This window comes from Nitratireductor sp. StC3 (assembly GCF_003015025.1).
In the GTDB taxonomy this organism is placed as follows: Bacteria; Pseudomonadota; Alphaproteobacteria; order Rhizobiales; family Rhizobiaceae; genus Mangrovimarina; species Mangrovimarina alexandrii.
Genome location: NZ_PYBP01000005.1, coordinates 211,836 through 269,000 on the forward strand (window position 1 = coordinate 211,836; position 57,165 = coordinate 269,000).

A 57,165-nucleotide genomic window follows, 5' to 3' on the forward strand; every position below is an offset into this window, starting at 1 on the left:
CCCGTCTTGAGATGCGATTGCAGCTTGTTGTGGGGCGAACCCGTCTTGAGGTGCGATTGCAGCTTGTTGTGGGGCGAACCCGTCTTGAGGTGCGATTGCAGCTTGTTGTGGGGCGAACCCGTCTTGAGGTGCGACTGCATCTTGTTGTGGGGCGAACCTGTCTTGAGATGCGACTGGATCTTGTTATGCGGCGAGCCGGTCTTCAGATGCGAGTTCCACTTGGAGTGGATCGGCGCCGGATCGCCGGTGCCGACATCGTGGCAGTCCTGGTCGTTGGTGCTGTCGAGATCGCCGATGATCCCCACCAGGCCGGGATAGAGCAGGCCGAGCGTTTCGTCATCGAGTTCGCCGGTCGGGTCGAGACCGCTATCGGACTGCAATTGCGCCAGCGCCGACTGGGTTTGCGGGCCCATAATGCCGTCGACCGGGCCCGGGTCGTAGCCCAGAAGCGTGAGCGCGACCTGGATGGCCTGCACGTCGACACCGCCGTCCTGACCGTAGAGCCACTGGATGCTGACGCAATTGGTCAGGATGTCGGAGCGATATCCGGCCGGAATGGAGAGCTTGAGCGCGAATTCCGTCGATTCGCCGACACCGAGCGTCACGCTCGGATTGTAGCACTGGATGCCCGCGTCGAGCTCGAAACAGTTCCAGCCGGTTCCGATCACGTCGACGAACGGCGCCGCCTCGGGTTCGATCACGTCCCACAGATAGACCGGACCGGAGAAATCGGCCGGACCGTTATTGGTCAGCTTGATGGTGAAGCTGCATTCCGAACCCGGCAGACATTCGGCCGGACCGCTCTTGTCGATGTCGAGATCGTAGCCTTGCGGCTGCGGCAGGGCCGGTTCTCCGGGCGGCGGGGCGCCCGGGCCGGCGCGATAGATTTCCACGTCGCCGATCTTGGTGGCGTCGTGCTTGAGCGCCTCGACGGCGATCGGGTTGCCGGCCTCGTCGATATTGGTGTCGAGATCGATCATGTAGGAGGCGAGCACGGCGTCGGCGGGATAGGGATCGCCGGTTGCCGGATAGGCGCCGAGCGCGGCCTCGGGCAGCACCTCGTCGAGCGCTTCGACCGGAGTGCCCTGGAGGCCGTGCACCTCGGAAATGTCGTTGCGTTCGCCGCTCGAAGGCTCCAGGCAGGGCCCGTCGGGCGAGCACAGCGAATCGCCGGAGGCCCAGATGCTGCCATAGGGCCGTTCGGCGTCGATCGTGCCGTCGGTGGTATAGCCATAACCGAAATCGACACCGCCGGCGGCATTGGCGCGGATATGCGGCGCGCCGAGCGACTTGCGGTCGTGAAAGCCGACATCGTAGCGGCCGAGGGGGAACCAGAACCCTTCGCCCGTCAGCGTATAGTGCAGCACGCGCGCGGCATGCGGCGTGGCGAACGGTTGCGGCTGATCGAGGCCGAGATTGCGAACGCCGCCGCGCTCGCCGACCAGCATCACACCTTCGTTGGAAATGGCGAGGTCGGCCACCGCGCGCGGCGTGGCGTCATCGCCGCCGAATTCCGGCAGCACGATTTCGCGGCGCACGTCGGTGCCGTCGAACCCGCCATTCTCGTCCAGGCCGATCGACCAGACACTGTTGGCGGCGTCGTCGCCGGCGCCGTCCCAGTCGGGATTGCCCATGCCGTCCGCGCCCGAAACGGCATAATAGAGCCGGGTTTCGTTCGAAAGCGGGTCGGTGAACACGGCGAGGCCGAAGACGCGGCGGCGGAAATCGGCATAGTTCCAGCATTCCGGCGTCTGCGCGAAGATCTGGGGCGACCCGCCGGCGTCGGCGCAGTCGCCGATCGCCGCGCCCGAGGCCGGGTCGAAGGCGACCGCCGGCAGGGTCAGGTTCTCGCCGGTGATCGCGTCGAGAAAGCCGGTGCGCCCGGCCGCGCCGTGGTCGAAGCGGTCGATCTGCGTGCCGTCGAGCGCCAGGCGGTGGATCATGCCGGTTTCGAGATCGGAGACGAACAATTGCCCGTGCGCCTTGTCGAAGGCGACATTGCCGAGACCGGCGCCGGTGTTTTCGCGCCCGTCGAGCGTGATCGCGGCCAGCAGTTCCGGCTGGTAGCCATTGTCGGCGTTGAGCCTGTAAAGCCCGCCGGGACCGCCTTCGCCCCATTGGCCGGGCAGCCAGTCGGTGTTGTCGGGATCGCGATGCAGGCCGAATTGCGAGGTGGCGGTCAGGTAGATATTGGCCGGGCTGCCGTCATCGATGGCGATGCCGAAGACCTGGCCGACCTGGCCGGCGGTAACGGGAAGGCGTTGCGGCTCGTCGATCCAGTGGCGGCCGTCGGCGGCAAAGCCGGGAGTGCGCACGTCGACGACGGAACCGACCACGCCGCTTTCGTCGATCAGGGTCAGCCGCTCGCCGTCGGCGAGGGTGATTTCGGTGGTGCCGGAAAAGCGCGTGGCAAAGGCCTCGCCTGCCGACAGCGCCTCCTGCGCAACAGCGGCGGGCACCAGCGCGGACGACCCCAAAAGCAGCGCCGAAACCAAGGCGAGGCGTTTTCCGGTGAGAGAATTGCGTGAAAAATAACGGGCATGTAACGGGTTGGCGGCCATGGGATGCTCCTCCTCCTGGCAGGCTATCTGTCCCTTTTTATTCGGGCCTTCACTAGGTCCGCTTGCCCTCCGGGTAAATGAAGCACTTCACACCACCCGCGGGACACAAAGCTAGGCACGAAATCTCGTCATGGTAAAGCGCTGGCGCGCCCTGTTCCTGTTTTGACCTTGCTCTTGCAGAAATCCGCCATGGATTTTTCAACTTACAGGCGATTTCGGCGTCAGAGTTTTTGACTGGACGAAATCTTGCCGATCGCGCGTGAACCGAAGCTGAATGGCCGAAAATGCGGGCGGTGCGGAGGGCCTGACGGCGATGTGGGAACGGCCCGCCAGCGGCCGGGCATCGCCGCGACAATGCGGGCCAGATTGGCTTGCCGGAACCAGAAAGTCACACATGTGCCGTGTGCCGGCACACGTTCACGGTGCGTTCCGCTATCATCGCCGCTAAGTCATTGAAATAATTGGTGGGTGATGTAGGGATCGAACCTACGACCCGCTGATTAAGAGTCAGCTGCTCTACCAACTGAGCTAATCACCCACGGGGCCGTGTCTCAAGGAGCACGAGCGTGCGGCTCTATAGCCGCTCGTTTCGGCCGTTGCAAGCCTCGACACATGAAGAATTCAGACGAAAAGCGTCCCGTCGGCGACCCGGACCGCGTGGCCGCCGATGCGCGCGGCCGTGAGTGCGCCGCCGGCGGTTTCGACCTCCAGGCGAATGCGCGACGGACGGCCCATCTCGACGCCCTGTTCGATCCAGTGATGGCCGGGCCCGTCGACCGGGGCGTCGAAGGCGACCAGCGCGCCGGCGAAGGCGGCCGCCGCCGAACCGGTGGCGGGATCTTCGACAATGCCGTCATGCGGCGCGAACATGCGGGCGTGAAAGGCGCAATCCTCGCCGACCGTCTCGCGGCAATAGACATAGGCGCCGGGGATGAGGTTGCCCGACGGCGGCGCGATATCGAGCCATAGTCGCGGGTCGAGCCGGGCGCTGGCGGCCGCCTCGAGGCCGGCCACCGGGACGCAGACATAAGGCACGCCCGCCGACCAGGCCGAGGCACGATGGTTTTCGAAGCCGATCTCGTCGGCATCGAGCGAAAGGGCCGCGGCGATCAGTTCCGGCTCGGCCGACAGCGCGGCCGGCACGGGCAGGCGCGGCAGGTCGAATTCGGCGAAGCTCGCCCGGCCGGGCGTCGCGCTGACGGCACAGCGCACCGGGCCGATCTTTTCCTCAAGCACGATAAGGGCGGTGCCGTCGGGCGCCGCCGGTGCCTTGCCCTCGTAAAGCGCGATCGCGCTGCCGACGGTCGGGTGGCCGGCAAACGGCAGTTCCGTCTTCGGCGTGAAGATGCGCAGGCTGGCGGTATGGGCCGGGTTTTCCGGCGGTCCGACAAAGACGGTTTCCGACAGGTTGAATTCGGCGGCGATGGCCTGCATCGCCTCGCCCGTAAGCCCGTCGCTGTCGCGCACGATCGCCAGCGGGTTGCCGGCAAGCGCACGGTCGGTGAAGACGTCGTAGATTTCGTAGCGCCGTGCGGCCATGGCGGTCTCCGTGAGTGGGCGGGTCGTGGACTGTCGACCGCCACAAGAGCGCTTCGGCGCCGGCTTGGCAAGCGCCTGGCCGCCAAACCCGCGTCCGCCTCAGGCCGTGCGGTGCCGATGGCGGGTCAAAAGCACGCGCACGATGCCGCGCGCGCCGAACAGGATCGAGACGAAATAGACCAAGCCGGCCGACAGGATGATGGCCGGGCCCGAGGGCAGGGTGAAATGATAGGACAACAGCAGGCCGGCCGTGCTCGACGCGATGCCGATGGCGACCGCCAGCAGGCACATCGTGTCGACACGCGCGGTCCAGAAACGGGCGGCGGCTGCCGGCAGCATCATCAGCCCGACCGACAACAGCGTGCCCAATGCCTGGAAGCCGCCGACCAGATTGAGCACGACCAGGCCCAGAAAGACGAAATGGACCAGCGGGCCGATGCCGCTCACCGAGCGCAGGAACAGCGGGTCGAGACATTCCGCGATCAGTCCGCGCCATAACAGCAGAAGCGCTGCCAGCGTGGCGATCGAAATGCCGGCGATCAGCGTCAGCGCCTCGTCGTTGAGCGCCAGCACGCTGCCGAAAAGAACATGCATCAGGTCGACGCTGGAGCCGCGCAGCGACACGATCAACACGCCGACGGCGAGCGAGATCAGATAGAAGGCGGCCATCGAGGCGTCCTCCTTCTGCACAGTCAGGCGCGAGACCGCGCCCGCGCCGAGCGCGACCAAAACACCGGCGATCAGGCCGCCGATGGTCATCGGCACGATGGCGAGGCCGAACAGCAGGAAGCCGGTGGCGGCGCCCGGCAGGATCGCGTGCGCCATGGCGTCGCCGGCCAGGCTCATGCGGCGCAGCATCAAGAACACGCCGACCGGGCACGACGACATCGACAACAGCACGACACCGAGCAGCGCGCGGCGCATGAAGGCAAATTCGACAAATGGCGTCACCAGCAGCTCGATCATGCGGATCGGCCCCGTTCGGCCGCGGCCGCAACCGGCGCCGGCCGGGCGCCGGCATGGTCGTGCCCGGCCTGCGGGCCGTGCCCCGCGCACCAGGGCGCGTCGTCGTGCCAGGCCTCGTCGAAGCGCCGCGCCCGCGCCAGGATATCGGGCCGCATGACCTCGTCCGTGCGGCCCCAGGCGATCGCGCGGCGGGCCAGAACCAGCGTTTCGGGAAAATGTTCCCGCACGAGCTCGAGATCGTGAACCACCACGAGCACGGTGCGCCTTTCGCCATGCCAATGCCGGATCAGCGCGATCAGGTCGGCTGTGGTCTTGGCGTCGATGGCGTTGAACGGTTCGTCGAGCAGGATCAGATCCGCCTTCTGGACGAGCACGCGGGCAAACAGCGCGCGTTGCAGCTGGCCGCCGGACAAGGTGTCGATCGGCCGGTGCTCGAAGCCGGCAAGGCCGACCGCGTCGAGCGCGTGGCGCAAATCCTCCCGGTCCTGGCTGTCGTAGCGCCCCAGAAGGCCGCGTTTCGGCCAAAGGCCGAGGCCAACGAGATCGACAACGCGGGCGGGAAAGCTGCGGTCGATCTCGGATTGCTGGGGCAGATAGGCGAGGCGCTGGCCAGGTGCCGTCTTAACCGCGCCGGCCATCGGCTTGATGATGCCGACGATGCCCTTCATCAGGGTGGATTTGCCCGAGCCGTTCGGCCCGACCACGGCGGTCAGCGAGCCGCGCCCGACGGGGCCGCTCAGGTGATGCACGGCCGGGTGGCTGCCATAACCAAGGGTCAGGTCGGAAAAGGTCAGGCTGGCGTCCGTCATTGCCATGTCCGGTGAAATCCTCGGCACCGCGGCCGATTCCCACTGGTTATGTGATGTTATTACATTCGTCAATGGCGGCGCCGCAAGGCGGAGCGGGCGCTCGGGTCTCGAACACGCAACCGTGTTCGCCAAACGGTGCCGGAATTGAAACCAAAACGGACCGCGCACCGTCTAACCGGCAAAACCGCTCTTGAAGGCGGCGGCGGAGCCGGCTTGGATGGCGCGGTAACAAGGCGGGTGATGGCGAATGAACGAACGGTCCTCGGGTGACGACGCGGTGGGCGCGGGCGCGGTCCCCTCCGACTTTTACGACGCTCTGCCGGTTCATGCCGGCTTCGAGGACCTGGCGGACGGGGCGGCCTACCGGCCGGTGCCGGACGACTGGTTCGTCGGCACCGCCGATATTGTCGGCTCGACAGAACTGATCGCGGCCGGTCGCTACAAAGTGGTCAACACGGTCGGCGCGGCGGTGATCTCCGCGCAGATCAACGCGGCCGGCGGGCGGCGTTTTCCGTTCGTGTTCGGCGGCGACGGCGCCGGTTTCGGCTTCGGCGCGGACCGGCTGGACGGGGCGCGTGATGCGCTGGCGCGCGTGATCGGCTGGGCCAGGCGCGAATTCGACATCGAGATGCGCGGCGCGATCGTGCCGGTCGGCGCGATCCGCGCGGCCGGCCACGAGCTGGCCGTTGCCCGCTATGCGCCGTCTCCCGGCGTCGATTATGCGATGTTTTCGGGTGGCGGCATGGTCTGGGCGGAAGGCGAGATGAAGCGGGGGCACTACCGGGTCGACGCCGCGCCGGAGGGCGATTATCCCGATCTGAACGGGCTGTCCTGCCGCTGGACGCCGCTGCGGTCCCGGCACGGCAAAATCCTGTCGCTGCTCGCGATCCCCAGAGCGGATGCGCCGGCGGCGGCGGTTGCCGAGGCCATGCGCCGGATCATCGCCCTAACGGTCGGGCTGGAGCGCGGCGGCCACCCGGTGCCGGTGACCGGCCCCGGTTTCGAATGGCCGCCGCTCGGACTGGAGCTCGAAGCGCGCGCCCGGCGCGGCGGCGGCTCGTTGATGCTTCACAAGCTGCGGCTTCTGGCCGAAACGCTGTTCGCGCTTTTTCTGTTCAGGACCGGGCGCGGGGTCGGCGGGTTCGATCCGGGCCATTATGTCGAGACGACCAGCGCCAACGCCGATTTCCGCAAGTTCGACGACGGCCTGAAGATGACGATCGATTGCGATGCCGAAACCCGCGACAGGCTGGAGGCGATGCTGGCCGAGGCGGCGGCCAAGAAACTGCTCGATTACGGCCTGTTCGAGCAGGACGAGGCGATCATGACCTGCATCGTGCCGTCGGTGACGAGCGACGACCACGTCCATTTCGTCGACGGCGCGGCGGGCGGTTACACGACGGCCGCGCTGGCGATCAAGGGACGGGATTAGCCGCATTCATCATCGGCCGGTTCTCGCGTCTTGCGGCAAGGCGGCGATGCGTGCCGCCACCAGTTCCTGCATCCGCCACAAATGCCGGTCGTGCAGGCCGAGCCGTTCGAGATGCTCGACCGTGTTGAGCAGATATTCGGCCATCGAGCCCCAGAAGCCGACGGCGACCGCCAGCCGGTCGGCGATCTCGCTTTCGCTCAGGCCACCGACATAACCGGCATAGCCGCGTTCGGCGACGAAGGCGACGGCGCGCAGCGGGCCGGTGTCGGTGGCGACATTGACCCAGCGCGGCACGATCGGCGGCTCGCGTTCAAGCAGACGCACAAGGTCGGCGTCGAGGCGTTCCGGTGCGATCTTCAACACCACGCCCTTGCAGCTTCCGCCCCGGTCGAGCGACAGCATCAGGCCCGGCTGGTCGACATTGCCGCGATAACGCGTATCCCAGCCGAGGCAGAAGGCGCGGTGCCAGCCGCGCACGAGGCCGGTGCGCCGGTCGGCAAAGGCGATCGGTGCGCGCCAGATCAGCGAGCCGAAGGCGAACACCCACAACGGCTCGCCGGGCGCCAGCGCGGCGCGCAGGGATCGCGCGGTGTCGGCAAACCAGCTCTTGGGCACGGATTTTTGCCGCTGCATCGGCCCGGGATCGGCGAGGTCGCGGTGAACCCGCCGGACGAGATCCGGGGTCAGTCGCGGGCGTCGCGTCATTCCTGTCGTGCGATCGGGGCGCGATGCCGGCGCGCGACGGTCGACGGCCGGCCGGGCAGGGCAAGCCGGGTCTGTTGCCGGTCGCGCTCGGCCACCACCTTGCCGGCGGCGACCACGCATAGCCGTTCTGGCCGCAGCCGGATCGCCTCGACCGGGTCGCCGGCGTCGAGAACGATCAGGCTCGCCTTCTTGCCGACCGCGAGACCGTAATCGTCAAGCCCCATGATCGCCGCGCTCTCGCTGGTGACCATGTCGAAGCAGCGGCGCATCTCGTCGGGATGCGACATCTGCGCGACATGCAGACCCATGAAGGCGACGTCGAGCATGTCGGCGGTGCCGAGCGAGTACCAGGGATCGAGCACGCAATCCTGGCCGAAACCGACACGGATGCCGTGGGCGTGCATTTCCTTGACCCTGGTCAGGCCTCGGCGTTTGGGAAAGCTGTCGTGGCGCCCCTGCAGCATGATGTTGATCAGCGGGTTGGGGATCGCCGCGACCTGGGCCTCGGCCATCAAAGGCAGGAGCTTGGAGACGTAATAATTGTCCATCGAATGCATGGAGGTCAGATGCGAGCCGGCGACGCGGCCGCCGAGGCCGAGGCGCTGGGTCTCGTAGGCGAGCTGCTCGATGTGGCGCGACAGCGGATCGTCGGTCTCGTCGCAGTGCAGGTCGACCATCAGGCCGCGCTCGGCCGCGATTTCGCACAGGGCGGTGACCGAGCGGGTGCCGTCGGCCATGGTGCGCTCGAAATGCGGGATGCCGCCGACGACGTCGACGCCCATGTCGAGCGCGCGCAGCGTGTTTTCGCGCGCGCCGGGCGAGCGGAAGAACCCGTCCTGGGGGAAGGCGACCAGCTGCAGGTCGATATGGGGTGCAACTTCCTTGCGGACTTCCAGCAGCGCCTCGACGGCAAGCAGCCGGTCGTCGCAGACGTCGACATGGCTGCGGATCGCCAGTAGCCCCATCGAAACCGCCCAGTCGCAATAGGCGAGCGCGCGCTCCTTGACCGCCTCGTGGGTCAGGAGCGGCTTCAGCTCGCCCCACAGCGCGATGCCTTCCAGAAGCGTGCCCGACGCGTTGATGCGCGGCAGGCCATAGGACAGCGTGGCGTCCATGTGGAAATGCGGATCGACCAGCGGCGGGGCGACGAGATTGCCGCTCGCCTCGACGACGCGGCCGGCCTCGGCGGTGATGCCGGGCTCGATGGCGGCGATCTTGGCGCCGGCAATCGCGATGTCGGCGGTTCGGCCGTTGGGCAGGGTGCCGCCTTTGACGATCAGGTCGAAACTCATCTCTCGCCTTTCTGGTAGGGAATCATCAGTGCCTTGGGATAGGTCGCGCGGCGGGCGACGAGAATCAGCGCCAGGATCGACAACACATAGGGCAGCATCAGGAAGAGCTGGTAGGGGATGACGCCGCCGGTCACCTGCTGCAGGCGCACCTGATAGGCGTCGAAGGCGGCAAACAGCACCGCGCCGAGCAGCGCCTTGCCCGGGCGCCAGGAGCCGAACACGACCAGCGCGATGCAGATCCAGCCGCGGCCGTTGACCATCTCGAAAAAGAACGAGTTGAAGGCCGACATGGTCAAAAAGGCGCCGCCGACGGCCATCAGCGCGCTGCCGGCCATCACCGCGCCGATCCGCGTGGCGGTGACGCCGATGCCCTGAGCCTCGACGGCGGCCGGGTTTTCGCCAACGGCGCGCACGGCCAGCCCCAGCGGCGTGCGATAGAGCACCCAGCCGACCACGGCGACGGTGGCGAAGGCGAGATAGGTGAACGGGGTCTGGGCGAACAGCGCCGGGCCGACGAGCGGAATGTCGGACAGGAGCGGGATTTCCAGCGGTTGGAACGAGTCGATTTTCGGCGGCGAGGTCACTTCCGGCAGGGCGAGACGATAGGTAAAATAGGTCAGCGAGGTGGCGAGCAGGGTGATGCCGATGCCGACCACGTGCTGCGACAGGCCGAGCGGCACAGTCAGCGTGCCGTGCAGCAGCCCGAAGGCGGCGCCGGTGGCCGCGGCGACCGCGATCCCGGTCCACAGATCGCCGCCCGCATAGACGGTGAACCAGCCGGTGAAGGCGCCGGCGACCATGATGCCCTCGATGCCGAGATTGAGCACGCCGGCGCGCTCGCAGATCAGCTCGCCCATGGTGGCGAAGATCAGCGGCGAGGCGATGCGGATCGCGGCGACCCAGAACGAGGCGGTGAACAGGATTTCCAGAGCTTCGATCACGCTCACCTCCACCGGATGCGGTAACGCGTCAGCATGATCGCCGTGACCATGGTCAAAAGCGCGGTCGCCGTCATGACATTGGCGATGTAACTCGGCACGTCGGCGGTGCGGCTCATCGCGTCGGCGCCGACGAAGATGCCGGCTACGAAGATCGCCGCGGCGATCACGCCGAGCGGATTGAGCATGGCGAGCATGGCGACCACGATGCCGGTGTAGCCGAAGCCCGGCGACAGATCGAGCGTGAGGTTGCCCTTCAGCCCCGACACTTCGGAAAAGCCGGCAAGCGCGGCCAGGCCCCCCGACAGGAGCGCCGTCTTCATCAGCACCGTGTTGACGGGGATGCCGGCGAAACGCGCGGCCGCGGGGTTGTGGCCGACGGCGCGCATCTCGTAGCCGAGCGCGGTCTTTTTCATGATTACCCAGACCCAAAGCGCGGCGAGGACGGCGATCACGAAACCGTAGTGCAGGCGCTTGCCCTTGACGATGCGCGGCAGTTGGGCCTCAGCGATCACGCGTTCGGATTGCGGCCAGCCGAGCCCCATCGGGTCCTTCAAGACGCCTTCCAGAAGCATGGAGACCACGAGCAGCATGATGAAGTTCAACAGCAGCGTGGTCACGACCTCGTCGACGCCGAGCCGGGTTTTCAAGAAGGCCGGACCGAGCAGAAGCAGGGCGCCAGCCGTCATCGCGGCCAAGATGATCAGCGGGATGAGGACGATCGCCGGCAGGGGCAGCGCGCCGGTGCCGAGCACGACGGTGATGATGGCGCCGGCGTAAAGCTGGGCTTCGGCGCCGATATTCCACAATTTGGCGCGAAAGGCGACCGCGACCGCAAGCCCGGTGAAGATGAGCGGCGTGGCGCGGGTCAGGGTTTCGAACAGGGCGAATTGCGAGCCGGCCGCGCCTTTGGCCACCAGCGCGAACACCGACAGCGGCGAGGCGCCGGCCGCCAGCACCAAAATGGCGGCGATCGCCATTGTGGCCAGGATCGCGCCCGCCGGATAGGCCAGCGTGGTGGCGAGCGAGGGCGCGGGTTTGGGTTCAAGCCGCATGATGAGGGCGTCCATGGCCTTTGTGGTGGTCGGCGGCGGGCGGCGGGGCGCCGCGCGCGATCGCGGGGCGGGGAGATGCCGTCATGCCGCCTCCATGCCGTGGCCGGCCATCAGTTCGGCAAGGTCGCGCACCGAGCGTTCGCCACGCGCCGAAGGGGGCGAAAGCCGGCCCTTGAACATCACGCAGACATGGTCGGAGAGCGTCAGGATCTCGTCGAGATCTTCGGAGATCAGCAGCACCGCCGCGCCACGCGCACGCGCCTCCAGCAGTCTCCGATGCACATAGGCGATCGCGCCGACGTCGAGACCGCGCGTGGGCTGGTTGGCCAGGATGATCTTCGGATCGGGATCGAGCGCCCGGCCGAGGATCAGCTTTTGCATATTGCCGCCCGAAAGCAGGCGCACGCGCGCTTCCGGCGAAGGGCATTTGACGTCGTAGTCGCGGATCAGCTCCTCGGCGAAACCGCGCGCGGCGGCCCAGTCGAGAAAGCCGTGCCGGGAAAAGCGCGGCGAGCGGTAACGCTCGGCGATGACGTTTTCGGTCACGCTCATGTCGCCGATCGTGCCGACGGCGTGCCGATCCTCGGGGATGCGGGCGACACCGGCCTGCAGCGCGATCGCCGGCGACCATGCCTCCACCGCCTCGCCGGCGATGCGAAATCGGCCCGATCGCGGGCGGTGAATGCCCGACAGAAGTGCCGCCAGCGTCGTCTGGCCGTTGCCCGATACGCCGGCCAGTCCGACGATCTCGCCGCCGCGCAGCGTCAGCGAGACGCCGTCGAGGCCGACCGGCCCGGAGGCGGGCGGGGCGCTGAGGGCCTCGCATTCGAGCAGGATGGGTCCCGGTGCCGTCTCCGCGATCGCCGGCGGGGCGATCTCCTGGCCGATCATCAGCGCGGCCAGTTCCTGGCGCGTCGTGCCCTTGGTTTCGCGTTCGCCCGACAGGCGGCCGGCGCGCAGCACCAGAACGCGGTCGCTGATCGCCAGCACCTCGTTGAGCTTGTGCGAGATGAAGATCACCGAAAGCCCCGAGGCGACCAGTTTTGTCAGGGTCGCAAACAGCGCCTCGGTCTCGATCGGCGTCAGTACCGCGGTCGGCTCGTCGAGGATCAGCACGCGCGCGTCGCGATAAAGCGCCTTGAGAATCTCCACGCGCTGGCGCTCGCCGACGGTGAGGTTTGCGACCGTCTGGTCCGGTTCGACGGCGAGACCGAAATCGGCGGCGAGCGTGCGGATGCGGGCGAGTGCCGTGGCGCGGTCGAAGCGCGGCGACCAGGACGACTGGGTTCCGAGCGCGATATTTTCGAGCACCGTCATGTTGTCGGCCAGGGTAAAATGCTGGTGGACCATGCCGACGCCGGCTTCCAGTGCCGCACGCGGATCGCCGGGCGGCAAGGCCTTGCCGAACGCCTCGACCGTGCCTTCGTCGGCGACATAGTGGCCGAACAGGATGTTCATCAGCGTCGTCTTGCCGGCGCCGTTTTCACCCAGCAGCGCCACGACCTCGCCGCGCCGCAATTCGAGCGAGATCGCGTCGTTGGCGACAAGCGGGCCGAAGCGCTTGGTGATGTTGTGCAGATGCAGGACGGGTGTGGCGGTCATCGGGATCCCGGTCGCAACGGTCACGACCCTTTCTCCGCGTTGGGGCGAAGCCGGTCGCGCTGTGAGCGATCGGACGAGGAGTGCCGAAGCGGCGTCTTGAGCCTCGCCCGGATCGCGGGTCGATTGCGGATGGCAAAAAGCCAATTCCGGCCCCTCCCGGGCGGGAGAGGCCGTTCGATCAGCTCGACTTCGGCTCCTCGTCGTTGATCTCGACGGTGAACGAACCGTCCCTGATCGCCTTTTCCGTCTCCGCCACCTTGGCCATCACCTCGTCGGGAACCTTGCCCTCGAAGGTGCCGAGCGGGGCGAGCGAGCAGCCGCCATGCTTCATGAAGGAATAGATGCCGTAATCGTCGGCCTTGAAGGAGCCGCCCTTGACTTCGGCGATCGCCTTGTCGAGCGTCGGTTCGAAATGCCACAGCGCCGAGGCGACGACGGTCTCGGGATAGTCGGCCTGGGTGTCGATGACGTTGCCGATCGCCAGAAGCTTGCGTTCCTGGGCGGCGTCGGAGACCCCGAAGCGTTCGGCGTAGAGAATGTCGGCGCCGGCGTCGATCTGGGCGAAGGCGGTCTCCTTGGCCTTGGGCGGGTCGAACCAGGAGCCGATGAAGGCGACCTGGAAGGTGATGTCGGGCGCCATCTCGCGCGCGCCGGCCATGAAGGCGTGCATCAGCCGGTTGACCTCGGGAATCGGGAAGCCGCCGACCATGCCGATATTCTTCGACTTGGTCAGCGCGCCGGCGATGATGCCGGTCAGGTAGGAGGCATCCTGGATATAGTTGTCGAACACCGCGAAATTGGGATGGGCGTCGTCGGGCTTGAAGCTCGATCCCATCAGGAAGGCGGTGTCGGGGTAGTCGGCGGCGACGGTGCGCGCGGCGTCCTCCACACCGAACACCTCGCCGATGACGAGCTGGTGGCCGGCCTCGCAATATTCGCGCATCACGCGCTCATAGTCGCTGTTGGAGACGTTTTCGGAAAACACATAGTCGATGTCGCCGCGGTCCTTGGCGGCGTTGGCGGCTTTGTGGATGCGGCTCACCCATTGCTGCTCGACCGGGACGGTGTAGATCGCGGCGACCTTGACCGGTTCCTGGGCGAACAGGCGCGACGGCAGCGTCGCAGTGCCGGCAAGGACCGCCGTGGCGCTCGCCGCCTTCAAGACGGTGCGGCGCGAGACGAGAGAGCGTGTTGATCCGGGAGAGAGTTTCGTCATGGGTCCACCTCTGGTTGCTACGGGCCTGATGGCGTTGTTCGCCTCATTTTTTATCAATTGGTAAAGACTAGAAGAAATTTCGTCGCCCGGCAATCGCGATCGGCGCGTTGCCCACCGGTGTCGTGCGCTCAGCCGAGCCTGGCGGGAATGCGGGCCTCGAGGCGCCGGAAGGCGAGGACGATCAGCCCGGTAATGACGAGATAGACCAGCGCCAGCAGCAGCAGCGGTTCGAAGATGATGAACGTGTCCTGGCGTACCCGGCTCGACACGGCGTAGATGTCGACGACCGTGATCGTGGCGACCAGCGGCGTCGCCTTCAGTTGCAGCACGGTTTCGCCGGCAAGCGTCGGCAGGGCGCGCTGGATCGCCTGCGGCAGCCAGATGCGGCGGAAAATTTTCCAGCGGCTCATGCCGAATGCGCGCGCGCTTTCCAGTTGTCCGCGCGGCACGCCGGCAAAGGCGCCGCGCATGACCTCGCCCTCGTAGCCGGCGAACGACATGGTCAGCGCCAGCACGGCATAGGGCCAGGCCTGGCGCAAATAGGGCCACAATTCCGAGTCGCGGATCCAGGGAAATTGCGGAAACAGCGAGCCCAGCCCGAAATAAAGCAGCCACAATTGCAGCAACAGCGGCGTGCCGCGGATCGCCGTGCAGAAGGCGCGCGCCGGCCCGGCCAGATAGGCGGGGCCCGCCGCCTGGGCGAGGCCGAGCGGCACGGCGAGCGCGAAGCCCAGCATGCAGGTCACGACCAGCAGCCACAGCGTGCGCCACACCCCCTCGACGGCGAGCGGGGCGTAGTCGGGAATCCAGTCCCAGCGCATGGTCCAGCCGGCATAGGCGGCGAGCGCCAGCGCGATCGCGATCAGCACCACGCGATGCGGTTTCAGCCAGGCGCGCAGCGGCGGCAGCGGCTTGCCGGTGACCTCGATGACGTTTGCCATCAGCCCGCGCCTCCCACATGCGGCATGCCGCGACGGGCCCAGCGCTCGACGCGGGCGATGATGACGTTGGAAAATAGGGTCAAGAGCAGATAGAGCGCGCCGGCGGCGACGAAGAAGGTGAAATAGGCCTTGGTCGCGCCCGCCGCCTGGCGGGTCGCCAGGGTCAGCTCGTTGAAGCCGACGACGGCCAGCAGCGCGGTGTCCTTTGTGGCGATCAGCCACAGATTGGCGAGGCCGGGAATGGCGTAGGGCAGCATTGCCGGCAGGGTGATGCGGCGCAGGAGCAGGCCCGGCGCCATGCCGTAGGCGCGCGCGGCCTCGATCTGGCCCTGCGGAATGGCGCGAATGGCGCCGCGAATGACTTCGGTCGAATAGGCGCCCTGGACGACGCCGAGCACGGCGATGCCGGCGACGAGGCCGGAAATGTCGACCGGCGGATAACCGAAGGCCTCGAGCGTGCGGTTCACCAGATCGGTGCCGGCGTAATAGAGCAAAAGGATCAGCACCAGTTCGGGCACCGCGCGCACCACGGTGGTGTAGACCTCCAACAGGTCGCGGACGACCGGGCCGCCGTAAAGCTTGCCCCAGGCGCCGGCGGTGCCGATCAACAGGCCGATGCCGAACGCGCCGAGCGCGATCTGGATGGAACTGGCGAGGCCGCGCAGCAGCGTGCCGCCCCAGCCGGGCGGGCTGGGGGCCAGCAGCTCGAAAAGGCTTAGTTGCAGCAGGGTTTCAAGCAGGTGCCCGCCTCCGGCTGTGAAAGGGCGCTGCGCCCGCCACCCGGCCCGGCCGCGTGGCGGGCGGGGCGGCGGGCGCGCCTTTCCTGGCGCGGGTCAGCCGCCGAAAATGTCGAAATCGAAATATTTCTTGGTGATCTCGTCATATTTGCCGCTGTCGCGGATCGCGCCGATGGCGGCGTTGAGCTTGGCCTTCAGATCGTCCTCGCCCTTGCGCACGCCGAAGCCGACGCCCGGTCCCAACACGTCGATGTCGGGCGCGACGGTGCCTTTCATCTCGCAGCAGGCCTTGCCCTGGTCGGTTTGCAGAAACGCGTCGAGGGCGAGCGAATCGGCCTGGGTGGCATCGATGCGGCCGGCGGCCAGATCGGCATTGGCCTCGTCCTGGGTCTGGTAGACCTTGATCTCGGCAACCGTGTCAGCGAAATGCTTCTTGGCGTAGACGTCGTGCACGGTCGACACCTGGACGCCGAGGATCTTGTCCTTCAGCCCCTCGGGCGTGGCGTCCATCTCGACAGCCTTGGCGCCGGCGATCCCGGTCGGGGTGTTGTAATATTTGTCGCTGAAATCGATCGATTTCATCCGCTCGGCGGTGATCGACATCGAGGCGGCGATGAAGTCGATCTTCTTGGCGTTGAGCGCGGGAATGATGCCGTCCCACGACACCGGCGTGATCTCGCAGTCGAGTTCGGCCGCCGCGCAGATCGCGTCGGCGATCTCGACCTCCCAGCCGACCCACTTGCCCGAGGCGTCCGGCGAGGCGAAGGGCGGATAGGGCTCTGCTGCGATGCCGACCTTGACGGTCTCGGCCTGTGCCGCGCCGAGCGACAAGAAGCCGGCCGCGACCAGGCCGGCGGCGAATTTTGCGAAGGACTTCATGGAAAACTCCCTTTGTTTCGTTGCGGTTCCCTGATTTCTTTTGTCTCAGCCGACCGTGCGCAAAAACTGCTGCAAGCGATCGGATTTCGGCGCGCCGAACAGGTCTTCGGGCCGGCCTTCCTCCTCGACCAGGCCCTGGTGCAGGTAGACGACGTGGCTGGCGACCTCGCGGGCGAATTTCATCTCGTGGGTGACGAGCACCATGGTGCGGCCCTCGCCGGCGAGGTCGGCGATCACTTTCAGCACCTCGCCGACCAGTTCTGGATCGAGCGCGGAGGTCGGCTCGTCAAACAGCATGACGCGCGGCTCGACGGCGAGCGCGCGGGCGATCGCGCCGCGCTGCTGCTGGCCGCCGGACAGGAAGGCGGGGTAGACATCGCGCTTTTCGGCCAGCCCGACCCGTTCGAGCAGCGCCTCGCCGGTGGCGATCGCCTCGGCCCGGGCGACGCCGAGCACATGCACCGGCACCTCGATGACGTTTTCGATCAACGTCATGTGGCTCCACAGATTGAAGCTCTGGAACACCATGCCGAGCCGGGAGCGGATGCGCTCGATCTGGCGCCGATCGGCCGGCACCATGTCGCCGTGTCCGTCCGGTTTCAGCCGGATCTGCTCGCCATTGACGCGGATGATGCCGCTGGTGGGGTTTTCCAGGCAGTTGATGCAGCGCAGCAGCGTCGACTTGCCCGATCCCGAGCCGCCGATGATGGCGACCACCTCGCCGTCGCGCGCCGACAGCGACACGCCCTTCAACACGTGCAGGGCGCCGAACTTCTTGTGCAAGTCCTCGACATGGATCGCCTCGGCCGGCATGCCGGACGGCTCCTGGACAACGGGGCTCGCGGTGGCCGCCGTCATCGTTCGCGCTTTCGCGGCGTATCGAACACCCGCAGACCCACCCGGTGCGCCATCGCCTGTCGCATCGTTCCCCGTTTCTTTCGCCAAATCCGTGGTCGCCGTGGCGGCGGACCGGCCTTTGTTTTTCGAGGCCATTACGGCACTTGCCGGCTTGTTATGCAAGCGTATAAATACGGGCGCCCCGATTTCGCGGGCCGGAGGAAGAAGAATCGTGATGCAATACGGCTCGCAATCGATGGCCGCGCCGCTGCAAAGGGTGCTGATGTGTTCGGCTGCGACCGCCATGCGCGGCGCCGATCCGGCGCGCTGGCATTACGGGCCGCAATTCGACCCGGTGAGGGCGGCGGCTCAGCACGCCAGACTGAGCGCGCTGGTGGAAGAAGCCGGTGCGCGGATCGACTGGCTCGACGGCGCCGACGGGCTGGCCGATTCCGTCTTCACCCACGATCCGTCGCTGATGACCGACCGCGGCGCGGTGATCCTGTCGATGGGCAAGGCGCTGCGCATGCCGGAGCCGGGGCTGCACGAGGCGTGCTACCGCGCCCTCGGTATCGCCGTTCTCGGCCGGATCGAGGCGCCGGGCCAGGTCGAGGGCGGGGATTGCGTGTGGCTCGACCCGTCAACGCTTGCCGTGGGGCGCGGGGTGCGCACCAACGAGGCCGGCATTCGCCAGCTCGCCGCGCTGCTTGAGCCGCTGGGCGTGGCCGTGCACGGGTTCGATCTGCCTTTGTGGCACGGGGCCGACGCCTGCCTGCACCTGATGTCGGTGATCAGCCCGCTCGCCGACGATCTGGCGCTGGTTCACGCGCCGCTGCTGCCGGCGCCGTTCTGGCAGATGCTGCGGGCGCGCGGCGTCATGCTGGTGGAGGGCGATCCGGACGAATTCGCGGCCAGCAACGGGCTGTCGCTCAACGTGCTGGCGACCGCGCCGCGGGCGGCGATCGCGGTTGCCGGCTTTCCCAGGACGAAGGCGGCGATGGAACGGGCCGGCTGCAGCGTGGCCACCTTCGAGGCCGATGCGCTGTGCATTGCCTGCGAGGGCGGGCCGACCTGTCTGACCCGGCCGATCCTGCGGCAATGACGGCCAGCGGCCGCCGCAAGTTTCGTCGCGAAGGCGAGGGGCGCCGCCGCCGGGATCTGATCGAGGCGACGCTCGACTGCGTTGCCGAGAACGGCATCGAGGGCGCGACGGTCCGCGCGATCGCGCAGCGCGCCGGCGTCAGCGCCGGGCTGATCAGGCACTATTTTCCCGGCAAGGCGGAGCTTTTGCAGGCCGCCTATGCGGCGGTGGTCAAAAGGATGACCGACCAGGCCAAGGACGCGCTTGCCGCGCGCGATGCGCGCCCGGCCGAGCGGCTTGCCGCGTTCGTGTGCGCCAATCTGGGTCCGCCGGTGGTCGATACGCAGATTTTCGCCCTCTGGGCCGGCTTCATCGCCCGCGCCCACGCCGATACCGCACTGGCCGCCGTCCATCGGGAAGGTTATCTCGGCTTTCGCGACGAGGTCGAAAGCCTGGTCGGCGCGGTGCTGGAAGAAGCCGGCCGTCCGGCCGACATGGCGGTGTTGCGCCGGCATGCGATTGCCATCAACGCCATTATCGACGGGCTGTGGATCGAGGGCTGCATGGCCAGCAGCCTGTTCGACGAGGGCGAACTGGCAAGGATCGCCATCGCCAGCGTTGCCGCGCAGCTCGGGGTCGACCTGCCGGGCCATGAAGGGAGCGGGCGTTGATGAAGACAGTCGGCGAGGCGTTGGTTGCGCTTTTGGAGGCGCAAGGGGTCGATCTCGTGTTCGGCATTCCCGGCGTTCATACGATCGAGCTTTATCGCGGCCTTGCCGGTTCCCGTATCCGGCATGTCACGCCCCGCCACGAGCAGGCGGCGGGGTTCATGGCCGACGGCTATGCGCGCGCCACCGGGCGGCCGGGTGTGGCCTTGCTGATCACCGGGCCCGGCCTGACCAACGCCATCACCGCGATAGCCCAGGCGCGCGCCGACAGCGTGCCGATGCTGGTGATATCCAGCGTCAACGCGCGCGACAGCCTCGGCCGGGGGGGCGGCCATCTGCATGAACTGCCCGACCAGCGCGCGACGATGCGAAGCGTCTGCCTGATGTCGGAACGTGTCGAGCGGCCACAGGATCTCGGCGGAACCATCGGCCGTGCCTTCGACCGCCTCGCCACCGGCCGACCGGGCCCGGTGCATATAGAGATTCCGCTCGATGTGATGGGCCTGCCTGCCGGCGACCTGTCCCTCGAAGCCGCGCCGCGACCGGCCCCCGCGCAGCCCGCCGCGACGGAACTCGACCGCGCCGCGCAAACATTGGCGCGGGCCCGTCGACCGGCGCTGCTGATCGGCGGCGGCGCGCGCGGCGCGGCCGAGGCCGTCATGCGGTTGGCCGAACGGCTCGACGCGCCGGTGATTTCGACGGCCAACGCGCGCGGCATCATGCACGGCCATCGGCTGGCGGTGCCGGCAAGCCCGAGCCTGAAGGCGGTGCGCGCGCTGTTGGCTGACAGCGACGCGGTGCTGGCGCTGGGCACCGAGATCGGACCGACCGACTACGACGTCTATGCCGATGGCGGCATGCCGGCGCTCGCCAATCTGGTGCGGGTCGATTGCGACGGCAGCCAGCTCGAGAAAACCCCCTGCGCGGTGGCGCTCGCCGGCGATGCGGCAACCATCGCCGCGGCGCTGGTCCTGGCCCTCGGCGACGGCGGTGACGGTTCGGCCGGCGCGGGCGCCGAACGCGCCCGGCAGGCGCGAGACGATGCCTGGGACGAGATCGGGCAGCGCATGCGCACCCATGTCGGCGCGTTGGACGCGATCCGCGAGGCCGCGCCCGGCGCGATCATCGTCGGCGATTCCACCCAGGCGATCTATGCCGGCAATCTTTTTTTCGATCACGACCGGCCGGGCGGCTGGTTCAACGCCGCCACCGGCTACGGCGCGCTCGGCTACGGGCCGCCGGCGGCAATCGGCGCGGCCCTCGGCAGACCGGGCACGCCGGTCATCAGCCTCAGCGGCGACGGCGGCATGCAGTTCGTTTTGGCCGAACTCGGCACGGCGGTCGACGAGGCCGCCCCGGTGATCTTCGTCGTCTGGAACAATCGCGGGTTCCAGGAGATCGAGGCGTCGATGCGCGCGGCCGGTATCGTGCCGGTCGGCGTGCGCCCGTCGGCACCCGATTTTTGCGCCGTGGCCGCCGCCTACGGCATGCCCGCCGAGCGGATCGGCTCACTGGACGATCTCGGTGCGGCGGTGGCGCGGGCGCGGCGCGCGGGCGGCCCGGCCCTGATCGAGCTTGCCGGCGCGCCGGAGCTTTGAGGCCGGTCCGTGCCTGCTATGAGGGCGTTCAGGCGGAGCGACGCCGCTCGCCGTAGCTGGCCACAAAGCGGCGCAGCCGCTCGGCGGCCTCCCGCAGCACGTCTTCGCTCTGGCACAGGCTGATGCGGACATGGCTTCGGGCGGCCTCGCCGAAGCTGAGCCCCGGCATCACGGCGACCTTTTCGGTCTCCAGCAGACGCCATGCAAACTGCTCGCAGTCGAAATCGACGGCGGAAATGTCTAGCATGACATACATGCCGCCTTGCGAGCCGCGCACGGTGACGTCGTTGAAGCCGCGCGTGGCGTCCAGAAAGGCCTTGCGCCGGGTGGCGTAGCGCTCGGCGATCTCGTCGACGCCGTAGGCGTTTTCCAGCGCCTCGATGGCGGCTCGGCTGACGAAGTCGTTGAGGCCGTAGGTGGTGACCAGGTTGAGGCTCACCAGCCTGGCGACGAGATCGGCCGGCGCGGTCAGCCAGCCGATCCGCCACCCGGTCATGCCGTGGCTCTTGGACATCGAATTGACCACCAGTGTGCGCTCGGCCATGCCGGGCAGGGCGCGCGGAGAGACATGTTTCTTGCTGCCGGGCAAGGTCCAGTAGACCTCGTCGGAGATCAGCCAGAGGTCGTGGCGCCGGCACACTGCGGCGATCGCCTCCAGCGTGTCGGGCGAATAGACGGCGCCGGTCGGATTGTTCGGCGTGTTGATCAACAGCGTTCGGGTGTTGTCGCGGATCGCCGCCTCGATCGCTTCGGCGCGCGGCTCGAAACCGTCTTCGGCCCGCGCCTCGACCACGGTGAACTCGGCGCCGGCGGCGCGGAAGGTGCCGGGATAGGTGGCATAATAGGGCGCGATCATGATCGCGTGGTCGCCGGGGTCGAGCGTGGCCTGGGCGGCGGCGAACAGGGCGAGCTGGCCGCCGGGCGTGGCGATCACCTCGTCGGGGCGGGTGAGGAGACCGGTCGCCTGTTCGGAGATCGCGGCCATGGCCGCGCGCAGCCTGGGCAGGCCGGCAAGCTGCGTATAGTGGTGGCGGCCCTGGCGGACCGCCGTCACGCAGGCTTCGACGGTTTGGGCGGGCGTGTCGAAATCATGGTCGCCGACCGACAGCATCATGATGTCCTCGCCGGCCTGCTTGCGGGTCATGGCGGCGAAATGAACCTCCCAGCCATCCTTGCCGTGGGGCGTGATGCCGGAAATGCGGGAAGAAGGATTAGGCATGGGCTGGTCCCGTGATGGTGTGTCCGGTGTGTTCGAGTTGGCGCTTCAACTCACAAATATGATCCGGGCCGATCTCGCAACAGCCGCCGACGATCGTGGCGCCCTGCGCCACCAGCTCGAGCGCCCAGGCTGCGTAGGTGGCGGGGTCGAGATCCGTGCGCGCGGTCAGCGTGTCGACCGTGCCGCCGGGACGTAACGCGTCGATGCCGGTGAAACCGTTGGCGTAGGCCCCGAAGGGCAGGCCCGCCGCGGCGAGTTCGGAGCGCGCGGCCGAGATCGTTTCCGGCCAGCAGCAATTGGCCAGCACCGCATGCGCGCCCGCCGCGCGCGCGGCCTCAAGGCCGGCGCTGAGCGGTTCGCCCGAGCGCAGCATCGCAGAAGACGCGCCGTCCATCAGGCTGACCGCCGTCCAGACCGGTCGGCCGGTTTCGGCGGCCGCGCGGGTTGCCGCGGCGATCTCGAGGGTGGACGACAAGGTCTCGCACAGTATCAGGTCGACCAGCGGGCCCTGAATTTCGGCAATCCGCCGATAGGTGGCGAGCGCGAGGTCGAAATCGCGCGTCAGCTCCGGCCGATAGCTCGCGACCAGCGGCGGCAGACAGCCGGCAATGGCGACCGGGCGTTTCGCCGCGTCGCGCGCGGCACAGGCAAGATCGATGGCGCGCCGCTGCAAAGCGTCGAACTGCGCCGGATCGCCGTCGCGCTCCAGACGCTCGGGGGTGGTCGAATAGGCGTTGATGGTGATGACGCGTGCGCCGGCCTCAATATAGTCCTGGTGGACCCGTTCGACGATTTCAGGCTCGTCGAGCAGGATTTGCGTCGACCAGAGCGGGGTCGGCGCGGCGCGGCTGCGGGCGATCAGCTCCTGGCCCATACCGCCGTCGAGAAGGATCACGTCATGCAAACCGGCTCTCCTTTCCTGCACCCCACAGCATGGCCAGCCTGCCGGATTTGTCCACCGTGCGGTGCTTCGCTGCCGACAGGGCCTGTCACCTGACCGACGCAAGCGCGGCGTGCGGCAGGGCGCCTGCACGCAAGGTGCGGCGCGGAGTCGACCCGAGAGCGACAATATGCAAAGGAAGATGCGGTCCTGCCGAAAGGCCGTGCAATGCACGGCCGGCCGGCTCCGGCCCGACAGAGTGGCAAGGATGGCCGCGCGCCGACCGCGCGGTCGCAGCAGATTGAGGTGGGGACGGCCAGATGCTGGCGCCAGACAACCAGAACGATACCGTATTGGACGCCGATATTGTCGACGAGGCGATCATTTCGCGGCGATCGGTGCGTGCATTTCTGCCCGATCCGGTCGACGAGGATACGATCCGCGACATTCTCAAGGTCGCGAGCCGGGCCCCGTCGGGCACCAATATGCAGCCTTGGAAGGTTTATGTGACGACCGGCGACAAGAAACGCCAGATCGCCGATGCCATCCTCAATTCCGGGATCAGGGCCGAAAAGGCCAAATGGGACGAATACCGCTATTATCCCGACCAGTTTTTCGAGCCGTACCTGTCGCGTCGCCGCGCGGTCGGGTTCTCGCTCTACGGCCATCTCGGCATCGGGCGCCGCGACGTCGACCAGATGCGTGCCCAGCACGACCGCAATTTCGTCTTCTTCGACGCGCCGGTCGGCATGATCTTCACCATCGACCGCCGGCTGAACCAGGGATCGTGGATCGACTACGGCATGTTTTTGCAGAACATCATGGTCGCCGCGCGCGGCAGGGGGCTGCATACGTGCCCGCAGGCGGCGTTCGCACCCTATCACCGCCAGATCCGGCCCGTGCTCGGCATCCCCGACGAGGAGATCGTGGTGTGCGGCATGGCGCTCGGTCACGAGGACACCTCGAAGCCGGAAAACAAGCTGCGCACGGAACGCGCCGCTCTCGATGAGTTCGTCACCTTCGTCAAATAGGCGCGGCCGGCCTCACGGCATGGCCTTCAACGCGGACTGGAACCAGCGTTCCTTGCGGATATTTTCAAGGTCCTTGTCGTTGCCGATATAGTCCTTGTCCGGCAGCTTGCCGTTCTCGGCGGCGTGAAGGAACATGTTTTTGCAGCCTTCGATGTCGTTGACGACCGAAAGGAAGCATATGTAGTTGTAAGGCTTGCTTTTTCCGAATTCTCCGAAGCCGTTCCAGATCTCGTCCACCTTTTTACGATAGCGGCCGTCTTTGCGGATTTTGTACATTTCCGAATATGCGGAAATGATGTTGTATCCCATTTTGTCGGACCGTTTCCTGTGCGGCGTGCCCCAGTACAGTTCCAGCGCCGATTTCAGGTGTTTTTCCTTTTTTGTAATGTGATATAGCAATATGAATATGTTTATCTTGTTGTTCAGGTAGTCGTTTTTCTCTTCGATCGATATCGCCTTGTTGATATTGCGAAGGGATTTTTTCAGGGTCGCGGCCTTCTCACCCTTTTCCTCTATTTTTCCGTTGGCGACAGCCACCCACAATTTGTAGCTCACCTCCGAGTAGGACCAGGACACGATATTGCGATGGAAGGGGGAGGAGAGGACGCCGTGTTTGTTCCTCGACCTTTCGAACCGTTTGACGATGTCGTCGAAATTCATCGACAGGATGGACTGTTCGAATTTGGGTAGCCTGCCGTAATCCTTGTTCCAGTCATGGTCCATCTGCTCGATCTTCGTTTTCGAAAAATATTTCAGATCGATCGACTGCTGGTCGGCGCCCGGGCGGAAGGTGGAGATGTTGTCGATGAAGGTTTTGAGCCGTTCGAGCGGCCTGGTGACGATCATGGGCGGCCACTCGTTGAGTTCGATCGCCAGCGAAACCATGAAGGCGTCGAACTCGATATTGCCCAGATAATCGGCGGCCGGATGGGTGAGGATCTTGTTCAGATGCGGCCGGGGCGACGATTCGTGCCCGAGCCAGGTGAGATATTCCGCGCCGTCATATTGTTTTTGAATGGTCTGGAAAACATTGTCGGATTCGCCGCTATAGCCGATTGCGAACAGTGGCGAGTTCGAGAGGGTAAAATCGAGCATCGGCTTGATGTTTTTCGAGTGATCCCGATTTTCCTTTTCGGTATTGAGTTGAATGAAGCCGTAACTCTGGCCATGAAGATGGATGATCGACGGAAATACGAGGTAGTTCGTGTTGACCGTTTTCGTCGCCGCGATGTCGTAGATCGCCGGACTGAAACCAACCAGGCTGCAGGCTATCTGGAGCTGCTGGTCGAAATTCAGGCTGAGGACGGCGTCGACATAACCTTTTTCGAGGAGTCGGGCGAGGGCGAGATAACCCCAGCTTATCTTGGCCTCCTCGGTTATGGATATTATCAGGTCGCGCCGCTCGTTGCGCGGGAGCAGGTCTATCGCTTTCCTGTAATTTTTCCTGTCTTCCTCGGGAAGATTGTTGAAAGAATTCGGAAATTTTTTCTCGATCAGGGACAATATGCCTTGCGCCGTCGGTATGCCGCAAGAAATTGAGCACCCCGCTCCGATCAGAAAATGAGCGGGCCGACCGCGAGAATAGGCCGCCCTGATCTTTTCCGCGCAAATTTTCGCGGCAAGACTATTGTATTCATCCATGTGATCGTCCCGTCCCGGGACGAAATATGCGTTTGCGACTGTTTGGTGTCAACAACACAGCGTGCGCCGCATCCGGACTCATGTCGCGGTGCTTCGAAGGCCTGCCGACGGCTCGCGCGCGGGCAAAGCGCGGCTTGTCATCCGACCCTGTATCCGGCTTCCTCGCTCGCATGGCACAGTGCCGTCCAGAAGGCGCGGGCGAAGGAGCGGAAGACGTAGAGGTCGAACTGCTCGGCGCCGGAACGCTGGATCTGGGCGAAAATGTCGTGATGGCTGGTCGCGCGGCCGGCGCCGGGCGGAAAGGCGGTCTGCGAAAAGTCGAGCGCGAAGAACTTTGCCAGCACCCATTCGGCCTTCGGTCCGGCCAGGCGCAGCGCCGTGCGGCCGTGCGACAGGTCGGTGACCGTGCCGGTGTCCACGCTGATCGCCGCGCCAAGGGCGGCGGCGAGCCCCTCCTTCTGGTCCACGACCACAAACGTGCCGGGCGCGATGCCGAACGCGGCCTTGGCGCCATCGACCCGCCCGGCGCCGGCGCCGTCGGCGAGCGCCAGGCCGGTAACCGACTTGATGGCGGCAATCAGCGTCTTTTCCCGGCCGGGCCAGGCGGCGAGCTGGACGATCGAGCCCGGCCGGGTCTCGCTCAGGACGAGACCGGTCTCGCCGGCCGTGTTGGGATAGGCGCCCGGTTTCCAGGCCGCGCCGAGCGGCGACACGGGTTCAACCATGCATGCGGCTCCCTTCCGGATCGTAGAAATGGTGGCTGACGATCTCGACCGGCCCGAAGCGCTTGCGCAGCGGGTCGGAGACGAAGGCGCGCGTGCCGTGGCGCGTCTTGCCCCCCTTGACGAGCGCCAGCGCGATATATTTGCCGAGTGCGGGCGAATAGCAGCCGGCGGTGACGTGGCCGATCGAATCGCGCAAGGCGGCGGGGTCGTCGTGTTCGACGATATGGGCGCCGCCGCCGAGCGGCCTGTCGTCGAGGGCGACGATGCCGACAAGGCGGATTCGGTCGTCGTCGCACAGGCCCTCGCGATCCATCATCATCGATCCGGCGAAGGGTTTTTTCTTCGACAGCATCCAGTCGAGATAAAGATCGCGCGCGGTGGTGCGCCCGTCGATCTCCGCCCCGGTCACATGGCCCTTTTCGATACGCAGCGTCCCCAGCGCCTCGAGCCCGTAGGGCACGATGGCGAACGGTTTGCCGGCCTCCATCAACGCTTCCCACACATGCAGGCCGTGGCCGGCGCCGCAATAGACCTCGTAGGCGCGCTCGCCGGAAAAGGACAGGCGGCAGATCATCACCGGCACGCCGTCGATCTCGCCGCGGACGATGCCCATGAAGGGCAGGGTGTCGTTGTCGACGGCCGTGCCGGTGACGCAGGCGGCCAGCACGTCGCGCGAGCGCGGGCCCGAGACGGCGGCGCCGGCCCATTGGTCGGAGACGGAGGTGAGCGTCACCTTCAGGTCGGGCCAGACGATGTCGAGATAATATTCGAGCTGCTGCATGACCTTGCCGGCATTGGCCGTGGTGGTCGTCATCAGGAAATCGGTCTGCGACAGGCGCCAGGTCGTGCCGTCGTCATAGGCCAGCCCGTCCTCGCGCAGCATCAGCCCGTAGCGGGCCTTCATCACCGGCAGGGTGGAGAATTTATTGGTGTAGACCCGGTCGAGGAAATCGGCCGCGTCGGGCCCCTGGACCATGATCTTGCCGAGGGTGGAGACGTCGACGATGCCGACCCCGGCGCGCGTGGCGGCGGCTTCGCGCACATAGGCCTGCTCGACCGTCTCGCCGCGCCCGCCATAGATCATCGGCCGGTACCAGAGCCCGGCCGCATACATCGTCGCGCCGTTGTCGACATGCCAGTCGTGCATCGGTGTAAGCCGGTCGGGCCGCAAGTCGCCGTAGCGCTCGGCTGCAAGCGCGCCCAGCGAGACGGGGGTGTAGGGCGGGCGGAAACGCGTCGTGCCGACCTCGGGAATGGTCGTGCCCAGCGCGTCGGCCATGATCGCCAGCCCCGGCACGTTGGACGTCTTGCCCTGGTCGGTCGCCATGCCGAGCGTGGTGTAACGCTTGAGGTGCTCGACGGAGACAAAACCCTCGCGGTGCGCCAGGCGCACATCCTCGGCGGTGACGTCGTGCTGAAAGTCGACGAAGGCCTTGCCGGCCTTGCCGGACGGCTGGATCTCGAACACCGGCGCGGGCGCGATGTCCAGTTCCGCGGCCTCGACCCTGGGCTGCGCGGATTTGCGCGGCGCGCGGCCGCCGGACGCCTTGGCACCGGCTGCAAGCCCGTCGGCGAGCGCGGCGGCGGTCGCGAAATGGCCGGCAAAGGCGCCGGCGCCGATCCAGTTCTGGGTCGGCTCCGGCGGCAGGAAGGCCTGCAGCGCCTCGTCCCATCGCGGCGCCGTGCCGGCCTGGCTCGCCAGATGGATCGCCGGCGACCAGCCGCCCGACATCAACAGGCAGTCGACCGCGATCTTACGCGGCTGGCCGGTGATTTCGCCCTCGCGCAGGCGCTGGACGGCGATCTCGCGGATCGCCTTGCCGCCTTGCGTGCCGGTGACGGCGTGGCCGGCAACGAGCTCGGCGCCGGCCCGTTCGGCCAGCGCCCGGGCGGCCGGCGAGACCGTGTCGCGCATGTCGACGATGGCGGCTATTGTCGCGCCGGCCTCGGCCAATGCCGCGGCGGCGCGATAGGCGTCGTCGTTGTTGGCAAAGAGCGCGAGCCTGGAGCCGGCGACGACGCCGTATTCCCGCAGCAGACGCACGGCCGCGTCGGCGAGCATCACGCCCGGCCGGTCATTGCCGGGAAAGACCAGCGGGCGCTCGAACGCGCCCGTCGCCAGCACCACCGCGCCGGCGCGGATCGTCCAGTGGCGATGGCGCGGCTCGCCCCTGTCGGGCGCCGGCTTGTGATCGGTGACACGCTCCAGCGCGGCCAGCGTGTTGCCGTCGTAATAGCCCCAGACCGTCGTGCGCGGCAAAAGCCGCACCGTGTCCAAGGTGCCGAGCGCCTCGATTGTCCTTTGCGCCCATGCGGCGGCCGGCAGGCCGTCGATCGTGTCGCCGGACCATTTTGCCGACCCGCCCGGCACCGAGTCGAGATCGGCCAGGATGACGCGCTTGCCCGCTTCAGCGGCGGCTTTGGCGGCCATCAGCCCGGCCGGTCCGGCCCCGGCGACGAGCACGTCGCAAAACGCGTTCATGCGTTCGTAGCGGTCGGGATCGGCGTCACGGCCGGCCCGGCCGAGGCCGGCGGCGCGGCGGATGAAATGTTCGCACGCCATCCAGACCCGCGTGCCCTTGAGCGGCCCGACGACCGGGCCCATGAAGGTCTTGTAGTAAAAGCCGGCCGACAGCAGCCCGCCGGCGAGCTGGTTGACCGCGCCGGCGTCGACATCGAGCGAGGGAAAGCGGTTTTGGCTTTCCACCGTCAGGCCTTCGTGGATCTCGATCTGCGTGGCGGCGATATTGGGTTCGCGCACCGTGCCCTTGAGCACGGTGACCAGCGCGTTGGGCTCGTCGACGCCGGCGGCCAGCAGGCCGCGCGGGCGATGATATTTGAACGAGCGTCCGAAAAGCCTCACGCCGTTGGCCATTAGGGCGGAGGCGAGCGTGTCGCCGGGATGGCCCTGATAGGCCTTGCCGTCGAAACTGAAGCGGATCGTGCGGCCGCGGTCGATCCGGCCGCCCTCGGCGCTGCGGCGCGGGCTCATGGTTTTTTCCCTTTGGCCGGTCCGGTCTTCGTGCGGCCCTTGGCCGCCCGCCGAGGCGCTTGCGGCGTCGCGCCTGGGGCGCCTGCGAAGGCGACGCTTTCAATGGCGTGCGTCAGGGTCGAGCGCACGATCAGCAGATGTTTGCGACAGCCGCCGGCATGCTGCCAATATTCGCGATGCGGGCCTGCCGGATTGGCGCGGTCGTAGACATAGGCGTTCCAGCGCGCCTGATCGGTGTCGTGCTGGTCGGGGCGCGGCCGGTTGGCGTCGCCCTGGTAGGAGAACTCGGCGAGGTCGCGCGGACCGCAATAGGGGCAGGTGATCAGCATCGGGCGATCCTAGTGAAGCTTGGGCGTGGCGCCCTGGCCTTTTTCGTCGATCAGCGCGCCGCGATGGAAGCGCTCGAGCGTGAACGGGGCGTTGATGGCGTGCGGGGCGTCCTTGGCGATCGTCCAGGCAAAGGTCCAGCCCGAGGCCGGGGTCGCCTTGAACCCGCCGTAACACCAGCCCGAATTCAGATACATGCCCGGAAGCGGGCCGGTGGTGATGATCGGCGAGCCGTCCATCGACATGTCCATCACGCCGCCCCACGAGCGCAAGAGCCGCACCCGGGCAAGGCCGGGAAACAGCGCCACCATCTCGCTCATCACCTCTTCCACCACCGGCAGGTTGCCGCGCTGGGCGTAGGAATTGTAGCCGTCGATGTCGCCGCCGAAAACGAGGCTGCCTTTGTCGGACTGCGACATATAAAGATGCCCGCCGCCGAACGTGACCACCGTGTCGACGAAGGGTTTTAGCGATTCGGTGACGAAGGCCTGAAGGACATGGCTTTCGATCGGCAGCGTGTCGATGCCGGCCAGTTTCATGACGCGGCCGGTCGAGCCGGCGACGGCCACGGCGATCTTCTTGGCCCGGATTTCTCCGCGCGTGCTTTTCACGCCGACGACGCGATCGCCCTCGCGCAGGAACCCGGTGACCTCGCAATTCTCGACGATGTCGACGCCGCGCCGGTCGGCGCCGCGCGCATACCCCCAGGCGACGGCGTCGTGGCGTGCCGTGCCGGCACGCGGCTGCAGCAGGCCGCCGACGACGGGAAAGCGGGCGGACCTGCTCAGGTCGACGCCCGGCACTTTTTTGGCGATCTCGGCCGGGGTGAGCCATTCGGCATCGCCACCGCCATGCAGCATGGCGTTGCCGCGGCGGATATAGTCGTCGGCCTGGGCCGGCGAATGGGCGAGATTGAGGATGCCGCGCTGCGAGAACATCACATTGTAGTTGAGGTCGTGCGCCAGCTCCTCCCACAATTTCACGGAGAAATCATAAAGGCGGATCGATTCGGGCAGCAGATAGTTGGAGCGCACGATGGTGGTGTTGCGGCCGATATTGCCGGAGCCGAGCCAGCCCTTTTCCAGCACCGCGACATTGGTGATGCCGTGCTCCTTGGCCAGATAATAGGCCGTGGCCAGCCCGTGACCGCCGCCGCCGACGATGACGACGTCGTAATCGGACTTCGGCTCGGCCTTGCGCCAAGCCGGTTTCCAGTCGCGATTGCCGTGCCACGCATGCTTGAGAAGAGAGAGGAGGGAATATTCGGCCATGATGCCTGTCCGGTCGCAGTTGGCGCGACACTATAGGCACGCCGGCCGGTCGAAAAGCCAGGAATACGCCGTCGCCTTTCGCTGGACCGACCAGGCCTTCCCCGTCCCGACGGGAGCGGACCGGCTTGCCCCATCGCGGCCGCCTTACTAATGATGGAGCCGAAGCCGATGGCCCGTGGGCGGAAGCAGCGCGTGAATTTATCCTTTTTTCGACTTGTCCGACTTTTTCTCGTTGTGGCGGGGCTGGCGCTTGCGGCCGCCAGCGTGGCGCTCGCCCCCGCGCGCGCCCAGACCGAGACGTCCACCACGGCAGCCGGCGACAGCCTGCTCGACCGGCAACGTGCCGCGATCGAAGCGCTGATGGAGCGGGGCGAAAACCTGCAGCGGCTGGTCGAGCAGAACGCGACCGACGATGCCCGGCTGGTCGAATTGCGGCTCGAGCTGGAGGACCTGGCGGCCGCGTTTCTGGAGGCGGGCGTCGAGTTCCGCCCGCGCCTCAACGAGATCAATCTGCGTCTGGACACGCTGGGGCCGGTGCCGGGTGAGGATCAGCCGCCGGAGCCGGAGATCGTCGCCGAGGAGCGGGCGGCGCTGGTGCAGGAAAAGGCCGAGATCAACGCGCTGCTCGGGCGCGCGGAGAGCGAATCGCTCAGGGTCAACCGGCTGATCGACCAGATCAGCGCCATGCGCCGCGACCTGTTCACCGACACGCTGTCGAAACGCTACGACATCGTTTCCGCATTGAGCCCCGGCACGCTCGACGATCTGGTTGCCGAGGCCCACGACCTCTACCGGGCATTCGCGTCCTGGCTGCGTTTCGTCACCACCTTCAAATGGCAGTCGGTGCTGATCGCGACCCTTCTGGCCATGGCGGCGGCAGGGCTGATCCTGTTCGTCGGCAACCGGTTCTTTTCGGGTATGGTGGAGGTCGACGAGGACCATCCCGCGCCAACCTATCTGTCGCGAATTTCCGTCGCCTTCTGGTCGACGCTTCTGCCGTCGGCCTCGCTGGCGGTGTTTTTCGGCGCCAGCTACTTCTTCTTCGATTATTTTAACGTGTTGCGCTCGGACATCGCCGCGATGCTGTCGACCTTCGCCCAGGTCGCGGTGATCGTGTTCTTCGTCAACCGGCTGGCGCGCGCGGCGTTGTCGCCGGGCCGACCCGACTGGCGGCTGCTTCCGGTCGATTCGAAATCCGCCTTCCGCCTGTTCTGGCTCGCCTGGATGACGGCGGTGACCAACGGCCTCGACGTGGCGATGAACAAGATCAACCAGGTGATGGGCTCGCCGCTGTCGCTGACGATCGCCAAAAGCCTGATCGCCACGGTGATCGTCGGCGTGCTGGTGACGCTGATCGGGCTCGTGCGCCCGGCGCGCGGCGAGGAGGATACGCAGGGCCGGCCGCGGCTGACGCTGCTCAACTATTTCTTTCTCGCGCTCGGCATCGGCACCACGGTGGCGGCGATACTGGGTTATATCGGTTTTGCGCGTTTCCTGTCGAAGCAGATCGTCATCACCGGCGCGATCGGGGCGACGATGTATATCGGCTTCCTGTCGGCGAGCGCGATTTCGCGCGAGGGCGCCTTCATCGATACCGCCCTCGGGCGTTTCGTGCGCCGGCGTTTCCTGCTCGAGGACGGCTCGCTCGACCAGCTCGGTCTCGTCGCCAGCGTGTGCACGAATATCCTGATCGTGGCCGTCGGCGTGCCGCTGATCCTGCTGCAATGGGGATTCCAGTGGGGCGACATCACCAGCTGGGCCTACAGGCTCGCCAACGAGATCACGATCGGCTCGGTCTCGTTCTCGCTGATCGGCATCCTGACCGGCGTCCTGGTGTTCGCGCTCGGCTATTTCCTGACACGCGGCTTTCAGGGCTGGCTCGACGGCTCGGTGCTGACGCGCGGGCGCGTGGACGCCGGCGTGCGCAACTCCATCCGCACGGCGGTCGGCTATGCCGGCATCGCGATCGCGGCGCTGATCGGCGTTTCTGCGGCCGGCATCAATCTGTCCAATCTCGCACTGGTCGCCGGCGCCTTGTCGCTGGGGATCGGCTTCGGACTGCAGAACATCGTGTCGAACTTCGTCTCCGGCCTGATCCTGCTCGCCGAACGTCCGTTCAAGGCGGGCGACTGGATCGAGGCCGGCGCGGTGACCGGCACCGTCAAGCGCATCAGTGTGCGCGCGACCGAGATCGAGACCTTCCAGCGCCAGACGGTGATCCTGCCCAATTCCGACCTGATCAACGCCGCCGTCGGCAACTGGACCCACCGCAACAAGCTCGGCCGCGTCGAAATCCGCATCGGTGTCGCCTACGGCTCCGACGTCAAGCGCGTCCACGACATCCTGCTGGAGATCGGCCGCGGCCATCCGCTGGTTCTGAAAAATCCGGAACCGTTCGTGTTTTTCGCAGATTTCGGCGCGTCGTCGCTGGATTTCGAGCTCAGGCTCTATCTGTCCGACATTTTGAGCGGGCTTTCGGTGCAAAACGAAATCCGGTTCCAGATCGTGGAGGCCTTCGAGCGCGAAGGCATCGAAATTCCGTTTCCGCAGCGCGACATCCACATCAAGAGCGGGCCGGGCGCTTTGGGAAGCGCCGCGCCGCCGGCCGAGGCGCCCAGGACCGCGCCGGCGGCAAAAGAGGTGCCGGAGGCGCCGGCCGCCGAGGCCGAACCGGCCGCAAAGGAGACCACGCCGAGGCGCCGCCGCCGCCGGCGCGCCGTCGATCCCGACAGTTGAGGCCGGGCCCGGGTCGCGATCACGCCGGGTCCAGCGGCAATCGGGCCTAATCGCGACGTTCAGTTGCCGTTCAGCATGGAAGCCCTATACACTGGGTCAAAAGCCGAGCTTCGGCTCGTCGAACCCCACAAGAGGCGGTGGAAACACCGGATCCGACAGATGAAACGACCCATGATGATCCTTGCAGCCCTGCTTGTCGCGGGCGGACCGGCCTTCGCCGCCAGCATCGTCAACCGCGATTCGGAACCGCGTACGGTGATCGTCACCGAAGGCGGCACACAGAGCGAGCTCGTTCTGGCGGGCGGCGAAACGGTGCAGTTCTGCCCCAATGGCTGTTTCGTCACCATGCCGAACGGCGACCGCGAGGCGCTGACCGGCACCGAGGCGGTCGAGATAAGCGGCGGGCGCGGGCGTATCCGCTAGCCGCCTGCGCCATCATCGCAGCACGGGGCCGGGCCTTTGTCCGGCCTTTTATCTTTTCGGCTAACCGCCTGTTAAGCCTGGGTTTCGAAAAGCCGCCCGGCGCGGGCGACTTCGCGGCCCGGATTCAGCTTTTTGTAGGGCAACTGCGGCTAGACCTTCGCCAGACGGCGCACCTGAAGACCGGTGTGCCCTGCTTGTGAAGGTTGCTCGATATGGATGCTCGCGCCGACCGAACCGCCATCCCGCTTGCCGTCGACCTCGACGGCACGCTGATCGCGACGGACCTGTTGTGGGAAGGGCTTTTCCTGCTGCTGCGCCAGCACCCGCTCGCCTTCCTCCTGGTGCCGTTCTGGCTGCTGGGCGGTCCCGCGCGGCTCAAGAACGAGATCGCGGCGCGCGTCGACATCGATCCGGCGAGCCTGCCTTACCGCGCGGCGGTGACGGCGCGGCTGGCGGAGGAAAAGGCGGCCGGGCGCCGCATCATCCTGGCGACCGGCACGCCGCGCAAATTCGCCGCCGCGATCGCCGCGCATCTGGGCCTGTTCGACGACGTTCTGGCGACCGAGGGCGGGGTCAATTTGACCTCGTCGCGCAAGCGGGCGCGGCTTGTCGAGATTTTCGGCGATGGCGGGTTCGACTATGTCGGCAACAGCCGTCATGACCTGCGGGTGTTCGGTGCCGCCCGCGAATCGATCGTGGTCGCGCCCGATCGCGCGGCCGCGCGCTGGCAGGCCGCCCATGGTTGCGAGCTCGTGCCCGGCGAGCGGCCGGACCTGCGCGCCGTCGTCAAGATGCTGCGCGTGCATCAATGGCTGAAGAACACGCTGATCGCGGTGCCGATGGTGCTGTCGCACGAATATCTCAACATCGAGATGGTCGTGGCCTGCCTGATCGCCTTCTTCTCCTTCAGCACCGCCGCCTCGGCGATCTACATCATCAACGATTTCTTCGATCTGGCGCTGGACCGCAAACATCCCACCAAGCGCAACCGGCCGTTCGCGTCCGGGCGACTGTCGATCCCGTTCGGCCTTGCCAGCATCGTCGTCCTGCTGGCGACCAGCGCGGTGCTGGCGGCGCTGCTGGATCCGCAGTTCTGGCTGGTTCTGGCGGGGTATCTGGTCGCCACAACCGCCTATTCGGTGTCGCTCAAGCGCATGCTCCTGATCGACGTGCTGACGCTCGCCGGCCTCTACACCATGCGTATCCTCGGCGGCGCGGCGGCCACGGGAACCGACGTCTCGTTCTGGCTGCTCGCCTTCTCGATCTTCTTCTTCCTGTCGCTGGCGCTGGTCAAACGCTTCGTCGAACTCGACGATGGCGAGCTGGAGCGCGGCGTGCGCCTGGCCGGACGCGGCTATCGGGCCGAGGATATCGACATTATCGGCCAGTCCGGTGTCGCCTCGGGGTTCGCGGCGGTGCTGGTGCTTGCGCTCTACATCGATTCCGGCAGCGTGCGCGAACTCTACGGCGAGCCGTGGATGGTGTGGCCGCTGGCGCCGATCGTGCTTTACATCATCATGCGCATCTGGGTTCTGGCGCGCCGCGGCGAGATGCACGAGGACCCGGTGGTGTTCATCATCCGCGACTGGCGCAGCCAGCTCGTCGCCGGTTTCGGGGCGATGCTGCTGGTGGCGGCCAGCCTATGATGGAAAACGGCCTGCAGAGTTTCGGCCGGCCGAACGCCGCCCGGCAATCGGCGCTGCCGCTCGATGAAGCGGCCGGGCTTCTGGCGTCCGGAAAGGCGGCGGCGGAAAGCCTGCTCGCCTTCGGCAACGGCCGCAGCTACGGCGACACCTGCCTCAACAGTCATGGCCGGCTGGTCGATATGCGCCCGGCCGCGCGCATCCTGGCGTTCGATCCCGAAACCGGCATTCTGGAGGCCGAAGCCGGCGTGCTCCTGGCCGACATCATCGCCTATGCCGCCCCGTACGGTTTTCTGCCGCCGGTTCTGCCGGGCACGCAGTGGGTGACGCTGGGCGGCGCGATCGCCAACGACATTCACGGCAAGAACCACCATCGCCGCGGCACGTTCGGCAGCCATGTCGAGGCGCTTAGCCTGCTGCGCTCCGACGGACGCGCGCTCACATGCCGCGCCGACGCGAATGCCGATCTTTTTCGCGCCACGATTGGCGGAATGGGCATGACCGGGCTGATCACCGGGGCCTCGATCCGACTGATGCGGGTTGGTGCGCTCGACATCGAGCAGAAGGTGCGCCCCTTCGACCGGCTCGACGACTATTTCGCGCTGGCCGAGGCGGCCGACGCGGCCAACGAATACGCGGTTGCCTGGATCGATCAGCTCGCCGCTGGCGCCAAGGCGGGGCGGGGGCTTTTGTTGACCGGCAATCACGCCGACAGCGGGACGCTGCGCTACGAGGTGCGCCGGGCGCGGCTGAAAGTGCCGTTCCAGCCGCCGCTCAATCTGCTCAACCGGCCGGCGCTTAAGCTGTTCAACGCGGCCTACCGGGCCAAGACGGCGCGCGGCAGCGGGCGGGTCGGCGCGCGCGGTTTCTTCTTTCCGCTCGACGGCGTGGCCGACTGGAACCGGCTTTATGGGCCGCGCGGACTGCACCAGCACCAAAGCGCCATTCCCACCGATACGGCGCGCGAGGCGGTTCCGGCCCTGCTGGCGGCGGCGCGCCGGGCCGGCCAGGGCTCGTTCCTGACCGTGCTCAAGCGGTTCGGCGATCAGCCGTCGCCGGGGCTGATGTCGTTCCCGCGCCCCGGCTACACGCTGACGCTCGACTTTCCCGATCTCGGCGCGCGCACCCTGTCCTTGCTCGCAGAGCTCGACCGCATCACCGTTTCGGCCGGTGGCGCGGTCAATCCCTACAAACACGCCTTGATGACGCCGGAGGTCTTTTCGGCCTCGTTTCCGGCCTGGCGGCAGGTCGAGGCGCTGCGCGACCCCGCTTTCATGTCGGATTTCTGGCGGCGCACGGTGACCGACGGCCTGGCTGCCGCCGAACCGGCTCGAACGGCTGCGGAATAGATAAAATTGGAAATAAATATGGTTATCAATAAGTATATTTGATTTTCATTCAGAAAAATAAATGAGATTCACGATTATTTCTTATTTTGATATTATGTCGAGCGTGAATGTGGTGGTGACATGAAATATATCGGCTTCATACTGTTTACGGTGATGACCAATGCTGCGGCCCAGCTCATGCTGAAACACGGCATGATGACGCTGGGGCCGCTCTCCTTCGCCGGCGTCAATCCGATCCTGAAGATCCTGCAGATCGTGTTCAGCCCGTGGGTGTTTTTCGGGCTGCTGACCTTCGTGATCTCGATGGCGTCGCATCTGTTCGTGCTGTCGAAGGTGGAGCTGTCCTTCGCCTATCCCTTCCTGAGCCTGGCTTACGTCGCGGTGGCGGTGTTTGCCTATTTCGTCTTCCGCGAGGATTTGAACGCGCTCAGGATCGCCGGCATCGCCTTCATCTGCGTCGGCACCGTGCTGATCGCCCAGAGCGGGCGCACGCACGACGCGCCGGCCGCCGCTTCTTCCCCGACCGTTCAGACCAGCGAGTTGACCCGATGAGACATGTGATTTTCGGCGGCGACGGATTCGTCGGCCGCCATCTTGCCCCGAAACTTCTGGCCGAGGGCCAGGAGGTGATCGTCGCCGATATCGTGCGCAGCGAGCTGCCCCATTACGGCCAGGCGCAGTTCGTGCATTGCGACGTCACCGACAAGGCCTCGGTCGCCGCGGTCGGGCTGAAGGCCGACGACATGGTCTACAACCTGTCGGCCAAGATGCTGTCGCCGATCCAGGTGCGGGCCAAGCGGCACGATTTCTTCTGGCCGGTCAATTACCACGGCACCGAAAACATCATCCAGGAAATGGATGTGAAGGGGTGCGGGCGGCTGGTGCATTTCACCACCGACATGATCTACGGCCATACATTCGTGTGGCCGCAGACCGAGGACCATCCGGCCAACCCGCTCGGCGAATACGGGCTGTCGAAGCTCAAGACCGAGGAACTCGCCGCCGAATGGCGCGCGCGCGGCATGAGGATATCGCTGTTCAGGCCGCGGCTGATCATCGGGCCGGGCCGGCTCGGTATTCTGGAAAAACTGTTCAAGCTGGTCGACCTCAACCTGCCGGTGCCGATGATCGGCTCGGGTAGGAACCCGTACCAGTTCATCTCGGTGTTCGATTGCGCCGAGGCGGCCAGGCTCGGCTGGAAGGCGGGCGTGCCCAACGAGGCCTATAATCTTGGCTCGCTCAACCCGCCGCCGGTGCGCAAGCTGCTCGGCGACCTGGTTCGCCACGCCGGATCGAAATCCTTTCTGCTGCCGACGCCCGGCTGGGCGGTCAAGCGCACGCTCGACTTTCTCGACCTGATCAATCTGCCGCTGATGGATCCCGAGCAATATCTGATCGCCGACGAGATGTGCGTGCTCGACGTGTCGAAGGGCGAGCGCGAGCTGGGCTGGGTGCCCGCATACAACGATGGCGACATGCTGATCGCCGCCTATGACGAATATCGCGCCAAGCGCGAGGGACGCGCCGTGCCCGCAACCCTGCAGCCGGCGGAATGAGGGATAGACAGATGACCGTGATGGCAAAGCCCGAAATCAAGACTGCGCGCGCCGTGGTGGACGCGCCCGAACTCGCCCCGGCAAAACTGCCCAAGCCGGACCTTTTGTCGGTCGAGGACGCCAAGGCGCTCGACGTGCCGCGCATGACGGAATTGTTCAAGGCGCATCTCAATCCCGGCCAGCTTCATTTCATGAAGCTGCTCGGCTTCCACAAGGTGAAGATCGAGCGCGCCGAGGGCATGTATTATGTCGACCAGAACGGTCGTAAGATCCTCGACTTCTTCGGCGGGTTCGGATCGCTCGCCTTCGGCCACAACCATCCGCGCCTGCTCGAGGCGCGCAAGAAATTCCAGGACGAGAAGCGCCACGAGATCGCGATCGCCTTCATGTCGCAATACGCTGCCGCGTTCGCGCACAATCTCGCGCAGTGCTCGCCCGGCGATCTCGACATGGTGTTTTTGGGCTCGTCCGGATCGGAGGCGATGGAAGCCGCTGTCAAGCTCGCCGAGCGCGCGGCCGGTCCCAAGCGACCGAAGATGGTCTATGCGGAAAATTCCTTCCACGGCAAGACCAAGGGCGTTCTGGCGATCACCGACGGCCAGCTCTACCGCGCCGACTTCCGCCTGCCGGGCGACAATGTGCGCGTCCCGTTCGGCGATATCGACGCGATCGAGCGCGCCTTCCGGTCCGATCCGGAGATCGGCACCATCGTGCTGGAGACGGTCCAGGGCGGCGGCGGCATCGTTCAGGCGCCGGCCGAATTCTGGGTCAAGCTCAGGGCGTTGTGCGATCAGTACGGGGTGATCTGGGTCGCCGACGAGGTGCAGTGCGGCTTCGGGCGCACCGGCCGCTTCTACGCCTTCGAGCATTACGGCGTCGTGCCCGACATCACCGCGCTTGCCAAGTCGCTCGGCGGCGGCAAGACGGCGATGGCGGCGATGATCGCCCGCCGCGAAATCTACATGAAGGCCTACGGCACGCCGAAGACGGCGATGATCCACGCCGCGGCCACCTTCGGCGGCATCGGCGAGGCGTCGATCACCGCGATCGAGGCGATGAACATCCTTTACGACGAGGGCCTGATCGACAATGCCGCCGACACCGGCGCCTATCTGCTCGAAAGGCTGAACGCGCTGAAGGACAAATATCCCAAGATCATCAAGGATGTGCGGGGCAGGGGTTTCATGGTCGGCCTGGAATTCCAGGATTTTTCGCAGACCCTGCCGATGGTGCTGCGGCCGCTGGTCGGCGTGCTCGACGACAAGCTCAAGGGCTCTCTGTCGGGCTTCGTCGGCGCGCTGCTTTTGCGCGACCACGACGTTCTGGTCGCCTTCACGGAATATAACCGCAACGTCATCCGGCTCGAGCCGCCGCTGATTTGCGGCCGCGAGCATGTCGATGCCTTCGTCGACGCGCTCGACAGCCTGCTCGGGCGCGGCATCGTCGCGATCGTGAAGGATTTCGTGAAAAGCCAGATGTCCTGAGGACGCTGAAAGGGGCGGGGAGTTTCGAGATGAACACAGCGCAACGGGCCGAGCGCAGCAGCCTGATCGGCTGGGCGCTCACCACGCCGGTCGTGGGGGCGCTGCTCGGCCGGATCGCGACCAAGACGATCTTCGACAGGCTGGCGGCCGTCTTCATGGTGGCCGTCATCCTGGGGACGGCGCTTTATGCCTGGGTGCGGCCCGACTACAATTGGGACATGGTCGCCTATGTCGCCTCCGCGCTCGAAAACCGGCATACGGAGGCGGCGGAGCTGCATCGCGAAACCTGGGCGGTGATCGAGCCCGGCGCGCGCGAATCGCAGCTCTACCACCTGAAATTCAGCAATCCGTACAATTTGAACCAGTGGGAAAATCCCGAGGACTTCCAGTCACAACTGTCGATGTACCGGGTCAAGGTCGCCTATGTGGCGCTGCTGCGCTGGCTCGAACCGCTCACCGGGCTGGCGACGGGCTCGATCCTGTTGTCGATCCTGCCGTCGATCGGGGTCGGATTGTTGTGCCTGTGGTGGCTGGGGCGCAACGACGCCTGGCAGGCGGCGCTGTTTGCGATGCCGTTTTTGCTGGTGGCCGACTACACCCATATGACCACCGCTGTCACGCCCGACATGCTTCTGGCGCTGGTCTCGCTGGCGGCGATCCTGCTTCTGGCCTCGGGGCGCGATCTGCCCGCCTACGGGCTGCTGTTCGCGTCGGTGCTGATCCGGCCGGACAATATCGTTCTGGTGTTCGCGCTGTTGATCGCGGCGGTGCTGTTTCGCTGGCGCGCCCTGCCGATGCTGGCCACCTTCGCGGTCTCGCTTTTGACCGTCATCCTGGTCCAGAAACAGGGCGGCCATCCGGGCTGGTGGGCGCATTTCTATTTTTCCTGCGTCCAGATCCAGAATTCGATGGCCGGCTTCGCGCCCGACTTCTCGATCGTCGATTTCGTTCGCGGCTATGTGCGCGGCGTGCTCGTGGCGCTGATGCACAATGACTGGCCGGGCCTGTTGCTGGTGCTTGTGGCGGCCTGGGCGCTGCTGGCGCGCGCCGGGCGTATGACGCCGCGCACCAACATGCTCATGTTCGCGCTGGCGATCGGCACGCTGGGCAAGTTCGCCAGTTTCCCGCTGCCCGACGACCGGTTCTATTTCGTCTTCACCGGCGGCATGGTCGTGCTTCTGGCGGCGTGCTGGCGGCCGCGCTTCGACCTGTCGCCGGACCGGTAGTTTCGCCGGCCGGCCGACGGAACCCGCAAACCGATCGAAGGCCGCGCCCGTTGCGGCCTTTTTTCCTTGCGGCGAAAGACGGTTGACAGGCGCGGCCTGCCGGTTATGAAGCGAACCGCGCGGGACGACCCGCGCCTTCGACGATCAATACGGGACGGCCCGCAGCTCTCAAGGAGGGTCCCGTGGCTGGTCCCATCGAGCAATTTGACATCGATCCGATCGTCAGCTTCGGCGCGATCGGCGGTTATGAGATAGCCTTCACCAATTCCGCCGCCTACATGATCCTGGCGGCCGTCCTGGCCGGCGGCTTCGTGCTGCTTGGCACGCGCAAGCGGGGCATGGTGCCCGATCGCTGGCAATCCTCCGTCGAGCTGGTCCACGACTTCGTTTCCAAGACGCTCCGCGACAATGCGGGCGAAGAGGGCATGCGGTTCTTTCCGCTGGTGTTTTGCCTGTTCCTGTTCATTCTGACGGCCAATCTCGTCGGCATGGTTCCTTACGCCTTTACCGTGACCAGCCATATCGTGGTGACGTTTGCGCTGGCGATGCTGGTGTTTGCGACCGTGACCGTCTACGGCCTGTGGCGCCACGGGTTCGGCTTTTTCCGCCTGTTCCTGCCTTCCGGCGTTCCCTTGGCCCTGGCGCCGATCGTGGTGCCGATCGAAATCATCTCCTATGTCTCGCGTCCCGTCAGCCACGCGGTGCGGCTGTTCGCGGTGATGCTGGCCGGCCATATCACATTGAAAGTGTTTGCCGGCTTCGTGGTCGGTCTTGCCGGGTTGGGCACGGTCGGCGCGGTGGCGGCGCTGTTGCCGCTGCTGATGACGGTGGCGTTGACCGCCCTGGAACTGCTGATGTCGGTGATCCAGGCTTATGTCTTCACCATGCTGACCTGCATGTATCTCAACGACGCGCTGCACCCCGGTCACTAGCGAGGTGGTGCCGGTTCCTGAGACAACGCCGGCCTGTACCAACACATCTGTTAAAGCGGGCCCTTTCCTTGCGCGCCGGCGCGGTTAATCTGCGCCGTGGCAGATAACGATGCGCAGATGGGGAGTGGGGAAATTGACTTTGAATGCGGGTGTTGTGCGGCTTTGCGTGGCGATCTTGATGGCGATGTCGCTTTCGGTCGGGCATGCCGCCTCGAAGACGGACAAGCTCGTCGCGCAGTTCAAGCAATATATGCGCGACAAGGATTACGAGTCGGCCGAGCTTCTCGTAAAAGCCGGCGTGATGGCCGATCCGCAGGTGATCGAGACCTTCAAGGCGAGCTGTTTTTTCGCCGAGCTTCTGGTGCGCAACAGCGAGCTGGCCGTCGATGTGGAGGAAGCGCGCAGGATCGCCGGAATTCTCGGCCGGATCGAACCTCTGTCGATGGTGAGAACGCACGATTCGGGCTGTACCGGCGCGGCCGAGGTTATTTTGAGCGGACTGTTCCAATCCTCGCGCGCGACCGTGGACGGCGACAACGGGTTCGTGCGCTTCCTGACCGAGGCGGGCTTCGATTTCGACCCGCCGCCGGTCCTGGCGAGCGCGCTGCTTTACGAACTGGTACGCCTGGCGCCGAATGATCTGGGAAGCGATATCGAACGGATTTTGCTCGACATCGCCGAGGAACGCGGGATCAAGGTGACGCCCGGCAATGCCGGCAGCCTCGGCAATCTGGTGATCGCCGCTCTCAACAGGATGGTGGAAAACCGCCAGGCGACGGTCGATTATTTCTTCGGCGAGACACCGCTCGGACGCTATGCCGAAAGCGGCATCAAAAACGAACGCGGGGAAATCCTGTTCGATTCCTTTGCCAATTTCGTCGGCGGATTGGGAGCCGCCGAGCATGCTTATCAAAGTGCGCGGGTTCAGGATGCGCGGGTGTTCACGATCCCGGCAGGCTATTATTGCGCCAACGCGGGCAAATATTACCCGAACCGGTTGGAGGACGGGAGCTGGGATCCGCTGGTTTTTGTGCTTGGCCTCTACAATCCGGCCAATGCCGAGCTGGCGGTGGAAAGCTGCCAGGCGTTGCTGGGGCAGCTTGTTGCGGACCATCCCAACCTCGAAGACGCCGTCAAGAGCCTGGCGGCCGAGGGCAAGCTGGAAGAAATGCAATGGGTGCTCCAGCAGGCACGCTGAGCAAGCTTCGGCCGGCGAGGCGGTGCCGGGCGCGCGCATGACGCAGGCGTTCCCGCGCCGGCGGAATGCGGCGTCGCGGGCCGTTTGGCTTGTGTCGCAAACAGGCTGCAATCGCGCCCGTACGGCGACTTATAGTCCGCCTCCGAAGCTTCCGGAGGCGTGGGCAGATGACAGAATTTCCGCAACGGGCCAAGGTCGTGATCGTCGGACTGGGCGGCATTGTCGGTGCCTCGGTCGCCCATCATCTGATCGAGCGCGGATGGGACGACATCGTCGGCATCGACATGTCCGGCATCCCCACCGACATCGGCTCGACGGCGCATGCGTCGGATTTCTGCTATGCGACCAGCCACGATTTCCTGTCGTGCTGGACCACGCTCTACTCGATCGATTTCTACGACCGGATGGGCCATTACGCCCGCGTCGGCGGGCTTGAGGTCGCGCGCACCGGCGACGACGCGCGCATGGACGAGATCCGGCGTAAGGTCGCCTCGGCCAAGGCTTTCGGCACACGCGCCCATCTGGTCGACCCCGCGGAGATCAAGCGGAAATTCCCGTTGATCGAGGAGGAGATGGTTCAGGGCGGCCTGTGGGATCCCGACGCCGGTCTCGTCATCCCGCGCTCGCAGACGGTGGCCGGCAAGCTGGTCGACCAGGGGGTGGCGGCCGGCAAGCTCAAGGCGTTCGCCAACACGCCGGCAACCGGGCTCGTGGTCGAGGACGGCCGGATCCGGGGCGTGGAAACCGCGCGCGGCACCATCCTGGCCGATCATGTGGTGGTGTGCGCGGGGCTGTGGGGGCGGCTGGTGGCGGAGATGGTGGGCGAGGACCTGCCGGTGATGCCGATCGACCATCCGCTGACCTTCTTCGGCCCGTATCGGGAGTTCGCCGGTACCGGCAAGGAGATCGGCTGGCCGCTGATGCGCGACCAGGGCAATTCGGCCTATATGCGCGATACCGGCGACCCGACGAGCTCGGAAGGCGGCATGATCGAGTGGGGCTATTACGAAGAAAAGACGCCGCGCCTGTGCCATCCGCGCGAGCTTCAGTCGAAGGAACAGGCGCGGCTGTCGCCCTCGCAGCGCGATCTCGATATCGAGCAGATCATGGAACCGCTTGAGCGCGCGATCGAACTGACGCCGATCCTGGGCGAACTCGGTTACGAGGAAAAGCGCTCCTTCAACGGCCTGTTGCAGGTCACCAGCGACGGCGGCCCCTCGATCGGCGAGAGCCAGAAGGCGAGGGGGCTGTGGTACGCCGTCGCCATCTGGGTAAAGGACGGGCCGGGCATGGGCAAGCTGATTGCCGACTGGATGACGGACGGGCGCACCCATATCGACCATCACGCCATCGATTACGCGCGGTTTTATCCGCACCAGATGGAAGAAGGCTTTATTGTCGAGCGCTGCACCGAGACGGCGATGAAGGTCTACAATCCGGCCGTGCATCCGCGCGAGCCGTTTTCCAAGGCGCGCAATCTACGCCGGTCGCCGTTCCACGCACGCGAGGTCGAACTCGGCGGCCATTTCATGGAGCTGGGCGGCTGGGAACGCGCGCACGGTTACGCCGCCAACGCACATCTTGTGGAAAAATACGCCGACCGCGTGCCGGTGCGCGAAAACGAATGGGACAATCGCCATTTCTGGCGCGTCTCCAACGCCGAACATCTGGAAATGAGCGAGAATTGCGGCATCGTGAACCTGTCGCATTTCGCCATTTACGATGTCGAGGGGCCGGACCATGTCGCGCTGATGGAGTGGCTGTGCGCGGCCAGGATCGGCGGCGACGCCAATGTCGGCAAGGGCATCTACACCCATTTCCTCGACGAGGAAGGCATGGTGCGCGCCGATTTGACGGTGATCCGCATGGCCGACCGGTGCAGGGTGGTGGACGGGGCCGATGCCGGCCCGCGCGACTTCCACTATATGCGGCGGACGGCGCAGGAGCGCGGGCTCGACGTCACCATCGCCGACGTGACGGAACGCTACGTCACGATCGGCATCTGGGGACCGAACGCGCGCGTTACGCTGCAAAAGGCGGTCGAGGATCCCGACGCGCTCAGCCCGCAGAATTTTCCCTTCGCCGCCATTCGGCCGGTGCGGATCGCCGGCAAGGACGTCACCGCGTTCCGGCTCTCTTATGTCGGCGAGCAGGGCTGGGAACTGCATATGGCCTACGAGGACGGGCTCGCGGTCTGGGACGCGCTCAGGGCGACCGGGGTGATGGCGTTCGGCGTGGAAACCTATGCCAATTCGCGGCGCATGGAAAAAAGCCTGCGGCTGCAGAATGCCGATCTCCTGACCGAGTACAATCTCTACGAGGCCGACCTTGCCCGCCCGAAGGTCAAGGAGGCCGATTTCTGCGGCAAGGCGAAACATCTCGACTATCGCGCCCGCGACCATCAGCCGGCGATGCTGTGCACGCTGGTTATGACCGACAATGTCGATCCGGCCGGCGTGGCGCGCTATCCGGTCGGCATCATGCCGGTGATCGATCCCGAGACCGGCGAGACGCTGGTCGACGCGCTCGGACGGCGCTCCTTCACGACCTCGGTCGCCTACGGCCCGACGATCGGCAAGAACATTGCGCTTGCCTATCTGCCGTGGGCCTATTGCCAGGAGGGACGACGGCTGGCGGTGGAGTATTTTGGCGAAACCTACCCGGTCGAGGTCGCCGCCGTCGGCTACAAGCCGCTCTACGACCCGGAAAACCTCAAGCCGCGCAGTTAGGGCATCCGTTTCGGTCAAGGCAGGGCAGGCGCCCGGCCGGCGCGGTCGCGTAAAAGTGAAAGCCCGGCCCCGCTATCGCCGGGCCGCTCGCTTTCCTGTCGCCGCGATTGCCCTATCATGGCGACATGTCGGTTGTCTGGACCCCGTTGGCCGGACTGGTGTTGGCGGCGCTGGTGCTTGGCGCGCCGGGGAAGGGCGCGTTCGCCGGCCAAGACGTTGCGGTCGTCGATGTCGAGCTGGTGCTGGCCGTCGACGTGTCGAGCTCGATGACGGCCGACGAACTCGCGCTGCAACGGCAAGGCTATATCGCCGCGCTCCGCTCGCCGGAGGTGCTGCGGGCGATCGAAAGCGGTCGATACGGTCGCGTGGCGCTGACCTATGTGGAGTGGGGCGCATCGAATTCGCGCCGTGTCGTGGTGCCGTGGACCCTGGTCGACGGTGCCGCCCGGGCCGAGCATGTCGCGACGCTGCTGGAGCAGGCGCCGGTGCGCAATCTGTTCCAGACCTCGATATCCGGCGCGATCCGCCATTCCATGCGCGCCTTCGCCACGAGCGGCTTTCGCGGCCTGCGCCGCATCATCGACATTTCCGGCGACGGCCCCAACAATCAGGGCGGCATGGTCGCGGCATGGCGCGACATCGCGGTCGAAAACGGCATCACCATCAACGGCTTGCCGATCATTCTCGAAGGCCGCGCCTTCGGCGACGAGACGATCGCGCTTTTGGAAGACTATTATTCGCACTGCGTCATCGGCGGGCCACGCGCGTTTTTGTTGCCGGTGCGCAGTTGGGACCATTTCGCCGAAGCGGTGCGCTGGAAGCTGGTGCTTGAATTGTCGCATTTCGCCGTTCCGGTTCAAACGGTCGCCGGCCGGACCGGCATGGCCGACGCGGCCGGCGTGGATTGCCTGATCGGCGAGAAGATCTGGAGCGGGATGGAGCAGGATTGATGGTCTGGACGAGGCGCAGATCGCAGCGGGCCGCGATGCCGGCGCTGAGCGTGGTGCTGGCATTGATCGGGGCGGCCGCCTTCGCCCTGGCCGGTCCGGTGGGCGCCTGGGCGGGCAGCGGCGGCGAGGGCGACGAGGTGGTCGATGTCGAACTGGTGCTGGCCGTCGACGTGTCGCTGTCGATGTCGCCGAGCGAACTCGATATCCAGCGCGAGGGCTATGTGGCCGCGCTCGTGCACGAGCAGGTCTTGGCCGCGATCCGCAGCGGCCTGCACGGCAAGATCGCGGTGACCTATTTCGAATGGGCCGGCGAGACCAGCCAGCGTCTCGTCGTGCCGTGGACACGCATCGCCTCGCGGGCGGACGCGGAAGCCTTCGTGGCGCTGTTGACGGCGACGCCGGCCAGGAGCGCGCGCCGCACCTCGATCTCCAGCGGGTTGCTCTTTGCCGAAAGCCTGTTCGAAAACAATGGTTTCAGGGGAATGAAACGGGTTATCGACGTGTCGGGCGACGGTCCCAACAATCAGGGGCCGCCGGTCGATGAAGCCCGCGACGGGCTGGTGGCGCGCGGCATCGTCGTCAACGGATTGCCGCTGATGACCAATAGCGGCATGACCACCCGCTTCGACCTGCCCGATCTCGATCGCTATTACGCGCATTGTGTGATCGGCGGGCCGGGGTCGTTCGTCATCCCGGTGACCGAATGGTCGCATTTTCCCGAAACGATCCGACGCAAGCTGGTGCTGGAACTGGCCGGCCGGCCGCCGAACCGGACGCGGCCGTCTTCCGATCGCGCCGCGCGGGTGGTCACGGTCGCCGTGCGCCCGGCGCAGGCGCCGGCCGGCGGCTATGATTGCCTGATCGGCGAAAAAATGTGGCAGGATCGGCAAAGGTTCTGGAACGAGAACTGACGCCGCCGGGCGTCATGGCGCCCGTGCCAATTGCCGCCCGGGGAGCGACCTGCCGCAGTCGAACCGCGTCCGGCCTTGCCGCCGCGTGCGGGGTCAGGCGGCAAGCAGGCTCTTGCGGTCGTTGCGCTCCTGCTGCGGCGAGCGGGCGTAAAGTTCGCGATAGCATTTGGAGAAATGCGAGGCCGACACGAAACCGCAAGCCACCGCCACCTCGACCACCGGCATGGAGGACTGGATCAGCAGGTGACGGGCCCGGTCGAGGCGGATTTCGAGATAATAGCGCGCCGGCGAACGGCCCATCTCCTGGCGGAACAGCCGCTCGATCTGGCGTCGCGACAGGTCGACGCCGTCGGCGATCTCGACCAGCGACAGCGGCTCGGACAGATTGGCTTCCATCAGTTCGATGATCGACAGCACCTTGGCGTTCTGCACGCCGAGCCGCGCGCGCAGCGGCAGGCGCTGGCGGTCGGTGGGGCTGCGCACCCGGTCGGTCAGCACCTGCTCGCAGATGCGGTTGACGAGCCCGTCATCGAAATCGTCGCCGACCAGCTTGAGCATCATGTCGAGCGCGGCCGTGCCGCCCGCGCAGGTATGCAGGTTCTGGTCGATTTCGAACAGGTCGGCGATCACGTTCGCCTTGGGGAAACGCTCGGAGAAACCGGGCAGATTTTCCCAGTGAATGGCGCAGCGGCGGTTGGACAGCAGTCCCGCGGCCGCCAGGATATAGGCGCCGGTGCACAGGCCGCCGATCGCCACGCCGCGATTGGCTTCCTCGCGCAACCAGGCGAAGGTCGACTTGTTGGTGTAGTTCTCGACATTGACGCCGCTGCACACGACGACCATGGACGGCCGCTCGGGGCCCGACATCTTGCGCCGCTCGTCGTCGAGCGAGGTGTCGACGGCGCATTCGATCTGACACGAGGCCTTGACCGGCCTGCCGTCCACGCTGGCCAGGCGCCAGCGATAGGCCTCGTAGCCGAGCATGCGGTTGGCCGCACGCAACGGCTCGACCGCCGTCGCGAAGGCGAGCATCGTGAAATCGGGGACCAGGAAGAAGACGATGGACCTTTTGACGGTGCCCCTGATGCTCACATCGGCCCCCATGACAATCCTGTGTTCCATCGGCGCGGCTGCGTCGCCGTCATCAAACTGTCGTCTCGAAATGTAGGGCCTGTCAACGGCTTCGAACGGCTCGACCATGAATATTTTGGTGGCCTCGATTCCATCCCGACCCAAAGCGGCCGATGCGTCGCCGCCGCCTGTCCGTGTTTTACGAAAAACGCCCGTCCGGAAATTGCCGGAGCGGGCGTGTTTTCGATCATGGTACGGGCGGCTGCGCCCGCAGGAATTTCGGCGTCAGTTGACGATGTAACCGAGGCGCGACGCAGCCAGGGCGCCGGTCTGGCCGGGCATGGTCTTGCTCAGACGCTGGCGTTCGAAAACGGTGGTGAGGTTGCCGTTGCGGTGACCGGCGAACATGCGGGCGAAAAGCTTCATGACAGTTCTCCATACATTAGAGGTCGTACGGGTTTGCCTTCGCGCATTGGAGTGGGGCACCTCGCTTTGGCCGACATATAGGTATGGCCAGTCCGGCCCGCTACTGAAAATGCGAAGCGGACCATGCGAAATGCGACATCGGTCCATGGAAAAGCTGTTTTCGAAAATATAATGAAAACAATCTGTTAAAAGTATAGGCCGCCGCCATGCGCGTTTATCATGCGTGCCATGTCGTTTTTGCGCGGCTTGTGCCCTTCGCCGGTTGCCGGCGCGGGTCGCGCCCGGTGCGGGCGTGGTCCCAGATGGCGTCGAATTCGGCGAGGAAATCGCGCAGAACGGTCAGGGCACGCATCGTCTTGTCCTTGAAGAAACCGGGCGGAGGGGACGGCCGGTGCCCGGTCGGCGAAGCCGGCCGCCATTTTGGCGCCAATCTCACGAGCGCGGCAATTGCAGGAACCGCGGATCCTGGCGATTTTGGGCGGGATGCCCGCCGAGGTCGGGCCAGCCGATATCCTTCTGGATCTCGGGCGGCAGGGCGGCGATGATGCGCTCGTTGCGGTTCAACCTGCGCATTTGCATATAGGCGTGGACCATACGGCCGACGGTGCCGAACATGGACATGTCGATCTCCTTTTTTGAAACGGGTCGGGTCGATCGGGCGATCGCTCGCGCCGGGGTCGGGGCGTCAAGAACGCCGCCGCGCCAGGCGATGCGTAAACCGGTGATGCCAGCGAATCGGCTGCGGCGACGCCGCGCCGGGGCGCCGATCGGTCGTGTCGGTGTAGGCGCGGGCGATGGACAGACCTTCGACCAAATGCACGAATGCGGTTTGCGGCAACATTGTTCGTCTCCTTCGTTCCGGCGGCTCCTGCCGGTTTCGAACTTGACTATGGGAATGTTTTTCGCTTCACTCAAACGAAATGAAGTGAGGCATTGGTTCAATAAAACTGAAAGATGTCATGACCGCTCCCCTCAATCATCCCCTTCCGCTGCTCGAGCTGGACGTGCTGCGCACCTTCGTGGCGATCGCCGAGACGGGCAGCTTCACGATGGCGGCAAGCGCGGTATTCCGCACGCCATCGGCCGTGTCCATGCAGATCAAGAAGCTCGAGGAGACGCTCGGCCGCGCGGTCTTCACGCGGGATGCGCGCTCGGTGACCCTGACCAATGATGGCGAGTTGCTGCTCGGCTATGCGCGCCGGCTTCTGGCGATCAATCGCGAGGCGGTTTCCAAATTCATCGTCCCCGACATTACCGGCGTGGTACGTCTCGGCTCGCCGGACGACTATGGCGAGCGGGTGCTGCCTGCGGTGCTGCGGCGGTTTGCCGAAACCCATCCGGCGATCGCCGTCGACGTCACGATCGACCAGAGCGTGAATCTGAAACGGCGCATGGCCGAGCGCCAGCTCGACATCATCATCATCACCTGTTGCGCGAAGACGGCGCCGGAAGAGGCGGAAATTCTTCTGACCGAGCCGGTGGTGTGGGGCGGTGCGCGCGGCGGTTCGGCGCATCTGCGCGAGCCGCTGCCGGTGTCGCTGTGGGAGGAAGGCTGCATCTGGCGGGCCAATGCGCTCGACGCGCTCAGCACGCAGGGCCGCAATTACCGCGTTGCCTATATGAGCGCGCATACGGCCGGCCAACGCGCCGCGATCCTGGCCGACCTTGCCGTGGCGCCTCTGCCCCGGTCCTTCATCGGGGGCGACCTGGTGGCGCTCGGCCCCAAGGACGGCATGCCCGAGCTCAACGCCTACAATCTCGCCATGATGATCGCGCCGGAGGCGAGCGCGCCGGTGCGCGCGGCCGCCGACCATATTCGCGCGACCTTCGAGGCGTTCAAGACGACGGGGCGGTTTTGACCGGCGCCGGTTCCGCCTGGTGCGCCGCAAGCTGGTTGGACAGGAAGGCGACCATGCGATCGCGGGCCCGGCGCGCTTCCGGCATGTCGATCAGCGGCCAGACATGGAACATCTTTTCGCCGGTGACGAGGTCGATGTCGACGCCGGCGCCGCGGGCCTTGTCGACGAAAACCCGCGTGTCGGGATAAAGCAGGTCGCGCGTGCCGGAAAAGACGAGACTTGGCGGCAGGTCCGACAGATCGCCGTAAAGCGGGCTGATGCGCCAGTCGGCAAAGTCGAGGCCGGCCGCATAAAGCCGTACCGCCTCCAGCCCGCCTGCGATGTCGAGCCAGGGATCGTGCCGGGCGGCCGCCTCGACCTGCGGATTGGTCATGGTCATGTCGAGGCCGGGCGAAATCAGAAGATGCGCGGCGGGCAGGGGCAGGCCCTCCCGCGCGGCCATCATGGTCAGCACCAGCGCCATGTTGCCGCCGGCCGAATCGCCGGCAAACAGGATCGTGCGCGCCGGAACTTGCTGCAGCATTTGCCGATAGAGGCTCATTGCCATGCCGAACATGGCGTGAATGTCGTGTTCGGGAGCGAGCGGATAGATCGGCACGGTGATCCGGATCGCGAGCCGCTCGGCCAGTTCGGCGATCAGGTTCCAGTGAAACGGCGTGATCTCGAAACAATAGGCGCCGCCGTGGAAATAGACCAGCCGGCCTTCGCCGCGCGGTGCTGGCGGGGCGACCTCGTAGACGGGAAAGCCGTCGACCTGTCGCGTCTCGATCGCAAGCCTCTGGCGGATCGCCTGGGGCGGGCGGTGATCCTCCGTTTCGCGTGCGGCGGCGATGCGCTTGTGCAGCGCCGCGGCCGAGCGGAACGATTTCTTGCGGGTATGTTTGAGAACCAGCGCGACGAGGCGGCTTTTCAGGCTGGGCATATTGTTCTCCGCTCATATGCGCGGAAGTGAATGACGCCTGGGCGTCGCCGTCAAGCGCGGCGGCGATCGCTATAGAGGGCGCTCAGCCGCGCACACGGCGCGCGGCGCGCTCCTCGCGCGAACGCCGGCGCGGCGTAACCTGGCCGGGCTCGGCGTCGGAGGCGGGCTCCGCCTTCGGCGGCAGCGCGACCTGCGCGGCGAGCTTGGGGAAGGGGTCGACCTTGTTGGGCAGGGCCATGGCATGGATGAAGTGGTTCTGGAACCGCGGCTCGAGTGCGGTTTCGATCTTTTCGATGCGCCGCACCACCTCCTCGATCTCGCGGCGATAGTCGCGGTTGAGCAGCGCCATCAGCGCGCCGGTGCCGGCGGCGTTGCCGACCGCCTTGACCTCGGAAAGCTCGCAATCGGGGATCAGGCCAAGCACCATCGCGTATTTGGGGTCAATGAAGGAGCCGAAGGCGCCGGCGAAGCGGATCGTGTCGACATGGTCGATGCCGAGCTTTTCCATCAACAGGCGGATGCCGGCGTAGAGAGCGGCCTTGGCGAGTTGGACGGCGCGCACGTCGGTCTGGGTGATGAGAATGCGCTGCTTGCCCTCGTGCAGCACGTAGGACCAGGTTCGCCCGTCGGCGACGATGCGCGGGCTCTTTGCCGCCAGAGCGCCGTTGATGACGCCGTCCTCGGACATGATGCCGGCAAGATACATTTCGGCCACCACCTCGATGATGGCGGAGCCGCAGATCCCGGTGATGCCGAGCCGGGCTGCGTCGGCCTCGAAACCCGCGTCGTCGGACCACAGATCCGAGCCGATAATGGTGAAACGCGGCTCCAGCGTATCCTTGTCGATGCGCACGCGCTCGATGGCGCCGGGGGCGGCGCGCTGCCCGGAGGTGATTTCGGCCCCTTCGAAGGCGGGACCGGTCGGGGAGGAGGCGGCGACCACCCTCTGGCTGTTGCCGAGAACGATCTCGGCATTGGTTCCGACATCCACCATCAGCATCATGCGGTCCTGATGGTGCGGCTGTTCGGACAAGACGGCGCCGGCCGCGTCCGCCCCGACATGGCCTGCGATACACGGCAGCACGTAGACGCGCGCGCCGAAATTGATCGCCAGGCCGAGCTCGCTGCCCCAGCTGTGGACGGCGCCCGACACGGCGAGCGCGAACGGGGCCTGGCCCAGTTCGGTCGGGTCGATGCCCAAGAACAGATGGTGCATGATCGGATTGCCGACGAACACCGAATCGAGAATGTCGTCCTGGTCGACGCCGCCCTCCCGGCAGACCTTCTCGATCAACGCGTTGACGGCGCCGCGCACCGCCTTGGTCATGGCCACGCGCCCGTCCGGGTTCATCATCACATAGGAAACCCGGCTCATCAGGTCCTCGCCGAAGCGGATCTGCGGGTTCGACGTGCCCGAGGAGGCGGCGATGCGGCCCGACAGGAGCGACACCAGATGCATGGCGATGGTGGTCGAGCCGATGTCGCAGGCGATGCCGTAGGCCTCGTTGTGAAGACCGGGCCACAGCGCGATGATGGTGGGACGCGAGGACTCCAGGTCCTGGTGGATGGCGGCCGTCACGCCCCAATTGCCTTTGCGCAGGGTCGCCTGCACGGTCGGAATGATATGCTGGGAGACCAAGAGGTCCTCCCAGCCCCAGTCGCGCTCCAGCACCGCCTTCAAGCGGTCGAGATCGCCGAGCGGCTTGTGCATGTCCGGTTCGTCGACCTCGACGTAGCAAAGCTGCACCGCCGGGTTTCGCTCGATGGTGCGCTCGATCGGCGACTTGCGCACCACCTGGGCGTTGATGACCGTATCCTGGGGCACGTCGACGACCAGGTCGCCCTCGATGGTGGCCGAGCATGACAGGCGGCGGCCGTCGGCCAGGCCGCGTTTTTCCGCGTAGCGGCGCTCCTTGCCGCCCATGGCGGATATGTTGTCGAGCGAGGAGACGATCTTGTGCTTGGCGAACTGGCCTTCCTGCACCTCGATCTGGCAGCGGCCGCAGGTGGCGCGACCGCCGCACACGCTCTCGACATAGACGCCGAGCTCGCGTGCGGCGTCGAGGATCGGCGTGCCCTTGGGGAACCGCCCGCGCTTGCCGGACGGCATGAACAGCACCAGCGGATCCGTGAGGTTTGGCGGCGGGTTCATGAGCATCGATCCGTGTTCAAGGCGCGACTCGGGATCACCGGGTCACACTGTATGCCATGCCCGCCGCCGCGCTCCGACAGCGCGATCATTTCCGTCGGGCCGAAGGCGAAGCCTGCGTGACGTTGCGCATGCGATATTGCGGGGTGTGCGGACATGCGACTGCGCCCTTCCTATCCCCGCGCACCCATGCGCGCCTCGCGCCCGCCGCGGCGCCGGCCGCCCGAAGCGGCGCCTTCGCCGCCGCCGGCCGGTGCGGCGGCCGCGTTGCCGCCCTCGGCGGGTTTGTAGTCCTTGTAGGTCCTGATCCAGGTGGCGCAGTCCCTGTCTGTGCCGGCCAGCACGTTGGCGCCGCGCACGGCCTCCATCTCCTGCGGCCGGCAGGGGTTCATGATCGCCGAGGTCATGCCGGCGCCGATCACCATGGGGATGAAGGCGGCGTTGATGCCGTGGCGATGCGGCAGGCCGAAGGAGATGTTGGACAGGCCGCAGGTGGTGTTGACCTTCAGTTCCTCGCGCAGCCGGCGCAGCAAGGCGAAAACCTGCCGGCCGGCGTCGCCGAGCGCCCCGATCGGCATGACCAGCGGGTCGACGACGACGTCCTCGGCCTTGATGCCGTGATCCATGGCGCGCTCGACGATTTTCTTGGCGACGGCGAAACGCACGTCGGGATCCATGGAAATGCCGGTTTCGTCATTGGAGATCGCCACCACCGGCACGTCGTATTTCTTGACCAGCGGCAGGATCGCCTCGAGCTTTTCCTCCTCGCCGGTAACGGAATTGACCAGCGGCCGGCCCTTGGCGACCTGGAGCGCGGCCTCGATCGCGGCGGTCACGGAACTGTCGATCGACAGCGGCACGTCGACGAGATCCTGGACGATCTCAAGGGTCTGGACCAGCAGCGCCGGCTCGGTGGCGTTGGGGTCGACGGCGGTGACGCCGGCATTGACGTCGAGCATGGTCGCGCCGGCGGCGACCTGGGCGCGGGCGTCGCTGCGCACCGTGTCGAAATTGCCCTCGACCATCTCGGCCGCCAGTTTCTTGCGTCCGGTCGGATTGATGCGCTCGCCGATAACGCAGAACGGCTGGTCGAAGCCGATGACGATTTCCTTGCGTGCCGAAGCGACGATGGTGCGGGTCATGCTTGTCTCCGGGGGTACGGCCGGGGCCGTGCCGATTGGGTTTCTGGTTGCGTCGGCGCCATCAGTTGGCAGCCTCTTTCACGATCTGTTGCGGGGTTTCGCCGCCTTCGTCATGCAGGAGATGCTCAAGCCGTTCGGCCACAATCACATCGTCGGCGCGGGCTTCGCGCTTCCACGGCTTGCGGCTCTTGAGAACGCCCGATTCGTGCACGATTTCGGCCACGAACTCTTCCTGCCGGTACGCCATGACGTGGATCCCGGACACGCCCTTGATCTCCTTGACCTCGTTGATGATGTCGATGCACAGCCGCTTGCCTTCCGCCTTCTGGTCGGCGGCGCCTTCCAGACGCGCGATGATGTGATCGGGAATGTGCACGCCCGGTACGTTGGCGCGCATCCAGCGCGCGGTGCGCGCGGACGCCAGCGGGCCGACGCCGCACAGCACGAACACCTCATCGAGAAGGCCGAGATCGCCGACCTTTTGCATGTAGTCGCGAAACATCGGGACGTCGTAGCAATATTGGCTCTGCACGAACTGGGCGCCGGCGGCGACCTTCTTGGCGAGTCGGTGCGCGCGAAAATCGTGCGGTGGGGCGAAGGGGTTGATTGCCGCGCCCAAAAACATGGCCGGCGGCGCGGTCAGCTTGCGACCGGAGAGGAATTTCGCCTTGTCGCGCATGATGCGCACGGTCTCCAAGAGCGACATGCAGTCGAGGTCGAAGACCGGCTTGGCGCCCGGCTGGTCGCCGGCCTGCACCCCGTCGCCGGTCAGGCACAGAACGTTGCACACCCCCATCGCGGCCGCACCCAGCACATCGCCCTGGATGGCGATGCGGTTCCGGTCCCGGCACGAAATCTGCAAGATGGTCGTGTAACCCATACGGGTCAAAAGCGCGCAGATGCCGACCGAGGACATATGGCAGTTGGCGCCGGACGCATCGACGGCATTGATGCCGTCGACCCAGCCGTCGAAAATCGCCGCGCGCTCGTAGACCTCGTACGGGTTGGCGCTGTCGGGCGGGTTGAGCTCGGCGGTAACGGCGAATTCGCCGCGCCTGAGGACGCGTTCGAGCCGGCCGAGCGAGGAATGGCCGGGCAGCGGGTCGAGCGGCAGGTCGATGCCGGCCGGATTCTCGTCGGGTTGGACGGGGCGGTGCGTGCTCATGCCGCTTCTCCCGCGCGGTCCCGCGCGCGCTCGGCAGCGGTTTCGGCGGTGACCCGCAGCCAGGCCGAGGTTTCGCGCAGGGACTGGTCGACGGGTTTCTGCACGGTCAGGATGGCATCGCCGCCGGCCATGGCGCGCGAACCTTCCCACGCCTTGACCCATACGCAGGGCATGTCGGGCTCGACCTCGCAATGGCCGTTGGCGCGCACGCCGCCGCAGGGGCCGTTGCGCAATTGCTTGGGGCAGTTCATCGGGCACGACATGCCGGTCGACGACAGCACGCACTGGCCGCACATGCGGCAGTCGAACAACAGGCCCTTGACCCGCTTCTCGACGAATTTCACCGGCGCTT

At 66.1% G+C, this 57,165-nt stretch carries 50 protein-coding genes and 1 tRNA gene (1 of these 51 cut by a window edge); 19 read left to right on the forward strand and 32 right to left on the reverse strand.

Annotated elements, in window-relative coordinates; genetic code table 11:
- The 5 genes from C7T96_RS24210 to aztA all read right to left on the reverse strand — a co-directional run.
- On the reverse strand, nt 1-2,561 hold a 2,561-nt coding region (locus C7T96_RS24210; RefSeq protein ID WP_199190473.1), incomplete at its 3' end, for a peptidoglycan-binding domain-containing protein.
- Nucleotides 2,562-3,023: 462 nt separating this feature from the next.
- Nucleotides 3,024-3,099: transfer RNA gene (locus C7T96_RS12810), tRNA-Lys, on the reverse strand.
- 83 nt (nt 3,100-3,182) lie between these two features.
- Nucleotides 3,183-4,100, reverse strand: coding sequence for a PhzF family phenazine biosynthesis protein (locus C7T96_RS12815; protein WP_106571624.1), 918 nt, complete (start codon nt 4,098-4,100; stop codon nt 3,183-3,185).
- A gap of 99 nt (nt 4,101-4,199) precedes the next feature.
- Entirely contained in the window at nt 4,200-5,066 is an 867-nt protein-coding gene (gene aztB, locus C7T96_RS12820; protein WP_106571625.1) for a zinc ABC transporter permease AztB, read from the reverse strand.
- Nucleotides 5,063-5,875 (reverse strand): zinc ABC transporter ATP-binding protein AztA, encoded by an 813-nt coding sequence (gene aztA, locus C7T96_RS12825; RefSeq protein WP_106571626.1) that lies wholly within the window; start codon nt 5,873-5,875, stop codon nt 5,063-5,065. The genes aztB and aztA overlap by 4 nt, the downstream gene beginning before the upstream one ends.
- Before the next feature lie 247 nt (nt 5,876-6,122).
- Between aztA and C7T96_RS12830 the strand changes: the two genes are divergently transcribed.
- On the forward strand, nt 6,123-7,307 hold the full coding sequence (locus tag C7T96_RS12830; protein WP_106571627.1) for a DUF3095 domain-containing protein: 1,185 nt from the start codon (nt 6,123-6,125) through the stop codon (nt 7,305-7,307).
- 9 nt (nt 7,308-7,316) lie between these two features.
- Here C7T96_RS12830 and C7T96_RS12835 read toward each other — a convergent pair whose 3' ends face one another.
- From C7T96_RS12835 to C7T96_RS12880, 10 genes are all read right to left on the reverse strand, one after another.
- Nucleotides 7,317-8,012 (reverse strand): gamma-glutamylcyclotransferase, encoded by a 696-nt coding sequence (locus C7T96_RS12835; RefSeq protein ID WP_106571628.1) that lies wholly within the window; start codon nt 8,010-8,012, stop codon nt 7,317-7,319.
- Nucleotides 8,009-9,304 carry an amidohydrolase family protein gene (locus C7T96_RS12840; protein WP_106571629.1) on the reverse strand — a complete coding sequence of 432 codons (1,296 nt, stop codon included), beginning with the start codon at nt 9,302-9,304 and terminating at the stop codon, nt 8,009-8,011. The genes C7T96_RS12835 and C7T96_RS12840 overlap by 4 nt, the downstream gene beginning before the upstream one ends.
- Nucleotides 9,301-10,242, reverse strand: a complete 942-nt coding sequence (locus C7T96_RS12845) for an ABC transporter permease (protein WP_106571833.1) — start codon at nt 10,240-10,242, stop codon at nt 9,301-9,303. The genes C7T96_RS12840 and C7T96_RS12845 overlap by 4 nt, the downstream gene beginning before the upstream one ends.
- Nucleotides 10,243-10,247: 5 nt before the next feature.
- Nucleotides 10,248-11,297 (reverse strand): ABC transporter permease, encoded by a 1,050-nt coding sequence (locus tag C7T96_RS12850; RefSeq protein WP_106571834.1) that lies wholly within the window; start codon nt 11,295-11,297, stop codon nt 10,248-10,250.
- A gap of 81 nt (nt 11,298-11,378) precedes the next feature.
- Entirely contained in the window at nt 11,379-12,899 is a 1,521-nt protein-coding gene (locus tag C7T96_RS12855) for an ABC transporter ATP-binding protein (protein ID WP_106571630.1), read from the reverse strand.
- 178 nt (nt 12,900-13,077) lie between these two features.
- Nucleotides 13,078-14,115 (reverse strand): BMP family protein, encoded by a 1,038-nt coding sequence (locus C7T96_RS12860; protein ID WP_106571631.1) that lies wholly within the window; start codon nt 14,113-14,115, stop codon nt 13,078-13,080.
- 128 nt (nt 14,116-14,243) lie between these two features.
- Nucleotides 14,244-15,056 carry an ABC transporter permease gene (locus C7T96_RS12865; protein ID WP_106571632.1) on the reverse strand — a complete coding sequence of 271 codons (813 nt, stop codon included), beginning with the start codon at nt 15,054-15,056 and terminating at the stop codon, nt 14,244-14,246.
- The gene (locus tag C7T96_RS12870; RefSeq protein WP_245414142.1) at nt 15,056-15,781 is read right to left on the reverse strand and encodes an ABC transporter permease; all 726 of its coding nucleotides are present in this window, start codon (nt 15,779-15,781) and stop codon (nt 15,056-15,058) included. The genes C7T96_RS12865 and C7T96_RS12870 overlap by 1 nt, the downstream gene beginning before the upstream one ends.
- 108 nt (nt 15,782-15,889) lie before the next feature.
- The gene (locus C7T96_RS12875) at nt 15,890-16,672 is read right to left on the reverse strand and encodes a transporter substrate-binding domain-containing protein (RefSeq protein ID WP_106571634.1); all 783 of its coding nucleotides are present in this window, start codon (nt 16,670-16,672) and stop codon (nt 15,890-15,892) included.
- Nucleotides 16,673-16,717: 45 nt separating this feature from the next.
- The gene (locus C7T96_RS12880) at nt 16,718-17,530 is read right to left on the reverse strand and encodes an ABC transporter ATP-binding protein (protein WP_106571635.1); all 813 of its coding nucleotides are present in this window, start codon (nt 17,528-17,530) and stop codon (nt 16,718-16,720) included.
- A gap of 211 nt (nt 17,531-17,741) precedes the next feature.
- Here C7T96_RS12880 and C7T96_RS12885 point away from each other — a divergent pair, with 211 nt between their 5' ends.
- From C7T96_RS12885 to C7T96_RS12895, 3 genes are read left to right on the forward strand one after another with little or no spacing between them, the layout of a single operon-like run.
- The gene (locus C7T96_RS12885; protein WP_164749848.1) at nt 17,742-18,611 is read left to right on the forward strand and encodes an arginine deiminase family protein; all 870 of its coding nucleotides are present in this window, start codon (nt 17,742-17,744) and stop codon (nt 18,609-18,611) included.
- Complete coding sequence (locus tag C7T96_RS12890) at nt 18,608-19,261, forward strand: TetR family transcriptional regulator C-terminal domain-containing protein (RefSeq protein WP_106571636.1); 654 nt, start codon at nt 18,608-18,610, stop codon at nt 19,259-19,261. Before C7T96_RS12885 ends, C7T96_RS12890 begins: the two co-directional genes overlap by 4 nt.
- Nucleotides 19,261-20,856, forward strand: coding sequence for a 5-guanidino-2-oxopentanoate decarboxylase (locus C7T96_RS12895; protein WP_106571637.1), 1,596 nt, complete (start codon nt 19,261-19,263; stop codon nt 20,854-20,856). The genes C7T96_RS12890 and C7T96_RS12895 overlap by 1 nt, the downstream gene beginning before the upstream one ends.
- A 28-nt stretch (nt 20,857-20,884) precedes the next feature.
- Here C7T96_RS12895 and C7T96_RS12900 read toward each other — a convergent pair whose 3' ends face one another.
- Together C7T96_RS12900 and C7T96_RS12905 are read right to left on the reverse strand one after the other, a co-directional pair.
- Nucleotides 20,885-22,075, reverse strand: a complete 1,191-nt coding sequence (locus tag C7T96_RS12900; RefSeq protein ID WP_106571638.1) for an aminotransferase class I/II-fold pyridoxal phosphate-dependent enzyme — start codon at nt 22,073-22,075, stop codon at nt 20,885-20,887.
- Nucleotides 22,068-22,970, reverse strand: coding sequence for a homocysteine S-methyltransferase family protein (locus tag C7T96_RS12905; protein ID WP_348627242.1), 903 nt, complete (start codon nt 22,968-22,970; stop codon nt 22,068-22,070). The genes C7T96_RS12900 and C7T96_RS12905 overlap by 8 nt, the downstream gene beginning before the upstream one ends.
- Nucleotides 22,971-23,275: 305 nt before the next feature.
- Between C7T96_RS12905 and C7T96_RS12910 the strand changes: the two genes are divergently transcribed.
- The gene (locus C7T96_RS12910) at nt 23,276-23,986 is read left to right on the forward strand and encodes a nitroreductase (RefSeq protein ID WP_106571640.1); all 711 of its coding nucleotides are present in this window, start codon (nt 23,276-23,278) and stop codon (nt 23,984-23,986) included.
- Between the two features lie 12 nt (nt 23,987-23,998).
- Here C7T96_RS12910 and C7T96_RS12915 read toward each other — a convergent pair whose 3' ends face one another.
- The 5 genes from C7T96_RS12915 to C7T96_RS12935 form a co-directional block, all read right to left on the reverse strand.
- Nucleotides 23,999-25,627 (reverse strand): hypothetical protein, encoded by a 1,629-nt coding sequence (locus tag C7T96_RS12915; RefSeq protein WP_146149184.1) that lies wholly within the window; start codon nt 25,625-25,627, stop codon nt 23,999-24,001.
- 137 nt (nt 25,628-25,764) lie between these two features.
- Nucleotides 25,765-26,352: a sarcosine oxidase subunit gamma family protein gene (soxG, locus tag C7T96_RS12920; RefSeq protein ID WP_106571642.1), complete on the reverse strand. Its 588-nt coding sequence runs from the start codon at nt 26,350-26,352 to the stop codon at nt 25,765-25,767.
- The gene (locus C7T96_RS12925) at nt 26,345-29,344 is read right to left on the reverse strand and encodes a sarcosine oxidase subunit alpha family protein (RefSeq protein WP_106571643.1); all 3,000 of its coding nucleotides are present in this window, start codon (nt 29,342-29,344) and stop codon (nt 26,345-26,347) included. Before C7T96_RS12925 ends, soxG begins: the two co-directional genes overlap by 8 nt.
- A complete protein-coding gene (locus C7T96_RS12930; RefSeq protein ID WP_106571644.1) occupies nt 29,341-29,673 on the reverse strand; it encodes a sarcosine oxidase subunit delta in 333 nt (110 codons plus the stop codon). Before C7T96_RS12930 ends, C7T96_RS12925 begins: the two co-directional genes overlap by 4 nt.
- A 9-nt stretch (nt 29,674-29,682) precedes the next feature.
- Nucleotides 29,683-30,942, reverse strand: a complete 1,260-nt coding sequence (locus C7T96_RS12935; protein ID WP_106571645.1) for a sarcosine oxidase subunit beta family protein — start codon at nt 30,940-30,942, stop codon at nt 29,683-29,685.
- Nucleotides 30,943-31,134: 192 nt separating this feature from the next.
- Here C7T96_RS12935 and C7T96_RS12940 point away from each other — a divergent pair, with 192 nt between their 5' ends.
- From C7T96_RS12940 to C7T96_RS13000, 13 genes are all read left to right on the forward strand, one after another.
- The gene (locus C7T96_RS12940) at nt 31,135-33,678 is read left to right on the forward strand and encodes a mechanosensitive ion channel family protein (RefSeq protein ID WP_245414138.1); all 2,544 of its coding nucleotides are present in this window, start codon (nt 31,135-31,137) and stop codon (nt 33,676-33,678) included.
- Between the two features lie 159 nt (nt 33,679-33,837).
- Entirely contained in the window at nt 33,838-34,101 is a 264-nt protein-coding gene (locus C7T96_RS12945) for a hypothetical protein (protein WP_106571646.1), read from the forward strand.
- Between the two features lie 212 nt (nt 34,102-34,313).
- On the forward strand, nt 34,314-35,747 hold the full coding sequence (locus tag C7T96_RS12950; protein WP_106571647.1) for a UbiA family prenyltransferase: 1,434 nt from the start codon (nt 34,314-34,316) through the stop codon (nt 35,745-35,747).
- Nucleotides 35,744-37,093 (forward strand): FAD-binding oxidoreductase, encoded by a 1,350-nt coding sequence (locus C7T96_RS12955; RefSeq protein ID WP_106571648.1) that lies wholly within the window; start codon nt 35,744-35,746, stop codon nt 37,091-37,093. Before C7T96_RS12950 ends, C7T96_RS12955 begins: the two co-directional genes overlap by 4 nt.
- A gap of 120 nt (nt 37,094-37,213) precedes the next feature.
- Nucleotides 37,214-37,645, forward strand: a complete 432-nt coding sequence (locus tag C7T96_RS12960; protein WP_106571649.1) for a transporter — start codon at nt 37,214-37,216, stop codon at nt 37,643-37,645.
- Entirely contained in the window at nt 37,642-38,649 is a 1,008-nt protein-coding gene (locus C7T96_RS12965; protein ID WP_106571650.1) for an NAD(P)-dependent oxidoreductase, read from the forward strand. The genes C7T96_RS12960 and C7T96_RS12965 overlap by 4 nt, the downstream gene beginning before the upstream one ends.
- 11 nt (nt 38,650-38,660) lie before the next feature.
- Complete coding sequence (locus C7T96_RS12970) at nt 38,661-40,133, forward strand: aspartate aminotransferase family protein (RefSeq protein ID WP_106571651.1); 1,473 nt, start codon at nt 38,661-38,663, stop codon at nt 40,131-40,133.
- A 29-nt stretch (nt 40,134-40,162) separates the two neighbouring features.
- Nucleotides 40,163-41,359: a hypothetical protein gene (locus C7T96_RS12975; RefSeq protein WP_106571652.1), complete on the forward strand. Its 1,197-nt coding sequence runs from the start codon at nt 40,163-40,165 to the stop codon at nt 41,357-41,359.
- Nucleotides 41,360-41,541: 182 nt separating this feature from the next.
- Nucleotides 41,542-42,291, forward strand: a complete 750-nt coding sequence (locus tag C7T96_RS12980) for a F0F1 ATP synthase subunit A (RefSeq protein WP_106571653.1) — start codon at nt 41,542-41,544, stop codon at nt 42,289-42,291.
- 139 nt (nt 42,292-42,430) lie between these two features.
- Complete coding sequence (locus C7T96_RS12985) at nt 42,431-43,489, forward strand: hypothetical protein (protein ID WP_127598947.1); 1,059 nt, start codon at nt 42,431-42,433, stop codon at nt 43,487-43,489.
- 167 nt (nt 43,490-43,656) lie between these two features.
- Nucleotides 43,657-46,218 carry an FAD-dependent oxidoreductase gene (locus tag C7T96_RS12990; protein WP_106571655.1) on the forward strand — a complete coding sequence of 854 codons (2,562 nt, stop codon included), beginning with the start codon at nt 43,657-43,659 and terminating at the stop codon, nt 46,216-46,218.
- 125 nt (nt 46,219-46,343) lie between these two features.
- On the forward strand, nt 46,344-47,168 hold the full coding sequence (locus C7T96_RS12995; RefSeq protein WP_106571656.1) for a DUF1194 domain-containing protein: 825 nt from the start codon (nt 46,344-46,346) through the stop codon (nt 47,166-47,168).
- Entirely contained in the window at nt 47,168-48,079 is a 912-nt protein-coding gene (locus C7T96_RS13000) for a DUF1194 domain-containing protein (RefSeq protein ID WP_245414139.1), read from the forward strand. Before C7T96_RS12995 ends, C7T96_RS13000 begins: the two co-directional genes overlap by 1 nt.
- A 93-nt stretch (nt 48,080-48,172) precedes the next feature.
- Here the strand turns inward: C7T96_RS13000 and C7T96_RS13005 are convergent, their stop codons facing one another.
- From C7T96_RS13005 to C7T96_RS24070, 5 genes are all read right to left on the reverse strand, one after another.
- Nucleotides 48,173-49,183, reverse strand: coding sequence for a GlxA family transcriptional regulator (locus tag C7T96_RS13005; protein WP_106571838.1), 1,011 nt, complete (start codon nt 49,181-49,183; stop codon nt 48,173-48,175).
- Between the two features lie 252 nt (nt 49,184-49,435).
- Nucleotides 49,436-49,576 (reverse strand): hypothetical protein, encoded by a 141-nt coding sequence (locus C7T96_RS24215; RefSeq protein ID WP_164749847.1) that lies wholly within the window; start codon nt 49,574-49,576, stop codon nt 49,436-49,438.
- Nucleotides 49,577-49,793: 217 nt separating this feature from the next.
- Complete coding sequence (locus tag C7T96_RS24485) at nt 49,794-49,928, reverse strand: hypothetical protein (RefSeq protein ID WP_280951738.1); 135 nt, start codon at nt 49,926-49,928, stop codon at nt 49,794-49,796.
- Between the two features lie 80 nt (nt 49,929-50,008).
- On the reverse strand, nt 50,009-50,197 hold the full coding sequence (locus tag C7T96_RS13010; RefSeq protein ID WP_106571657.1) for a hypothetical protein: 189 nt from the start codon (nt 50,195-50,197) through the stop codon (nt 50,009-50,011).
- Between the two features lie 64 nt (nt 50,198-50,261).
- Nucleotides 50,262-50,417, reverse strand: a complete 156-nt coding sequence (locus C7T96_RS24070) for a hypothetical protein (protein WP_158264361.1) — start codon at nt 50,415-50,417, stop codon at nt 50,262-50,264.
- Nucleotides 50,418-50,535: 118 nt separating this feature from the next.
- Here C7T96_RS24070 and C7T96_RS13015 point away from each other — a divergent pair, with 118 nt between their 5' ends.
- Nucleotides 50,536-51,435: a LysR substrate-binding domain-containing protein gene (locus C7T96_RS13015; protein WP_106571658.1), complete on the forward strand. Its 900-nt coding sequence runs from the start codon at nt 50,536-50,538 to the stop codon at nt 51,433-51,435.
- Here the strand turns inward: C7T96_RS13015 and C7T96_RS13020 are convergent.
- The 5 genes from C7T96_RS13020 to C7T96_RS13040 all read right to left on the reverse strand — a co-directional run.
- The gene (locus C7T96_RS13020) at nt 51,413-52,357 is read right to left on the reverse strand and encodes an alpha/beta hydrolase (protein WP_106571659.1); all 945 of its coding nucleotides are present in this window, start codon (nt 52,355-52,357) and stop codon (nt 51,413-51,415) included. The genes C7T96_RS13015 and C7T96_RS13020 overlap by 23 nt on opposite strands.
- A gap of 82 nt (nt 52,358-52,439) precedes the next feature.
- The gene (locus tag C7T96_RS13025) at nt 52,440-54,509 is read right to left on the reverse strand and encodes an ASKHA domain-containing protein (protein WP_199190475.1); all 2,070 of its coding nucleotides are present in this window, start codon (nt 54,507-54,509) and stop codon (nt 52,440-52,442) included.
- Between the two features lie 170 nt (nt 54,510-54,679).
- Nucleotides 54,680-55,648 (reverse strand): methyltetrahydrofolate cobalamin methyltransferase, encoded by a 969-nt coding sequence (locus tag C7T96_RS13030; protein ID WP_106571661.1) that lies wholly within the window; start codon nt 55,646-55,648, stop codon nt 54,680-54,682.
- A gap of 61 nt (nt 55,649-55,709) precedes the next feature.
- Nucleotides 55,710-56,813, reverse strand: coding sequence for a methylenetetrahydrofolate reductase (locus C7T96_RS13035; RefSeq protein ID WP_106571662.1), 1,104 nt, complete (start codon nt 56,811-56,813; stop codon nt 55,710-55,712).
- Nucleotides 56,810-57,165 carry the 3' portion of a methylenetetrahydrofolate reductase C-terminal domain-containing protein gene (locus C7T96_RS13040; protein ID WP_106571663.1) on the reverse strand. It continues 232 nt past the right edge of the window, so only the last 356 of its 588 coding nucleotides appear in the window; its start codon lies off the right edge, out of view — the gene reads right to left on this strand; it ends in the stop codon at nt 56,810-56,812. Before C7T96_RS13040 ends, C7T96_RS13035 begins: the two co-directional genes overlap by 4 nt.

What these genes read in the sequence shown, in the direction of transcription:
- C7T96_RS12815 (WP_106571624.1), bottom strand. Translation starts at nt 4,100, where the DNA reads ATGGCCGCACGGCGCTACGAAATCTACGACGTCTTCACCGACCGTGCG.
- aztB (WP_106571625.1), bottom strand. Translation starts at nt 5,066, where the DNA reads ATGATCGAGCTGCTGGTGACGCCATTTGTCGAATTTGCCTTCATGCGC.
- aztA (WP_106571626.1), bottom strand. Translation starts at nt 5,875, where the DNA reads ATGACGGACGCCAGCCTGACCTTTTCCGACCTGACCCTTGGTTATGGC.
- C7T96_RS12830 (WP_106571627.1), top strand. Translation starts at nt 6,123, where the DNA reads ATGAACGAACGGTCCTCGGGTGACGACGCGGTGGGCGCGGGCGCGGTC.
- C7T96_RS12835 (WP_106571628.1), bottom strand. Translation starts at nt 8,012, where the DNA reads ATGACGCGACGCCCGCGACTGACCCCGGATCTCGTCCGGCGGGTTCAC.
- C7T96_RS12840 (WP_106571629.1), bottom strand. Translation starts at nt 9,304, where the DNA reads ATGAGTTTCGACCTGATCGTCAAAGGCGGCACCCTGCCCAACGGCCGA.
- C7T96_RS12850 (WP_106571834.1), bottom strand. Translation starts at nt 11,297, where the DNA reads ATGCGGCTTGAACCCAAACCCGCGCCCTCGCTCGCCACCACGCTGGCC.
- C7T96_RS12855 (WP_106571630.1), bottom strand. Translation starts at nt 12,899, where the DNA reads ATGACCGCCACACCCGTCCTGCATCTGCACAACATCACCAAGCGCTTC.
- C7T96_RS12860 (WP_106571631.1), bottom strand. Translation starts at nt 14,115, where the DNA reads ATGACGAAACTCTCTCCCGGATCAACACGCTCTCTCGTCTCGCGCCGC.
- C7T96_RS12865 (WP_106571632.1), bottom strand. Translation starts at nt 15,056, where the DNA reads ATGGCAAACGTCATCGAGGTCACCGGCAAGCCGCTGCCGCCGCTGCGC.
- C7T96_RS12875 (WP_106571634.1), bottom strand. Translation starts at nt 16,672, where the DNA reads ATGAAGTCCTTCGCAAAATTCGCCGCCGGCCTGGTCGCGGCCGGCTTC.
- C7T96_RS12880 (WP_106571635.1), bottom strand. Translation starts at nt 17,530, where the DNA reads ATGACGGCGGCCACCGCGAGCCCCGTTGTCCAGGAGCCGTCCGGCATG.
- C7T96_RS12890 (WP_106571636.1), top strand. Translation starts at nt 18,608, where the DNA reads ATGACGGCCAGCGGCCGCCGCAAGTTTCGTCGCGAAGGCGAGGGGCGC.
- C7T96_RS12895 (WP_106571637.1), top strand. Translation starts at nt 19,261, where the DNA reads ATGAAGACAGTCGGCGAGGCGTTGGTTGCGCTTTTGGAGGCGCAAGGG.
- C7T96_RS12900 (WP_106571638.1), bottom strand. Translation starts at nt 22,075, where the DNA reads ATGCCTAATCCTTCTTCCCGCATTTCCGGCATCACGCCCCACGGCAAG.
- C7T96_RS12910 (WP_106571640.1), top strand. Translation starts at nt 23,276, where the DNA reads ATGCTGGCGCCAGACAACCAGAACGATACCGTATTGGACGCCGATATT.
- C7T96_RS12915 (WP_146149184.1), bottom strand. Translation starts at nt 25,627, where the DNA reads ATGGATGAATACAATAGTCTTGCCGCGAAAATTTGCGCGGAAAAGATC.
- soxG (WP_106571642.1), bottom strand. Translation starts at nt 26,352, where the DNA reads ATGGTTGAACCCGTGTCGCCGCTCGGCGCGGCCTGGAAACCGGGCGCC.
- C7T96_RS12925 (WP_106571643.1), bottom strand. Translation starts at nt 29,344, where the DNA reads ATGAGCCCGCGCCGCAGCGCCGAGGGCGGCCGGATCGACCGCGGCCGC.
- C7T96_RS12930 (WP_106571644.1), bottom strand. Translation starts at nt 29,673, where the DNA reads ATGCTGATCACCTGCCCCTATTGCGGTCCGCGCGACCTCGCCGAGTTC.
- C7T96_RS12935 (WP_106571645.1), bottom strand. Translation starts at nt 30,942, where the DNA reads ATGGCCGAATATTCCCTCCTCTCTCTTCTCAAGCATGCGTGGCACGGC.
- C7T96_RS12945 (WP_106571646.1), top strand. Translation starts at nt 33,838, where the DNA reads ATGAAACGACCCATGATGATCCTTGCAGCCCTGCTTGTCGCGGGCGGA.
- C7T96_RS12950 (WP_106571647.1), top strand. Translation starts at nt 34,314, where the DNA reads ATGGATGCTCGCGCCGACCGAACCGCCATCCCGCTTGCCGTCGACCTC.
- C7T96_RS12955 (WP_106571648.1), top strand. Translation starts at nt 35,744, where the DNA reads ATGATGGAAAACGGCCTGCAGAGTTTCGGCCGGCCGAACGCCGCCCGG.
- C7T96_RS12960 (WP_106571649.1), top strand. Translation starts at nt 37,214, where the DNA reads ATGAAATATATCGGCTTCATACTGTTTACGGTGATGACCAATGCTGCG.
- C7T96_RS12965 (WP_106571650.1), top strand. Translation starts at nt 37,642, where the DNA reads ATGAGACATGTGATTTTCGGCGGCGACGGATTCGTCGGCCGCCATCTT.
- C7T96_RS12970 (WP_106571651.1), top strand. Translation starts at nt 38,661, where the DNA reads ATGACCGTGATGGCAAAGCCCGAAATCAAGACTGCGCGCGCCGTGGTG.
- C7T96_RS12975 (WP_106571652.1), top strand. Translation starts at nt 40,163, where the DNA reads ATGAACACAGCGCAACGGGCCGAGCGCAGCAGCCTGATCGGCTGGGCG.
- C7T96_RS12990 (WP_106571655.1), top strand. Translation starts at nt 43,657, where the DNA reads ATGACAGAATTTCCGCAACGGGCCAAGGTCGTGATCGTCGGACTGGGC.
- C7T96_RS12995 (WP_106571656.1), top strand. Translation starts at nt 46,344, where the DNA reads ATGTCGGTTGTCTGGACCCCGTTGGCCGGACTGGTGTTGGCGGCGCTG.
- C7T96_RS13000 (WP_245414139.1), top strand. Translation starts at nt 47,168, where the DNA reads ATGGTCTGGACGAGGCGCAGATCGCAGCGGGCCGCGATGCCGGCGCTG.
- C7T96_RS13005 (WP_106571838.1), bottom strand. Translation starts at nt 49,183, where the DNA reads ATGGGGGCCGATGTGAGCATCAGGGGCACCGTCAAAAGGTCCATCGTC.
- C7T96_RS24215 (WP_164749847.1), bottom strand. Translation starts at nt 49,576, where the DNA reads ATGAAGCTTTTCGCCCGCATGTTCGCCGGTCACCGCAACGGCAACCTC.
- C7T96_RS24485 (WP_280951738.1), bottom strand. Translation starts at nt 49,928, where the DNA reads ATGCGTGCCCTGACCGTTCTGCGCGATTTCCTCGCCGAATTCGACGCC.
- C7T96_RS13010 (WP_106571657.1), bottom strand. Translation starts at nt 50,197, where the DNA reads ATGTCCATGTTCGGCACCGTCGGCCGTATGGTCCACGCCTATATGCAA.
- C7T96_RS24070 (WP_158264361.1), bottom strand. Translation starts at nt 50,417, where the DNA reads ATGTTGCCGCAAACCGCATTCGTGCATTTGGTCGAAGGTCTGTCCATC.
- C7T96_RS13015 (WP_106571658.1), top strand. Translation starts at nt 50,536, where the DNA reads ATGACCGCTCCCCTCAATCATCCCCTTCCGCTGCTCGAGCTGGACGTG.
- C7T96_RS13020 (WP_106571659.1), bottom strand. Translation starts at nt 52,357, where the DNA reads ATGCCCAGCCTGAAAAGCCGCCTCGTCGCGCTGGTTCTCAAACATACC.
- C7T96_RS13025 (WP_199190475.1), bottom strand. Translation starts at nt 54,509, where the DNA reads ATGAACCCGCCGCCAAACCTCACGGATCCGCTGGTGCTGTTCATGCCG.
- C7T96_RS13030 (WP_106571661.1), bottom strand. Translation starts at nt 55,648, where the DNA reads ATGACCCGCACCATCGTCGCTTCGGCACGCAAGGAAATCGTCATCGGC.
- C7T96_RS13035 (WP_106571662.1), bottom strand. Translation starts at nt 56,813, where the DNA reads ATGAGCACGCACCGCCCCGTCCAACCCGACGAGAATCCGGCCGGCATC.